Below are 45,329 nucleotides of genomic sequence, written 5' to 3'. Positions count from 1 at the left end.
GCTCACGGGGACGTCTTCTTCTGCGGGCACAGCGGCCCGGGCCGTGGCGGTAGATCAAATCTCGAGTGCGAGCGCGGGCGGCACAGCCAGTGGCGGAGCCGCCGCAGGGGCGGGTCGAGCAACCGCCTCGTCGGGACGGGGACACGCGAGGGAAGCAGCGCAAGTCGCGGCTCACACCCTGAAGGAGGGCGACAAAGGCGGGCATTCTTCGGGTCCGAAGCTGGGGGAGGAGTAAGACATGGCTCACCCCTTTCAGCGTGTGTCCGTCCGCTATGGCGAGACGCCAGAGCCGGTCACGCCCTATCAGAAGGCAGCCCAGGTCTGGGACGAGCGGTTAGGCTCTGCCCGTGTGCAGGCCAGCAACTGGCGGCTGGCAGCGCTGGCAGCAATCGGTCTGTCCAGTGTCCTTGGATTGACGATCTTTACCCAGATCGCCCGCTCGGGTGTCGTTCCCTTTGTGGTCGAGGTCGATCGGCTCGGCGAAGTCCGAGCAGTCGGGCCGGCGCTCGAGGCCTACCAACCGTCAGACGCACAGATCGCGCATTTCCTTGCGCGGTTCATTGAGAACGTCCGCTCGCTGTCGATCGATCCGGTCATCGTCCGGGCGAACTGGTTGCGGGCCTATGATTTCGTCACCGACCGCGGTGCGCAAGCCTTGAACGAATACGCGCGCGAAGCCGATCCGTTCACCAAGATCGGCTCAAAGACCGTGACCGCGGAGGTCACGTCCGTGGTCCGCGCGTCCGGCGACAGCTTCGAGATCCGCTGGAAAGAGAACACCTACGAGAACGGCGCGATCGCAAAGACCGAACGCTTCACCGGTCTCGTCACCACCGTTCTCAAGCCGCCCGCGGATGCCGAAACACTGCGGAAGAACCCGCTCGGCCTCTACGTCCATTCCCTCAACTGGTCGCGCGACCTCATCGGAGACGCCAAATGAATTCTACCGCCCTCACCAAGCTCGCGTCGGCCAGTGTCCTTGCCTTGTCGCTTGGACTTGCCGGATGCGCCACCAAGCTCAATCTCGAAGCGCCCTATGATGAGATGACGTTCGAGAAGGCGCTTCCAGAGACCGATCCGCCGGCGCCGGTGCAGGTCGTTGAAACGCCAAAGGTCCTGCCCTTGCCGGGTCAGTTGAAGCCCTTTCCAACAAAGGCCGGCAAGGAGGAAAAACTGCCGCCGGAGCAGGCGATCGCCAAGGCAAACAAGGCGGCACGGATGGAGCCGACGCGCGCCGGATACATCAACGCCATCCAGGTCTACCCCTGGACGGAGGGCGCGCTCTACCGGCTGTATGCCAGTCCAGAGAAGGTCTCGACCATCGCGCTTCAACCCGGTGAGGAACTGATCGACGTCTCTACAGGCGATACGGTTCGCTGGGTAGTCGGCGATACCTCGAGCGGGCAGGGCAACTCCCGGCGTGTGCACATTCTGGTCAAGCCAACGCTTCCGGATATTCAGACCAACCTCGTAGTCCTGACCGATCGGCGAGCCTATCACCTCGAGCTCGTCTCGACCAAGCAGACCTACATGGCGTCGATCTCGTGGACGTATCCGACGGACACGCTCGTTGCCCTTCACAAGCAGAATGTCGCAGCACAAGAAAGGGAGGAGCGGGTCGCCGATCGCGGCGTGCGGCTCGACAGCCTGAACTTCCGCTATCGGATTGAAGGAGACGATCCGCCGTGGCGTCCGCTGCGCGCCTTCGATGACGGCCGCAAGGTCTACATCCAGATGCCGTCCGGCCTGTCACAAGGGGAGGCACCGCCCTTGTTCGTCGCTGGAGCCGATGGCCGGCCGAACCTCGTCAACTACCGGGTCCGCGGCACCTACTACATCGTCGATCGGATGTTCGGCGCCGCCGAGCTTCGCCTTGGCGAAGATCCGCAGCGCATCGTCCGGATCATCCGCATCGACGCGCGACCGGTGTCGCAGGTCTTCAACACCAGGAGCGCTTCATGACCACCGGGTTGGATCAGGATCCGGAGCCGCTGGAACTGCGAGCGCGTCCGCGGCCCGTTCGACGCCTCAACAGGCGCGCCCTCATGATCGGCTGCGCGGTCGCGGCGCTGTTTGTCGGTGGGGCGATCCTCATTGCGCTCCGACCGCTCTCCTTCAAGCCGTCGGAGCGGACAGAGCTTTACAATACTGACCGCAAGCAGACCGCCGAGGGCTTGAGCAAGCTGCCCAAGTCCTATGAGGAACTGCCGCCATCGACGCCGCGGCTTGGACCGCCGTCGCCCGGGGACATTGGCCGGGCCTTTGCCGAAAACGAAAAGAAGGCCGGCGTGGCATCGGACGCGGGCTTCCGGACCAACCCGGAGGAGGATGCCGAGAGAGCCGAGCGGATCCGTCAGACGCGGATTGCACAACAAGCAAAGGAGTCGGGACTGTTCGTCCGCCTGTCAGAAAAGCAGGAGAAGCGCAAGCAGGCAAGCACGACGGAAGCGCCGGCTGCTGCCCCATCCGCATTCCGGCCTTCAACGCCAGATACAGGACCGTCCGCCGCGGAACTTGCAAAGGCGGCACAGGCGATGGTCGACCGCTCCAGCGAAATCATTCCCTCGTCGCAGGCGCGAAAGCTCGCCTTCGTGGGAGCGAAAGCCGACACGGAGACCACCAATCCCCACGCGCTCAAACCAGCGCCATCCACCTATGCCGTAATGGCAGGGTCGATCATCCCAGCAAGCCTCGTCACGGGCCTGAATTCGGACTTGCCCGGCACGACCATCGGCCAAGTCACCGAGAACGTTTACGACACGGTAACCGGCGAGCATCTCTTGATCCCGCAAGGGACAAGGATCGTCGGCAAGTATGATAGTGTCGTCGCGTTTGGCCAGAAGCGGGCGCTGGTCGTCTGGAGCCGGCTCATCCTGCCGAACGGCAATTCGATCGTGATCGAGAACCTTCCGGCTACAGACGTTGCAGGCTATGCCGGGCTCGAGGACCAGGTGGACTTCCATACCTGGCAGTTGCTCAAAGGCGTGGCCTTGGCGACCCTGATCGGGGTGGGGACCCAACTATCGATTGGCAACGACGAGAGCGATCTCGTGAAGGCGCTGCGTGAAAGCACGCAGCAAACGACCAATCGTGCTGGCCAGCGTCTCATCGAACGCGAGCTCGACGTGCAGCCGACGATCACGGTGCGGCCGGGTTGGCCGTTACGGGTGATTGTTTCGAAGGATCTGGTGCTGAAGCCGTATCAGGACGTTCAGACAGCGGCGAAAGGCAGGTGAGCGATGAAGCTTGCAAAGCTGCCTGATCGGACGCCAGTGAAGATGGGCGTCGTGCTTACGCCAAGTCTGGCGCAGCGGCTGCGCGAGTATGCGGTGTTCTATGAAGAAACTTACGGTAACAAGGAAGAAGTAGCGGAGCTGATACCGTTCATGCTCGAGGCATTTCTCGATGGTGATGTAGCCTTCAAGAAGGGGAAGAAGAAGGTCGATGGCACCATATCGTCTTCTAGTGATTGAAAGGGCTTCCACTGATGGAGAGCTCTGCCCTTTGAGCGAGTGCGGCCCTTACATGTTCGATGGATGCTTCCAGCGATCTCAAGAGCCCGCTAAGTTCGCTTGCAGGTAATTCTTCTAGACGAAGACTATCCCTATCGACAGTCTGTGAAACCAGGCGATCGATTGAGACGATCGAGCGGGCCCCCTCCAAAACCGATCCGGAAGACCCGTAGATCTGAGACACTATTTCGCCGGACGCACTAATCGTTGTGACCAGCTCTAGGCCGCCCGCGATTCCCTGTTCGAGCGCTTCAACGGGAAGTTCAACGCTTGCCAAAATGGAATCAACCCCGTCAGCCCGATAACCGATACGAAGGAGCCGCCCGTCGGTGAAGGAGACCTGCTCCACGAACGGTTTAGCCAACGGGGCTCGCGCATAGGTCATCTAAAACTTCCCAACGAGGTACGAATAATACCTAGTATACTAGGTGGAGATCAAGTGACGTTTAAGGCCGTCTTGCCGCATGAAGTTGCGGCGGGTGGTAGCCCAAAATCTTCGACGCCAACGACGGAAGAGCGGCCTTTCCCAAGAGGAACTGGCCGATCGCGCCGGCCTGAATCGCAACTACATTGGAATGATAGAGCGAGAGGAAAATTCGCCGACTGTTGATGCTCTCGAGCAAATTTCAGAAGCGCTTGGGGTTGACCCTGTTATCCTATTTCAGGCGCGATAGCTGCTGTACCGCATAGCTCAGCGAAAGCTGCGGACCGATCAGAAATGGACCGCTCCTACTTGACCCACGCCCGGGCCCAACGCGCCGTGCGGGCACGGCGATCATTGTTCGAAGAGCCGAGACGCCGAAGGCGGCTTGGTGAGCGAGGCGAATAGAACCTGTTTCTTACGAAACTGGATGCCGCCGAATAGGCGACCGGTTTTGTCGATTTGTGGGTGTGATACTCTTCCAAAACTACCGGAAGGATGGCAGGTTTTCCAGATTCGATTTATCGTATTTCGGGTGACCCATGTCTCTGCCGCCGCTCTATAAGTATCTCAACGTTCAAGGCGCCAAGCTGACGCTCGCCAATAAGTGCTTCAAGTTCGCAAAACCGTCTGAGTACGACGATCTTGAAGATATGACGACACAGAGCTTGTTTCCGGACAAACTGGAGAAGGCGCTGGCAACCATGCCGGACGGCTTTGTCGATGCCATTATGGCTAACCTCTACGCCCCACCGACGTGCGCGCCGAAGCTGCGGCCGGCAGTGGTGACGATGCAAATGACGTTTCGTGCTAACCCGCAGCTCGCTCCGATCGTAGCGGCGGGACTGAAGGAAGATCCGGAGAAGGCCGGGCTTGGCATCGAGGTATGGAAGACGCGGTCTGAAGCGTTTGTGAACGAGACGAATGCGTTCATGCAGAACTATCGCGTGTTCTGCGTGACGACTGACAAGGCCTCCGAACGCATGTGGAAAGAGTATGCCAAAGAACACCAAGGCATCGCCTTGCGGATCACGCCGAGCTTCGAGAAAGATTCGAAGTACCTGAAGTTTGCGCCTGTGACCTATCAGGAGAAGCGACCTCCGATCTTCGCCAAGGTGGCCGACTTCGCTGCGGAGTCGCTGTTCGGCAATCAGACCGAACGGGCGCGCACGGTGCTGGAAGGGATCATCTACGCCAAGACCAATGCCTATAAATTCGAAAACGAATACCGACTGGCGATTCCACTTGGCGAAGGGGAGGAGGATTACCGGACGCAGCCCTTCCACCCCGAGGAGATTACCGAGCTCTACCTTGGTGCGGCTATGAAGGATACCGACAAGCAGGAGATCGTCGCCACGGCTAAGGCGCTCAACCCGGAGATAGCAGTCTTTCAGGCCAAACAGGACGCAAAAGGGCGGATCAGCTTCGACGCGGTCTGACGGGGGCTATCGAGAGGAAATACTGGGCGGCGCAGGACGAGGTCTCGAAAGTGCCACGAAAGGCCAGCTCGGGCGAATTCACAGGGCCGGGCGGCAGGTCCACGAAAATGGATTGAACTGAGATTGCAAGCTAAAATATTGATATAAGTGATTTATTTTCTTTTGGTTGTGTAATTGGGATCAAGCGCGCCATTTTTTCTAGAACGACTTCCGTTTTTTTCTGCGTTGGAACGCTCTCCCTAAGAGGCAGTGTTCAACAGCGAGGTATATCGCGCGATGGCGAAACAGGGCGAGGATACGCCGCCTCCAGATCCGGGTGATCTGGATGGTTGGAGGAAGGTGGTTGCGTCCGGCTGGGTCGCGCGGTTTTCCCCCGAATCTCTGGTAGCGGCGCTGCAGGACCTTGGGCCGGGCCTCGACCCCGCGGTCCGGAATCCGATTGCGCAGCATTTGAACCTCATGCTGATGCGGTGGCTGCGGCGTTACATCGGCCTTAATCATCCGGCCGGCGGTGAGGATGTGATCCTCCGTACCCACTACGACATCTTCGTCGCAATGTTGGACAAGAAGTCCGCCGATGGAAAGGCCCTGCGCGTCGAGTTCTGGGCGCGCGCGTCGTTCCGAGCGAAGGACGCGATTGCCAAGGAGTATCGCGACAGTCGGATTCCGCTGACGCACGAGCCGAAGAAGAAAGGAGCAGCCAGCGAAGACGAGGTGCCGCTTGATGAAGAGAAAGCGGCTGAGGTCGGGCAGCTCGTCAGACCAAGCGAGCAGGACGAAGAAACGGAGGATGCAAGCGGGTTTGTAGGCGACGACGCCATATCGAATACGGGCCATCCTGGCGCTGCATTGCTCGAAGGGCTGATTCATTTCGAGGAGACGATGGATGTCGAGAGGGTCTTCGCCCACATCAAGGATTTGGATTGGCGCAAGCGCCTCGCATTTCGGTTGCATATGGAGAAAGTCCCGGCCGGGTCGACGAAGGGATACTCGATCGCCAGGGCCGTCGGGCGCAGCTCAAAGACCGTCGAAAAATGGATCAAGGAGATTCAGGACATTCTCAGGAAAACGAGGGAAGTCCAGGAACTGACAGGCAAGAAGGTGGGAGAGAGATCATGAACGAAAGCGCGAAAAGGGAAGAACGGGACGCCATCCTGATCGCCTTTCATCAGGAGTGCGAGAAGCCGACCACGGAACAGATCATCGCATGGGTTGAGCGATACCCAGAGTACGCCGAGGATATCCGGGCTCATGCGGCGGTAAGCCTCGATTGGGCGGCGCGCCAGACGGACGCGGACGTTGAGGTCAGCCAGTCCTTGCTTGACCGTGGGTTCAGCAATGCGTTGAACGCTTTTTACGGGGCTGAGCAGAGGGCAAAGGCCGAGGCCAATGTTAAGTCGTTTCAGGAGTTGGCGACGGCGCGCAATATCGATGTCGTTCAGATGGCGCGCGAGATGGACATCGCGCGCGGTGTTTTGGCGGCGTTGTTTAACGGGCTAATGTTGCCGCCCATCCGACAGCGGCTCGTTGAGCATGTCTGCCGTCTGCTTGCGATAACGCGCGATGCCTTTGACGCGGCGCTGGCGCTTGTCCTGAGTCAGCCAAGGTTTGGTCACGCCAAGGCGAGCACGGCGCCAACCGTTCGTGCGCGGCACTGCGATGAAATAATCCGGGACAGTCCAATGACCCCGGAACGGCAGCGATATTGGCTGGAAGAGGATTGATTTGTGGACGCCTGGATCGACATACGGCGCAAGGCCCGCGAGTGCCACGCGAAGGCATTGAAAGAGACGAACGGCGACCGCCGGGCGGACAAAATCATTGCCGCTGCACTGAAGCTCGACGATCTTGAGGTCGAGGGACATGACTTCGAGCCCGGCCTGTTGGGCGCGCTGGATCGCGCGTTCCGTCTGGTCAAGGTCAAGAAGGGCCTTGATGAGGCGGAAAAGCTTGTGGTGATCGCACACGAGATCGGTCATTTCCATCTGCACCGCGATCCCCACAACGAAGTGACTGCGAGGCGACACGGTTTGGGTGGCGATCCCGTGGATAGCGGCGCGGGCAAAGTCGAAGGTTATTCCCCGCACGAGCGGAAGGAAGTGCAGGCTGATATCTTCGCAGGTGAGTTCGTTTGCCCTGGCGACTGGTTGCGCGAGGAATTTGTTAAGGAGAACCGACGGCCCAAGGCGATCGCAAGAAAGCTTGGCGTGCCGGTATCGCTGGTGATGAACCAGATGGTGCGCGCCGTTTTGCTTCCGCCCGTTGGACCCGCACCGGAAGTCGCCCCGGCCGTGGTACATGATCTCGATGCTAGCCAGCAGGCAGCCGTCGTATGGAACGGTGGGCCGCTGCTGGTGGAAGCGGGCCCCGGTACCGGCAAGACGCGTACCCTGGTCCGCCGAGTTCAGCACAAGCTGGAGAAAGAGGCGAGCCCGGCCTCGTTTCTGGCGCTGACCTTCTCCCGCAAAGCATCAGAAGAGATGCGCGAGCGTATTGCTGGGATGAACCCCGATGCTGCCATCGAAATGTGGGTCGGGACGTTTCACCAGTTCGGGCTGGAACTGGTAACTAAGTGGCCATTGCGGTTTGGGCGCACGAGCAATGTGCGGACGCTCGATCAGACGGGCCAGCTTGAATTGCTGGAAGCCAATCTAGAAAAGTTGCCACTCAAGCATTTTCAGAACCTCTATGAACCGGCCTACGAGCTCGTGCCGGTGCTACGTGTGATTTCGCGCTGCAAGGATGAATTGATCTCACCCGATCAATACGAAGCGGCCGCGGAGGCGTTCAAGCGTACGGCGCGCACCGAAGAAGAGCATGAAGATGCCGACCGCGCACTGGAGGTCGCGGCGATTTATCGCATTTATCAAGATGAGCTGAAGAAAGCCGATGCCGTTGATTTCGGCGATCTGGTCGCGATGGCGGCCGAACTCGTAAAGGAGCATCCCGAAGTCCAAGCCTACGTTGCTGGCTTCAGACACATTCTTGTCGATGAGTTTCAGGACGTCAATTTCGCGAGCGCCGAGCTACTCCGCGCGTTGACCAAATCAGGCGTCGATGTCTGGGTGGTCGCCGATCCGCGCCAGTCGATTTACCGCTTCCGCGGCGCCGAGCCGTCGAACGTGTCGACGTTCGAGGGGGCCTTCGGCGGCAAGCGTCAAGCGCTAGCCAACAACTATCGCTCGCTGGCGCCGATCGTGAACGCTTTCGCCCGTTTTTCGGGCTCGATGGGCGGTGGTGGTATGAGAGGTGCATGGACCGCCACGCGCGGCGGCAGTGGTGCGGTCACCGTGACATCGGCTCCAACGCTTTCTGCTGAAGGCGAGGCAATCCGTAGTCGGATCGAGGAGTTACGGAACGCAGGTATCCCCTATGCCGATCAGGCGATCCTTGCGCGCTCGCACCTCAGTCTCGGACGCGTTACAGGCATTTTGGAGCAGCTCGGCGTCCCTCTTCTCTATCTTGGTGACTTGTTTGAGCGCGCAGAAGTGCGCGATTTGCTGTCGCTGGTCAGCATCGATGCTGAGCGCGGGGGGATCGGCCTCGTCCGTGTCGCAAGCCTTCCTGACTACGGTGTTGCTAGGACAGACGCGCTGGCGGTCATAGCCTGGTCGCGGGAGAATAAGGAATCGATATTCGAGTCACTAAAGCGTGCGGACGAGATTGAAGGACTCTCGGAAGAGAGCCGAAACGGTTTGAAGCTGCTGGGGAGCGAGCTTGATGGGCTTCAGAACGCTTCCCCGTGGGTGCTTCTAACGGCATGGCTGTTTGAGCGGAGCAACTACCTCCACCGGCTGCTTGGAGGCCAACCAGCGATAGCCCAGCAACAACTGATCGCGATCTATCAGTTATTGAAAGTGTGCGGGGAATATGCCGCAACGAACGAGACCAATCGCAAGCGATTTCTCGATCGCATACGGCGGATCGAGGCGCTGAATGAGGACACGGCGTATCGAGCGATATCATCGGAAGCATCGGAGATTGATGCGGTACGGGTGATGACCATCCATGGTAGCAAGGGACTGGAATTCCGCGCGGTGCATCTTCCAGTCGTCGCTACGGGTTACATGCCAAGCCCCCGGCGCGGTGCGCGTATCGAACCTCCGCCGACGCTTCAGCGACTGGCGGTTCAGCCGAGCGGACACGAGGCCGAGGAGGAATGCCTGTTTTTTGTCGCGCTGTCCCGCGCGCGAGACGCGTTGTCGTTGACTCGGGCCGAGCGTTACACGGCAAGCCGGGGGGCAAAGCCTTCAAAGTTTCTCGACTCGTTGAACGGCTTCGTATCGACCCGGACCTTTGCGGGCTCTGGCAGATCCTATGCCGCCGAACGCGAGCGAACGCCAGTTGAGGCGAAGGACGCCTACGCAGAGCGTGAACTTGAAATCTATACGCAGTGCCCGGCGCGGTATCGGAACGAATTCGTTGACGGATTACGTGGCGGCCGCGATGAATCGGCGTACATCCGGTTTCATCGTTGTGTCTACATGACGGTCGGTTGGCTGGAAACGCAACGGGAAAGCGGAAACGCCGTAACGGTGGCCGGCGCGCTGCAACATCTAGCCGAGGTCTGGGCCGAGGAGGGGCCCGTCGGTCACGCCTTCGAGAAATTCCATCGTAGCAACGGCGAAGGGATGGTCCGCAAGATGGCAGAGACGATCGCCATGGAGAAGGTGACCTACGCGCGCGGCGAATGGTCAATTCTGGTCGGCAAACGGCACGTGCTCATCACGCCGGACCGCGTCCTTATAAATGCGGATGGATCGGTTCGAATCCAGCGTATTCGCACCGGCAAGAAAACCAAATCGGAAGCAGACAAGCGGATCTATGCCTTGCTGCGGAAGGGAGCCGCGCAAGAATTCCGCGGACGGCGCGTGTCTGTCGAAGCCTTTTATCTCGCCACTGGCGAAGTGATGCCGGTGCCGGCCAAGAACGATGACAAGCTTCTCGCCGAATATGCCGATGCCATTGCTGGTATCGAGCGTGGCGAGTTTCACGCTGTCCCTGAGGCGCGGCGCTGCCCGAACTGTTCCAGCTACTTCATCTGCACGGGCGCCTAAGGCGACTTCCGTTTTTTTGAGCGTCGCGACGCTTTCCTTAAGAGGGGCAATGAGCCCCGGAAAGGAAAGTAATGACGAAGCACATCATTTTCATTCAAGTCCAGGCGCGGCCCGGCATTATCGAGGCGGAGGTCATTGAAGCCGCGACGATCGGCGAGCTGCGCGCTGCAATCGAAGCGGTGGGCGTGACGCTCGACGCCGAGACCCACATCTTCATCGACGAGGCGGAAGAGCCGCTCCACGGCGAGCACCACCATGCGGTGCCGGGGCTCAAGCGTGGCATGCGCGTGCATGTCAGCCGCTGCAAGCGCATCAAGACGACCGTCCATTATCTCGAACGGTCGGCTGAGCATGAGTTTGCACCCGGAGCGCGCGTGCGCGCGGTGAAGGCTTGGGCGGTGCACACCTTCAGGCTGACCCCGAAAGACGCGGCCGAGCACGTGCTCCAGATCTGCCAGTCGACGAAGCGCCCTGCGGCGGACACGCCGTTGCACGAGCTGGTTGAGGGGCACGCCTGCTCCCTCTGCTTCGATCTCGTGCCGGAGAAGCGGGTCGAGGGCTGACATGAACGCACCGCTGCCTCCCGATCGCGTTCTTCTCGAGCTTGATCTGGTCGCACCGGCGTTCCGGTGCGGCGAGATCGAAGGCCGCTTTCGCCACGAATCGACCGAGTGGCCACACGTGGTGATCGCCGTCGCGGCTCCGCCGCGACCCGGTGCGCCGGGGGAGTTCGGCTTTCGCTTCAACTGTTCGGGGTATCGCCGGACGCCGGTGACGGCGCAGCCCTGGGATATCACGGCCTCCCGGCCGCTGCTGCCGGCGCGTTGGCCGACGGGGCCGCAATTTGTCTCGGCCGTGTTCCGGCCGGACTGGAAGCACGGGCAGTGTCTCTATCTGCCGTGCGACCGCATGTCGATCGAGGGACATGACAACTGGCGCAACGAACATCCGAGTCGGCTCTGGCAGCCGGATCGCGGGATCATCTGTTACCTGGAGCAACTCAATGGGCTTTTCTTTGAAAGCGATTATTCGGGCATTCGCGGCGCCTAGTCACCTGTTGCGGTGTCCACCGCAGCTCTGGCGCGGGATCATTTCCGAACTCGAACGCCGCGGCGAAGGCCGCCATGAGGCCGGCGCGTTCCTTCTCGGTGTCGATGACCGCGGTCGGAAGGAAGTGCGGGAGGTGGTTTACTACGATGATCTTGACCCCCACGCCTACGACACCGGCGTCTGCGTGCTTCACGGCGACGCATTCGCACGGCTCTGGTCTCTTTGCCGCGAGAAGAAACTGACGGTGGTCGGGGATGCACACACCCATCCGGGCACGGCGCTCCAGAGCCACTCCGACTGTACCAACCCGATGGTCGCGCGCGCAGGCCATATCGCGATCATCGTGCCGGAGTTCGCGCGCTGGCCGATCGGGCCGGGCAAGCTCGGCGTCTATGAATACGTTGGCGATCACACCTGGCACGACCGGGGTGGCCTCGCGGCATCCCGGTATTTCTACCGCGGCTTCTGGGCATAATGGAGGAATACAATGCTTGACGCGTCAACCCTTCATCGCGGCGCGAAATATTTCATGGACAGTGGGCGCGCTGCCACGCACGACGAAGCCATGGCGCTGCTGCGAAGCTTTGGCCTCACCATCTACGTCGGCGCCTCGATCGCATCGTCGCGCGAGGAGCAGATTGCCTTGCTGACGCTCGTTAATGTCGCACGACGAAGTTTCCTTGGCGGCGTCGAGGTCGTCGGCTTGCCGGACGCCAAGCCGCTGACGCGTTTGACGAGGGCGCGTTCGCTCAGCCGCGCCGTCGCTGATTACAAAGGGCGAGTCGTGGCACAGGCCAACCCTGCATGGCCGGCAGCCATCATTGGCGGCAGATCTAAGCCGAAGACAAAGCTTCCCGTCTGGCGTCTCAGGTGGTCGGGGTGGCGCGGCGGCGTCGTGCCAGCGGATGCAGGTGACAATAGGCCGAACGATGCGGCGATCGCGTTGGCACCCGTGCTGGCAGCGGCATGTTGTGCGGCTGAGGCCTTCGCTTGGCACGCCACGGACCATGTGATGGCTGGCCACCGGCCCCTGGGCCTTTCACTGTGGAATCCCGGTGCCGATTGGCTGGTACCGGATGGTTCAGAGCCGGCGCTTGCCTGGCTCCCGTCGTCACTTTGGCTGATCGGCCTTGGCAATCTTGGACAGGCCTTTGCCTGGTTGTTGGCGGCGCTTCCCTACGCCGACCCTAAGATGGTGAAGCTACTCTTGCAGGACGACGACCGGCTCGCAAAGTCGAACGACAGCACGTCGCTCTTGTCCTTCGTCGGTGACGTCGGCCATCGCAAAGCGCGCAAGATCGGTGCTTGGCTCGATGCCCGGGGGTTCGACACCTATCTGTTGGAGAGCCGGTTTGGAAAGTGGACGACGCGTACGGCGGACGATCCGGCCGTAGCCCTGTGCGGCGTCGACAACCCGATCGCGCGTGCTGCATTGGATTATCCGGGCTTCGGACTAGTGGTTGAGGCGGGTCTCGGCGCAGGACCGGAAGCCTTCCGCAGCCTGTCCATGCATACATTCCCGTCGTCGCGCCGAGCTGCGGATATCTGGTCCAAGGATGTCAGCGCGGCGACGGCCAATGTCGAAGATATGCCAGCCTACAGGGCCATGAAGACGGCAGGTGCGGATGCGTGCGGCCTCACTCAGCTTGCGTCGCGAACTGTCGGCGTCCCGTTCGTAGGATTGATCGCTGGCGTGTTGGTGATCGCCGAACTCCTGCGGCGGCTTCACGGCGGCATCGCGCTCGAACTGGCGGCTGGATCGGCCTCGGCGCTGGAAGGCTTCGAGATGGTGGCGGTGCCGGGCGATCCTTACGCATTCGGGCATGCGCCTGTCGCAATGTAAGGAGCCGGACGGCGCGTAGCACGCTCTCTAGGGAGCTGAACCGCGGGCGCTCGCTTGTGTTTGACATGGGCATAGTTTTAAGCTGTGCCCGCGTTCTATCTCCGGTTGACGATATGGAGCGGCTTTCCTAGCTTCGGACATGTTTGAGATCACGGGCGACGATATTGCGGCTTTGAACGACACGGACCTGCGCATCCTCGTGGGCCGCCTGTGTGAAGCCGAGCTACGCCGAGGAGGCCTCTCGGTCTCCGCAGTGACCTATGGCGGAAATCAAACCGCCAAGGATGGCGGCCTGGATGTCCGGGTGGCGGCACCGGCCGGATCGGCGGTCAGTGGCTTCATTCCCAAGCCCGAGACCGGGTTTCAGGTAAAAGCACAGGATATGTCCCGAGGCGATATTCTCACTGAGATGAAGCCTAAGCCGGCACAGGTGCTGCGCGCCTCGATTATCGAGTTGGCCGATCTGGGCGGAGCCTACGTCATCGTCAGTTCCAAGGGCTCGGTGGCGGAGACCGCGCTGAAAGAGCGTCGGGCAGCAATGGCAGATGCACTTGCCGGCACATCGGCCGCTGGCAAGCTTGTTCTGGACTTCTACGACCGAAACCGCATGGCGACGTGGGTCCGCGACCACGCGGGCGTTATCCCCTGGGTACGCGAAAAAGTCGGCAAGGCCGTGCCGGGATGGAAGTCATTTGGGTCATGGTCACTTGCCCCCGAGGGCGCTGACAGCAGCTACCTCTTTGACGAGCACGCGCGTATTCACACGGGCGACAAAGATGAGGGCGACGGCATCTCCGCGATTGAGGGTATCAACAAGATTCGCGAGGTGTTGTCGAAGCCAGGGCGCGTGGCCCGGCTGGCCGGCTTGTCGGGCGTAGGTAAGACCCGCTTGGCAGAAGCGTTGTTCGATCCATCGGTGGGGCAAGCGGCTCTCGATCCCTCCCTTGCGATCTACACCAACGTTGCAGACGAACCCAATCCACCGCCGGTCGGATTGGCATCGGACCTGAATGCCAACAAGACCCGCGCGATCCTCGTGGTCGACAACTGCCCTCCGGAGCTGCACCGAACGCTCTCGGAGGTCGCACGCGCGCAGGGATCTTCCATCAGCGTCATTACCATCGAATACGACATTCGTGACGACCAGCCGGAAGGCACCGACGTCTTTCGCCTTGATACCTCATCGGTCGAGTTGATCGAGAAGCTGGTGGCGCGGCGCTATCCCGATTTGTCCCAGGTCGATGCCCGCACCATCGCCGTATTCTCCGATGGCAATGCGCGAGTCGCGCTAGCGCTCGCCGCGCGCATCGAAAAGACCGAGCGTGTCTCGGAGTTAAGCGATGAAGAGCTGTTCAAGCGCCTGTTCCAGCAGCGCCATGACCCCGATCCATCGCTGCTGCTGGTCGCGCAAGCGTGTTCGCTGGTCTATTCCTTCGAGGGTGAAACCCTTGACGGCGACACGGCCGAGCTTCCAATTCTCGGGCAACTGATCGGAAAGACGGCGGACGAGGTTTATCACGGTGTTTCCCAGTTGCTTGACCGCGACCTCGTTCAGGCACGTGCGCAATGGCGCGCTGTCCTGCCGCACGCCATTGCGAACCGCCTTGCCAAAATGGCGCTTCAAAACATACCGCCGGCCCGGATCGCATCCTTGCTGGTCGACAATTCGTCCGAGCGCTTGCTGCGTTCGTTCTCGAGGCGGCTTGGCTATCTCGACGACAGCAAGCAGGCGCAGGCTATTGTCGGAGGCTGGCTGGCACCGGGCGGACTTCTCGGCGACGTGAGCGACCTCAACGAATTCGGTCGCGCGATTTTCGCAAACATCGCGCCGGTAGCGCCCGAGGCCGTTCTAACGGCAATCGAGCGTACGGTCGCATCAGGCGACGAGGAGACACTGAAGCGCTGCAAACATTTTGTGCGTCTGTTGCGGTCGCTTGCGTATGAGCCAAGGTTCTTCGAACGCGCGGTCGCTGCTTTGAAAAGGTTTGCGGCGCTTAATCCGGAGAGCGATAACGAGAGCGACGCCAATCGGGTCATTGAGTCATTGTTCTATATCGTTCTGTCCGGGACCCACGCCCCCATAGATATGCGGATCAAGGTGGCTGAGGAGCTTTTGTCATCCAGCGATGAGAAGGAGCGTGCGATCGGCGTCGCAGCGGTGGAGTCGTTGCTAAAGACCGATCATTTCATGTCGAGCTATGATTTTGATTTCGGCGCCCGTTCGCGCGATCATGGTTATCACCCGGCCCATGGCGAGGTCCGCGCATGGTTTGATGCGACGCTGAAGTTGGTGCGTAGCGTGGCTCTCTCAAATGGCCCGGCCGCACCAGCAATCAAAAAGGCGGTTACGCAAGAGTTTCGGGACCTGTGGAGCCGTTCGGGTCGGGCTGAGCAGATTGACCAGCTTGCCCGTGACATTGCAGGCGCGTCGTTCTGGCGCGACGGGTGGGTCGCAGCGCGTGAGACGCGCCGGCTGGATGGCTTCGCCATGACGCCCGAGCTTCGGAAGCGCCTCACGGAGCTGGAGGAGTTTCTTCGTCCAAAGGACCTTGTCAATCGCGTGCGAGGCCTCGTCTGCGGGCAGCGCGGAGGAGCGCTCGATCTCGAAGATTTTGAGGATAAGGACGAGGATGAGGGCGAGGGCCCCGGCGCCGTCGGCCCGGTCGTGAGGCCTCGCAAGCCGCGCGAAAGCTATGAAGTGCGGGCGGCACGTGCGGGCGCAGCCATTAGGGAGCTAGCTCATGATGTTGCCGCGGATGAAAACGCGTTCCATACGCTCCTGCCGGAGCTCATGAACGGCAACGATAAAGAGCGGATGTTTGGTGCAGCCCTTGCCGAGGCCGCGGAAAATCCGCGAGCGATGTGGGATCAGGTCGTAAAGCACTATAGAGGGATGAAGGATGCACGGCTGACGCTGGTCGGCGGGTTCTTGCAGGGCCTGTTGAAGCGCGACGAAGCACTTGGGAACGTCATTCTTGATGAGGTCCTCTCGGACCCAACGCTCGGCGCGTCCTTTCCCTTGCTCCAAACGTCGGCGCCGATCGATGAACGAGCCCTTGGTCGCCTGCATGAATCCCTCGACCGCGGCCAAGCTCCGATTGAAGCATTCACAAATCTAGCCTACGGCCGCGCTTGCGAAAACGTGGCTGGACCCGCGTTGCGGGATTTCGTGCTTGCCATATCCCGCAAACCGGGCGGTGTGATGGTCGCGTTGGAAATCATTTCCATGCGCCTCCATTCTGACGCCGAAGCCAAGCGACTACCGGTAAGCGAGGTACGCGAGGCAGGACGGCGCATCCTTCAAAGCTTCGAATTCCACCCGGTAAAGGGCCGCGCGCACAGCGAAGATCACGAACTGGGGGTTGTCGTACGAGCAACGCTCGGCGGACCGGACGGAGCCGCCGTCGCGCGGGATCTTATCCGCAAATTCATCGCCGCCGCATCGAGACATGACGTCCGGGCCTACGATCATGACGACTTGATGAACAGTTTGCTGCGCGTTCATTCGGCCGAGGTGTTCGATGAACTGTTTTCGGGCACCGCTGCGGAGATCAAGCGAAATGTAAGCTTCTTCCAGAATCTCTCCCGGCATCGGCAGAACATCTTCGATGGCGTAACGAACGACGCCGTTTTGAAGTGGTGTGACCGCGAACCCGCCTCGCGCTATCCGCTCATGGCTTCTGTGGTAATCCTTTTCAGTGGCAAGGATGAGGACGCCGCGAGCGAATGGCGGCCCATTGTTGGCGAATTGCTCAAGAAAGCGCCGGACCCGTCGTTGGTTATGAACGAAATCGTGCGGCGCCTTTACCCGTCAATGTGGAGCGGGTCGCTTGCGACCGTGCTGGAGCAGCGGCAGAAGCTGCTCAATACCTTGCCGGGCGTAACGACGCCGGCGCTAGCCGCTATTGTCCGAGCCGCGAACGCGCGGCTCCAGAAAGACATCGACGCCGAGCGATTGAGTGAGCGGGACGAGGACAGGGATCGCAACAACCGATTCGAGTAGGTAGCGAAGTAAAACGGCGCATCAGCAGCACAGCTCATCGGGGCTTGCAATGTGCACAGTGCGTGCTCGGCGAGCGGTAAGTGTAGTGAGAATCGAGGCTGTCTTTGAGCGTCGTCGGATGAGAGTGGCCGACAATCCATTCTGGGGGGATATTCGATCGAAGCATAAACGTGAAATCGATCGGCGCTGACCAGTCGGGCGGATTGCACGCAACGCGTGCCCATTCGCGTACGATGGACAATCTGACTTTGGCGAAGCTCGGTATTGTCTACTAACCTTTTTCAATTCTAGTCCACATCATTCCTGATGTGGGGCTTAGCTCAAGTCGACTTCGGCCAGTCGAATTCCAGTTTTTCTGCCCAGGAGCCACGGATCAGATCGTAGGTGCTCGCGCTCTTCTTAAACCTCAAGGTCGGCTGACCGCGGACAGTTGTGTACTCGACCTTGTAGTAGATGCTGTTGAGGTCGTGCGTGAAGAAGCGGTTGAGCTTATCGGCGTTCGCGCGGGTGAAGAACAGAGCCAAGTCTTGAAGCCGTTCCTTGAATCTGACGATTTTTGCTTCGGCGTCCCGTAAAATGACGACGGCGGCGTGGCGCTGCTGCACGGACATCCCGACGATAAAATCTAGGGCGTCCTGGCCGTAGGAATCTGAGGCCACCGAGATCAGGGACCGATGGATATCGGGGCGTTTCTCGCAGCGTACTTCCACGGTGGGCACTAGGCCACTAGCGGGAGGCGGGCGCGGTTTCGAACGAAGTGCGTCAGAAAATCTCGGCCACAACCTTGAAGCCCTTTATGTCGGTCGGGACCTCACTGAATTTGATGACCTTCCCACCGGTGTAGGTATCGACGACGTGACCATTGAATGCCGCGAAGACATGGCCTTCTCCTAGCTCTTTGTGAGAGGTCAGGACAAGTATTGGGGAGAGCGAAATGGAGCTGTCGAACAGCTCTTCAATCGTCAGGCCCTTATGAGCTTCGTCGAAGTTGTCAGAGATGCCTAATGAAGGCAGCGCCTTGAGCCAGCACTTGGGAGGAATTCCCTCAAACTGCGTGAAGGGTCCGATCCCGAGGATTTCTGCCTGCTTGTTGATAGCTTCCATCACTTCTGAGATTTTCTTTCCTGTGATGGCTACGAGCGCTGTTGGCACGCAGAAAGTACCCTGAACCCAATCAGTCACATGATAAAGCCGCATTCAAAACCTCATCACTTTAGATCATGGGGAGCGGTCAGATCGACGTCCAGTCGAACTCCAGCTTGTCCGCTCAAGAGCCGCGGATCAAGTCGTAGTTGCTCGCGCCCCTTCTTAGACCTCAACGTCGGCTGGCTGCGCACGGTCGTGTAAACTTGTAAAAGCGACTGCGTTCTCACTGGCTGCAGTCGCAGCGTTGCCGCTCATCATGCTTGGCACCGCACTCTGTGGGTACTTCGGAGGCTGGCTGTTTAGTGTGGTCTTCCTGGCAATGTGGGGAGCGTTTCACCTTTGGCTGCAGCTGCCGCCGGATATGACCGGCGGGATGTTCGGAGGAGCGCTACGCTATCATCGTTTGGCAGGTGCATAGGCGGCCAGACTGGGCCGGGGGAGATCTGCCGCGAGACGAACTGCAAGCTTCGCCGGGTGCCTGAGGGTGCGGGAAGCGATCAATGGAGTTCGCAACGCAGTTTGGCTGGAGTTAGAGCGCTTCGTTTCGGACGATCTTGATACCGAAGCCTGACAGTCCCTTGAAGTGATGCGTCGACGACGTGAGGTGACGGATGGAGCTGATCTTGAGATCCCGCAGGATCTGGGCGCCGACGCCGATCTCGCGCCATTGCCGATTGCGGTCGTCTTCGCGCGAGCCGATCGGGCCTAGCGGAGCAGGCGGAACGCCCGCCGCGCCGTCGCGCAGATAGACGAGCACGCCGCTGCCATTCTCCTTGAAGCGTTGCAGAATGACGTTCATCTTAGCCTGTTCCTGACCTGAGAACAAATCGCGCAGGATGTTTGGTTTGTAGAAGCGCGTGAGGACGTTGGTGCCGTCGCCCAGTTCTCCGTAGATATAGGCGACGTGATGAATGGGGTCGAACGGCGAGCGATACGAATAGCCCCTGGAGCGGGCCGATCGGGCTCTCCGCCGTGACGCTCGAGACACGCTCGATCAGCACCTCGCGGGCCTGCCGGAAGCTGATGAGGTCAGCGATGGTGACCTGTTTCAGCTTGTGCTTGTCGGCGAACGCAGCGACTTGCGGACCCTTCATCACCGAGCCATCGTCGTTCATCAGTTCGCTGATGACACCGACCGGCTTGAGACCTGCCAGTCTGCACAGGTCGACAGCGGCCTCGGTGTGACCCGAGCGCATGAGTACGCCCCCCTCCTTTGCGATCAGAGGGAAGACGTGTCCCGGCCGGCAAAAATCGCCGGCGCCGGCGTTGGGGTTGGCGAGTGCACGGCAGCACGAGGCCCGTTCTTCGGCCGAGATGCCCGTTCCGTTATCCGGCCGGTAGTCCACCGACACGGTGAACGCCGTGGTGTGAGCCGAGTCGTTGTTGAGACCATCGGGTCAAGCCGCAGGCGTCTCGCGTTTTCGAGGGTAATCGGAGCGCAAACGATTCCCGATGTATGGCGGATGATGAAGGCCATCTTCTCAGCCGTGCACTGCGAGGCGGCGACGACGACGTCGCCTTCACCCTCGCGATCGTCGTCGTCGGTGACCACGACGATTTCGCCGTCGGCGAACGCCTGCAGGGCCGCGTCGATCGATGCCGTCATCTCGGTCGCTCTGCTCGCTGGAGCCGACGTGTGCTCGCGTTGGGTCGTGTGCGGACTGTCAGGCTCGCAGTGCCGCTCGAGCACTCTGCCGATCTTGACTTCACCATTATTGCTAACTGGCCGGAGCCCATGGCGGGGCGACTCATAGTCTTTCCACGCTGTAGCTGGGACAATTGGTGTCGAGCCCGATCGGCGCGTCGGACAGCAAAGGACCAGCTGCGTCGTATCGGGGTCTCGGGGAGCGCTCCAGAGGGCGCGAGGGGTTGGCGCAAGCCTTCACGGTGACCGGCCGATTGGTGTCGATCGGCAGCACCGTCTTGTACGAAATGCGCTTGAGGGCCAGATTTGATCGAATGCTGCTGACACCGGGGATGCGGGATAGTTTGTTGACGATGAGGTCTTCGAGATCTTCGATGTCGGCCGCCATGACGCGGAGCATGTAGTCGCTCTCACCGGTCATCAGATAGCATTCCATCACCTGGGCCAGCCGGTCGATGGATCGGGTGAAGCTCTCGAGTGACGTCTGGACCTGCTTTTCCAGCTTGATCTGGATGAAAGCCGTTACACCAATGCCGAGCACGGCGGGATCGAGAAGGGCGATCCGTCGATCGATCACGCCGAGTTTTTCGAGTGTTCTGACGCGAGCCAGACACGGCGACGGCGAGAGATTGACGCGTGATGCGAGTTCGACATTGGTCAAGCTCGCATTCTGCTGGAGCTCGTTGAGGATCTTGATATCTATTCTGTCGAGAGAGGTTGTCGACATCGCGTGTCTCCCAAATCTGGCAGTCTTCTTGCGGCGCTTATCACCATCGTTTGCGGGGCGATGACAATCGCGTGGTAAACGCTAATCGCAATTGCGCTTGTGGGATTTCGACAAATCGCCGACTTGTATCGAAAAACCGTCAACCTTGGGATTGTGCATTGCGATCAGAGTGTTAGTTGCCTTATTTCGATACATTTGTCGCACATGCGATATGCAGGCCGTTGATCCAACGGATCGATCACGATGTAACGGCCGGCGCTTCATCGAGTGGCTCCCCCTGGCACTTGACGGGATGTGCAGCAGAGCTTCGGTGTCGAGCATCGCAACTCTGCGGCCCTGTTTCGTACGACCGCCTTTCGCCGCGTGTGGCCGTGGTCCCAGGTCGCTGACCACACCGCCGGCGTTGCGCGAGACAAATGATTCGGCAGGAACGACAGGTCACCCTCGACGACCAGATAATGGCAAAGATCGGCCGGACGGAGAGCTGGATGAAGCGATCCGACAGGTCGCTGCAGCATAAAATGCTGATGAAGCTTCTGCGACACGCGTTGTTCAAGCAGTAATGCTGAGAGGCTCGAGCGACTATTCATCCACGATCGCATTAGGGCGGCGGACGGTTGGATTGTCGAGCGTGAAACTGAAGCAAGTCTATCTAACAGCGAACGATCCTGGACGCCTGGCCGAGTTCTACGAAGGCTTGGGTTTGAAGGTGCGCTTCGCTGATCCCGGTAAGTGGATCCAGTTCGTGAGCGATGCGGCTGCGTTCTGCGTCGCCGACCCGATGGAGTCCGCGTCGGAACAACTCAAGGATGCCGTTCTCGTCTTCGATGTCGACAACCTCGAGGCCGCCATGGAGCGTGCCGCAGCCATGGGTGCGCAAGTCGGCGCGGTTCGGGACATGGCCAGTCACGGCCGGGCGGTGAAGGTGCGGGATCCGGGCGGCAACGTCATCCAGTTCTATCAATCAGCCGGATAGCTCAGACGTTCACTGGGGCAGCGCTGCATGCCCGGACTCACAACAGACAAATAGGGCGCATCCATCCCATGAATCCAAGAGTCGTAGCCATGTCGTCCGCCACACCGCCGCTGTCCGAACCGAGCCCACTCGATGCCGCAGCATTCCGCGCTGCGATGCGCAACGTGCCGGGCACCGTGTCGATCGTCACGACAGGCCGGGCTCCGAACCGCCATGGTCTGACGCTGACGGCGGGCTGCTCGCTGTCGGCGGCTCCGCCCAGCGTGCTGGTTTGCGTCAATCGATCTGCCGGTGCGCACGACACCATTCTCGGCAGTGGGTCGTTCTGCTGGAATATTCTGGGGGTCGAGCATCGCGATCTGGCGCTCAAGTTTTCCGGGCAGGACGGCAGCAAGGGAGATATCCGCTTCGGCGACGGTTTGTGGTGCGATCTCAAAACCGGAGCGCCAAGTCTGATCGGCGCGGTCTGCAGCTTCGATTGCCGCGTGGTGAACGCTTACAGCGACAGCAGTCACACCATCTTCACCGGAGAGGTGGTGGCTCAGACGGCGAGAGCCGGATGTGATTCGCTCGTCTACATCGACGGATGTTTCGCCGCGCCAAAGGCGGTCTGAAACACAGGACGACGTCCGACGCCGCTACGTTTCCGCTACGGCCAAGATGGAACCGATCAGCATGCAAGGAAGACGAAGACTTTCCATCGCGCATCCATCAGCGGTCGGTCGCTGATGCTGTCGCTCTGGCTCAATGTAATCGCCGGCGGGGTGCTCATCGGGCTGGTTTACGGGCTCGTCGCGCTCGGCCTCACGATCATCTTCGGCGTCATGCGCGTGGTCAATTTCGCTCATGGCGAGATGGTCGTGTTCGGGATCTACATCGGATACTGGACCGTTCGAATCTGGGACGTCCCAATCGTTTTAACAGCCGCGATCGCCGCGGTCGTCATGTTCGTGTTCGGCTATCTGCTGGAGACGCTCGTCGTGAAGCGGTTCGTCAATCGGCCGCATCACTATCAGTTTATCGTCTTCATCGGCCTCTCACTGCTTTTCAGCGGCGTATTGCTGATGTCGTTCGGTCCGGATCCGCGGCCGACGGCGTCTCAGCTGTCCTTCCAGACCGTGAGCGTGGGATCGCTCACCTTGGATTGGGCCCGCATCCAGGCGGCCGCTACGGCCGGACTGCTGATCGCCGCACTGGGAGCTTATCTGAAGTACTCCGCATTCGGCCGATCGCTGCGGGGCGCCGCCAATAATCGACTGGGCGGACTGGTGGTCGGGCTGAACATCCCCCGGGTCTATGCGGTGACCTTCGGCATCGGATCAGCCTGCGCTGGCGTCGCCGGCGCATTGATCTCGCCGTTGTTCGATGCGCAGCCCTATCTCGCCGTCGACTTCACGCTGCTGGCCTTCGTGACGGTGATCGTCGGTGGTCTCGGCAGCTTCGGCGGCGCTCTTCTGGGCGGCCTGACGATCGGGGTCGCCGAAGCGATCGCGGCCTTGATGTTCACGCCGTCGATGAAAACAGCACTCCCTTACGCGCTCCTGATCATCATCCTGATTTTCCGTCCGAGGGGGTTTTTCGGTGCAAAGGACATCTGATCAAGCCAGCGACGCCAAGCGTTGGGGCGCCGGCGTTCTGGTCTTCGCCGCCCTGGCCGTGGTGGGTGGCATGTCCAACGCCTACGTCATCTCGCTTCTGACGATCGTCCTGTTGTTCACCTTCATGGGACAATCATGGAACCTGATGCTCGGGATCGGCGGGCAGCTATCCATCGGTCATGCGCTGTTCGTTGGAATCGGCGCGTATGCGGTGGCGATCCTGAACATCAAATACGGCGTCACCCCGTGGATCGGTCTGCTGCTTGGCGCGGTGATTGCGGGCTCCGTCGGCGCGGTGCTGGCGTGGCTGAGCTTCCGCTTCGAGGTCCGTGGCATCTATTTCGCGCTGCTCACGATCGCAGCCGCCGAATTCGCCCGGATCATGTTCGGCGGGTGGGATTATGTCGGCGGCATGCAGGGCCTGTTCTATCAGGCGCCGAGCGGCGCGATGGACCTCGGGATGCTGCGCGGTGACGCGCGGTTCTACTACTTCGTCGCGCTCGCGCTTGCGGCCATCGGCGTCGCGGGAACGGAGCTGATCTCGCGGTCCTATTGGGGCTATGTCTGGCGGGCGATGCGGGATGACGACGAGGCCGCCCGCGCGCTGGGCGTACGGACGTTTCGCCACAAGGTGCTGGTGGTCTCGATATCGGCCGCGACGGCCGCGATCGGCGGCGGCGTGCTGGGCCTAGTGCAGGGCGCGATCTTTCCGGATTCGATCATGGGCATGGCGATCTCGGTCGACGTACTGATCGGCCCCGTGGTCGGCGGATTGGGCACTGCATTCGGCCCGCTGGTCGGCTCGATGGCCGCAATCCCGCTGCATCACGCCATGGGGGCTCTCGGCGACGCCCTGGGGCTCCCCGGACTGAACAGCGTCGCTTACGGGGCGGTGCTGATCCTGGTCGTGTGGTTTCTGCCCGACGGCATCTGGCCGTCGATCGTCCGGCTCTACGGGGCGATCCAGCTGCCGGCGCGCGGCCGGATCCCACAACTGCGGAAGGTCGAGGAATGACCGCGCTGCTCGAAGTGAAGAACCTGACCAAAGCGTTCGTTGGATTGGTCGCGGTCAATGACGTCAGCTTCTCACTGCAGGCAGGCCGCATCACCGCCCTGATCGGACCGAACGGCGCCGGCAAAACCACCTGCTTCAATCTCGTCGCCGGGGCGCTGAGACCGACCGCCGGGCAGGTGCTGTTCGAGGGGCGTTCGCTCGAGCGCGAGCCGCCCGAAGCGGTGTGCCGCATGGGCATTGCGCGCACCTTCCAGATCGTCCGGCCGATGAAAGATATGTCGGTGCTCGAGAATGCCATGGTGGGTGCTTTCAGTTGGACGACGAGCGTCAAGGAGGCGCGGGACAAGGCGTATGAGTCGCTCGAAAATGTCGGGCTCGCCGGCAAGGCGAATGCCCGGACGGATCAGTTGACCTTGCCCGATCGCAAGATGCTGGAGATGGCGAAGGCGCTCTCGACGCGCCCCAAGCTGCTGCTGCTCGACGAAGTGATGGCGGGGCTGCGTCCGACCGAAGCGGCCGGCGTCGTCGGCGTACTGCACAGGCTCGCCGAGGGCGGATTGACGATCCTGCTGGTCGAGCACGTGATGCGGATCGTGATGGAGGTGGCGTCGACCGTGGTGGTGCTTCACCACGGCGCCAAGATCGCCGAGGGCAAGCCGTCAGAGGTGGTGGCGGATCCTGCGGTGCTGGAAAGTTATCTGGGGGCCGGCTTCCATGCCTGACGACACGCTTCTCGCCATCGACGACCTGAGCGTGGCCTATGACGGCTCCAATGCGCTGAACGGCGTGTCGCTCCGCATCGGCAAGGGTGAACTGATCTGCGTGGTCGGCGCCAACGGCGCCGGCAAGACCTCTCTGATCCGATCAATCGCGGGGATCGTGCCGTCGTCGCGCGGTTCCGTCAGGTTCAACGGAGTCGATATCTCGCGGCGACCGCCGTGGGACATTTGCGAGATGGGCATCGCTCAGGTCGCCGAGGGCCGCCAGATCTTCAGTGCGCTCTCTGTCGAGGACAATCTGCTGATCGGAGGCTCGCTGAAGCGGGCTAGGCACGACCGGGCAAACACACTCGAGTCCGTCTATCAGCTGTTCCGGCGACTTCGCGAGCGCCGCGACCAGCTCGCCGGCACGCTCTCCGGCGGCGAACAACAGATGCTGGCGATCGGTCGCGCGATCATGTCGAAGCCAGAAATCGTGATGTTCGACGAGCCGTCGATCGGGCTGTCGCCGGCGCTGACCGACGTAATGTTCGGCGTCGTCAAATCCCTCAACGAGCAGGGTATCACGGTCCTTCTCGTCGAGCAGAATGTCGCCAAGTCGCTCGCGCTGAGCAGCCGCGGCTATGTGCTTGAGAACGGCTCCGTGGTGTTGCACGGAGCGAGCCGCGATCTGCTCGAGAACCCCGATGTCCAGCGCGCCTATTTGGGGTTGTGAGGTGCGCCGTCTCGGCGAGGCGTCGGGCATTGTCACTCTCGTCGCGCCGCCGTGTGGTCCACCGCTCCCCGTCTGTTTTAGCCGCTCTCGCTTGGGTCACACTTATGAACACAGCCACTTCTCTCCTGATCGAGCGTGATCAAGACCTGGTCACGATCACGATGAACCGGCCGCCGGCCAATGCGCTAAATGCTCAACTCATCGTCGAGTTGCTGGAGGCGATTCGGCGCTTTGCCGACGACGAGAATCCGCCCGGCATCGTGCTCACCGGAGGCGGCGACCGCTTCTTCAGCGCAGGCGGCGACATCAAGGAAGTCGTCGGGATCGATGTCGCGAGGCCGCGCATCCGGTTCTTCCACGAACTCCTTGTGGCGATGGAGAACTATCCGGGTCCGATCGTCTGCGCCGTCCGCGGCTATGCGGTCGGAGGCGCCCTGGAGTTTCTGCTGCATGCGGACTATGTCGTGGCCGATGCGGCGTGCAAGATCGGGTTCCCGGAAATCAACCACGGCCTGCTGCCGGTGACCAAAGGCATGCGCCGGGCCGTCGAGAAGCTCGGCGTGCGGGCGGCGCAAGAGCTGCTGTATTGGGGCGAGCTCGTCGGCGCGGAACGCGCCGTGACGATCGGCGCCGTGAACGAGATCGTCGCAACCGAGGAGGTCGCGTCACGAGCGCGAGACGTGTGCAGCGCGTTGCGGCAGAAAGACCGCAAGCTGTTCCACGCCATCAAAAGATCGCTCAACCTCACCGCGCAAATGAGCGATCAGGCGCTCGAAGAAATGACCGTGGCCGACCTCGACGCCTATGTCACAGACGAGAGCTCGATTAATGTGCGGGCGAGGTTTTTGTCAAAGAACAGTAAGGGCTGAATGATGGCGCGTGGATATCCCGATCAGATCTATCTGGAGCAGATGAGCCACGAGGAAGTCGCCGCGGCGCTGGCCGATGGGTGCACGACGGTGTTGATTCCGTTGGGGGCCGTCGAGCAGCATGGACCGCATTTGTCTTTGGGCATGGATGCGGATCATGCCGATGCTCTGGCCGAGCGGATCGCGCGCAGCCGCGGAAACACGCTGGTGGCGCCGACCATCAGGGTTGGCTGCTCGTCTCATCATCTGCCATTCCCGGGCACGATCTCGCTACGGCCGGAGACGCTGGAAGCGATTTGTGTCGATTATTGCACAAGCCTGGCGCGGCACGGCTTCAAGCGCATCCTGATTCACTCGGGCCACATCGGCAATTTTCCGGTCCTGAAGGACATGCTCGGTCGCCTGCGCGGGGCCGTCCCCTCGGATGTTGCGATCCAGGCGTTCGTCGACTCGACGAAATGGATCGACACGTGGCGCGATGCGGTGCGTAAAGCCGGAGGAGACGTATTGGCCGTCGGCGGCCATGCCGATATCGCCGAGACGTCGATAATGATGGTCATTCGGCCCGACAGCGTCAGACAAGACCGCTTCGAGGTGGGCCATCTTGGCGGCTTGTCGGAGGCTGATCTCGAGCTGATGTGGAAGAACGGCATCCGATCGGTTTCGCATAACGGCGTGATCGGAAGTCCGTTCGGTTCGAGCCACAACATCGGCGAAGCGTGCCTCGCGGCGGTCGCCGAGTTGCTGATCAAGACCTTCGATAGCGAGGCCGGAGACGACGGCGCCAGCCGTTGACGGCAGCCCGTCCGCTGCGCGGCGAAGCTTCCCAACGTCGTCTGCCACGTTGCGAGTACTGACAGCATAAAATTCGGAAAGCGTTACTACGCAACGCGGCTTTCGGGCGAAAATATCGCCCCGCCTATGAAACCCTCTGGCATCTCGAAAGCTAAGAGGATTGAGACATGGCACTTACGTTTGGGTTCTGGTCTGAACAGGAAACCCAGGTCGGCCACAGTTACTCGCGCAGGCTCCACGAACTGGTCGACGAAGTTCGTCTGGCCGAGAAGGTCGGCTTCGACTGCGTCGCGCTCTCCGAGCAGCACGTGGCACTGGGCGGGATCTCGAGCTCGGCGCCCGAAGTGGTGTTCGGCTATCTGGCCGCGGTGACGTCGCGCGTCAAGCTGCGCGCGGCCGTGACGCTGATGCCGCAGCGCATCAACCACGCCTTGCGTTCGGCCGAGCGGCTTGCGGTGACCGACATCCTGTCCAACGGCCGCATGGAATTCTACGGCGGCCGCGCCAACACCACCATCGCGATGCGGGCGTTCAACGTCGATCCGAACGAAACGCTGGCGCAGATGGAGGAAGGACTGGCGCTGCTGAAAACGGCGATGCGCCAGGACATTTTCACGTTTGACGGCAAGTACTACCAAATCCCTCCGCGCCAGCTGGTTCCGAAGCCGCTACAGAAGCCGCATCCGGTGATCGGGATCGCGGCGACCAGCGAGCGCAGTCACGTCTGGGCCGCCTCGCAGGGCTTCGCCGTGATGAGCAGCAACATCTATCAGGGCTGGGAAGCGCAGCAGAAGCTGATCGGCGCCTATCAAAAAAACTGGAAGCGCGACGAGGGGGGACCGCTGCAGCGCCCGCGTATCGGCATTCCGCTGTTCATCGGCATCGGGAAATCGGACGAGCAGGCCAAAGCGGATTATGCCGGCCCGCTGATGCACTATGCCAAGATCTCGACTGATGCCTATCCGCGTCTCGCGGCGATTGCCGACGACTACAAGTACATGGGAGAGAGCGTGCCGTCGATGGAGCGTGCCGCCAACGACTGGGACTATCTGGTCAACGAATCGGCCACGACGGTGTGCGGTAGCCCCGATACGGTCATTCGTCAGATCGAGAAGTTCGAGGCCATGGGGATCGACGAAGTGCTGCTGCACATGGATTCCGTGCCGCACGCGAAGATCATGGAGGCGATCGACATGGTCGGTCGCTACGTCATCCCGCATTTCAACGACAGGAACAACGTCGTGCGGCCGACCGAGGAGATCCTCGGGCAGATCCGGCTGATGCGGACCCAGAACAAGTAATCCAGCGGTGAAATCAATGTCGCAATACGGCTACAAGTACCTGATCGTCGAACAGCGCGCCACAGGCGTCGCGATCGTCACGATGAACCGACCGGAGATCCTCAACGCGATCAACTGGGAGATGCACGAGGAGCTCGAAGACGTCTTCGTCAAGCTGGATCACGACAGTTCTGTCAACGCGATCGTTCTCACCGGTGCGGGCCGCGGATTTTGCTCCGGTGGCGATCAGAAGTCGCTGGATAAGGGGACGCTGCCGTCTCCGACGCGCAGCGGTCGCCACCTCATCCGCAACATGCTGGAAGTCGAAGTGCCGATCGTTGCGGCCGTCAACGGTGTCGCGGTCGGCCTGGGTGCCACGCTCGCGCTGTTCTGCGACGTGATCTATGCGAGCTCGACAGCTCGTTTCGCCGACACGCACGTCAATGCCGGCGTCGTCGCGGGCGATGGCGGCGCGGTGATCTGGCCGCTGCTGATGGGGCCGGTGCGCGCGAAGCACTATCTGATGACCGGTGAATTCATCTCCGCGGAGAAAGCGGCTGCTATCGGCATGATCAACGAGGTGGTCGCGGACGGCAACGTTCTCGATGCCGCGATCGAATACGCCGAACTGCTGGCAAGCGGGCCGAAGGAATCGATCGTGTGGACCAAGTACAGCGTCAACAAGATCATCAAGCAGTACGCCCACCTGCTGCTCGACACCTCTGCGGCGCTGGAGATGTTGACCTTCAAGTCGCCCGAGCGGGCCGAGGCGGTAGCCGCCTTCGCGGCCAAGCGCAAGCGCTTCGCGGAGCGATGAGATGAACGTCGCTGCGTTTACATCCGGCGCCCAGTTGGCCGATACGACCGTCGCGCAACTTTTGGCTGCGCGACTTGCGGAGCGGCCCGACAAGATCGCCGTGCAACAAAAGCGTCATGGCGCCTGGACCGCCATGACGTGGGGCGCCTACGCGCAGCGTGTCGTGAACCTGGCCAGCGCGCTGCGGCGTGCTGGTCTCGAGCGCGGCGATCGGGTCGCGATCATGGGCGATTCGTCCGAGGAATGGTTGATCGCCGACATGGCCACGATGTGCGCCGGCGGCGTCATGGTGGGCGTGTACTTCACCTCGTCACCGGAAGAAGTGGCTTACTGTCTCACGGATTCAGGCGCGAAGTTCGCGTTCGTCGGCGGGGAGCAGCAGCTTCGTATCGTGATCGCCTCCAATCAGTCCGAGCAGCTCCGCGGCATCATCGTGCTCGACCCGGATTGGACCGGCGAGGCCACGGCGTCGATCAAGTCGCTGGCCGACTTTGTCGGAGCGCACGATGTCGATGCGGATGATTATCTGCAGAAGGAGAGCGCGACAGCAAAGGCGTCCGATGTCGTCAGCATCGGTTATACGTCCGGGACGACCGGGAACCCCAAAGGCGCCATGCTGACGCACCTTTCCATTCTCGCCGGCGTTCATTGCATCACCCTGTTCGGCCCTAGCATGCGTGAGGAGGAACATCGGGTGGTGGTGCATTTGCCGATGTCGCATACCGTCGCGCGCGGGCAGGCGACGACGTTGCCGCTGATCGCCGACGCAGTTCCTTATTTCGGCGAGACGACCGCGGACTTCGCCCAGACGATCAAGGAGGTGAAGCCCACCTACTACATGGCGCCGCCGCGGTTCTACCAGCGTTTTGCGACGCAAATTCTCAGCAAGGTGCATCCCGCCGGCAGTGCGGGAGATCAGAACTACACGCTCGCCATGACGGTCGCGCGCAGGGCGCTCGAAGACCGCCAGGGCGGCCACGAGGATGCCTTCGTTTCGAAACTATTTGCGGCCTGCCGCGAGCAAGTATTCCTGCCGCTGCTCGCCGAGGTCGGTTTCGACGAGCTCAAGGTTGCGTTCACCTCGTCGGCGGCGATGCCGTCCGAGCTGATGTCGCTGTGGCAGCTGTGGGGCTTGCAGCTCAAGGAGTGCTACGGCCAGACCGAATTGGTCGGTGCCAATCTGGTGCAGATGGCGGAGTGGCCGAAGGCCGGCAACGTCGGGGTCCCGTTGCCGGATCCGGCTTGGGAAACCGCCGTACTCCAGGACGGTGAGATGATCGTCCGTGGACCGGGATTGTTCGCGGGCTATTGGAACAAGCCGGACGAAACGAAAGCGGCGCTTCGCGACGGCTGGCTCTACACGGGCGACATCGTCGAAGTGTCGCCGGAAGGAATCTTCAAGCTGGTCGACCGGAAGAAGGAGATCATCAACACGTCGAACGGCAAATCGATCAGCCCGACTCAGATCGAAAACGAGCTGAGGCACAGCCCCTTCATTTCCGAGGCGGCTGTGATCGGCGAGGGACGAAAATATCTCACCGCCCTGATCGAAGTGGATGCCACCGCCACAATGGACTGGGCGAAGTCGCGCGACGACAAGATCGCGAGCTACGCCGACCTGGCAGGCTCCGAGATCGTCAACCGGCTGATCGAGGCGGAGATCGGCAAGGCCAACGGAAGGCTGGCGCGAGCCGAGCAGATCAAGGCGTTCCGCATTCTGCCGGAGGAGCTGTCGCTCGAGAACGGCGTCATGACGCCGACGCGGAAGAAGCGTCGCAAGCAGATCAACGAGCGCTATCGGTCGCTGATCGCGTCGCTCTACGACGAAACCGAGGAAAAACTGATCAAGGCCGAGATGGGCCTTTGACGTCGGCGGTCGCTTCTCAACGTACGGAACTACCTGTCGAGTTAAATTTCACTCCTTCAGCAAAAGGACATCGAGATGACCAAGCGAAGCGGAATCACGCGGCGGACGATTGTCGGAAGCGGATTGGGAATTGCGGCAGGCCTGGTATCAAGGCCATCGTTTGCGGCGAACACGAAGGTGAGGATCGGGGCGATCATGCCCAGCAGCGGCGTGCTGGCGTTTCCCGGTCAGGCCTGCGTGCGCGGCATCGATCTGGGCGCCAAATTCGCGCGTGAGAAGTTCGGCCTCGAGATTGAGATCGTTCACGCCGATACGCAAAGCCGTCCGGAGAACGGCCGGATTGCCGCCGAGAGCCTGATCCGGCAGGGCTGCACCGTGCTGATCGGCGCGTGGGATTCCGGCGCCACCATTTCGGCGCTGCAGGCCTGCGAGGCCGCCAAGGTGCCGATGGTGGTCCACATCGCGAGCGCCACCCAGGTGACTTCGCAAGGCTTCACCCAGGTGTTCCGCTATTACCCCACGTCGCTGACCATCGTGCGGCAATCGCTGACCGAGCTGAAGTCCGTGCTCGGCACGCTGAAGGATCCGCCGAGCAGCGCCGTCGTTCTCCATCTCAACAACACGATGGGGCAGTCGACGGCGGCTAGCATCGATCAGGCGTGGAAGGAAGTGGATCTTCCTCTTAAGATCGCGCAGTACGTTGCCTATGACGAGAAGGCCAAGGATCTGTCGGTAGAGGTTGCCAAGGCGAAAGCGTCGGGTGCCGATGCGTTGATCTCGGTCACGCGCGTCAACGACGCGATCATGATCGCGCGCGAATGCATCAAGCAGGGCTGGGACCCGAAGATGGTGTTTTCGCCCAACTCCAACGGCGTGTCGGACAAGGCGTATCACGACGCGCTCGGAAAGTATGGTGACGGTCCGGTTCTGTCGGCGTTGTGGCTCAATCCCAAGGGCGCCGAGACCGACAAGATCATGAAGATGTTCGCGGCCGACTACCCGAACGACTGGTTCGATGCCAATGCGGGCTGCGCGTTCGAGGCAGTGCAGATCGTCGCAGACGCCGTGACGCGGGCGGCTTCGCCGGAGTCGGCGGCGATTCACGGCGCGCTCAAGAAGACCGACATGAAGCCGATCCTGATGTACGGCGACAACACTAAGTTCGACGAGACCGGCCAGAACATCCACTGTTCGATGGTGATGCTGCAGGGTTTGAACGGCAGGCCGCGTGTGGTGGCTCCAAAGGCCATCGCAGAAGCGTCGCTCGAGTATCCGCTTGCGCCTTACAGCAAGCGCTGACGTCGTTACGTGCGGCCCCGCGAAAGCGTCGTGGGGTCGCGGTCGGCAAATGCCGAGGCGAGGACGTGCGAGCTAGGGCAAACTGTCCGAATTGATCAGGCGCGACCGCTCGGCAAGGAAGCGGCGGGGGCTCTGTCCCATCGTCTTCTTGAACATCGTGATGAACGCGCTGGGTGTTTCGTAGCCCAGTTCCAGCGACACGGCCTGGACCGAGCTCCCCGCCGTGAGGCGTTGCATGGCGATCAGAATGTGGAGACGCTGGCGCCAGCGCCCGAAGGTCATCCCTGTTTCCTTGGAGATGAAGCGTGCGAACGTACTCTCGCTCATCGCGTAGCGCGAGGCGACTTCGTCCATCGTGCTGCGGTCGCCCGGATTATTCAACAAGGAGGTCGCGAGGTGTTGAAGACGGGCGTCGGGGGAGATCGGCAGATACATTTCATCCGTCGTCGGCATTTGCACGAGTTCGTCGAGCAAAACCCGGCCGAGACGGCTGGTCGGTCCTTCCAGCGGATAGAGCGGTGGGAACACCGAGAGGCGGTGGATCAATTCGCGCACCAACGACGTGATCATCAACGTGCAGCAGGTCCGCGGCAGCATGCTGACCTGTGGATCGATGAACACGGTGTAGAGTTTGCCGAAATCGGCCACGCAATTGCTGTGCTGCACGCCGGCCGGGATCCATACCGCGCCTTGCGGAGGCACGATCCACAAGCCGCCAGGCGCCCGGCACATCACCGAGCCATGCGATGCGACGACCAATTGGCCTTTGCGGTGTGAGTGCAGCGGCAGGTCGTCGTTGTCTTTGCTGGTTTCGAGACAGAATGAAGTGACGGGACGATCGAACTGATCCGGATCGACCGGATCATAGTTGATCCGAAGATCGGGCAGATCCATTCGCGCAAAATCGCGATCGAACTCGGTCTCGGGCGGCATTTCAATCCTGCCAATTCGTCAAGTCAGTCAGGCCTTGATGCAGATCCTGCTAACCGAGGTTAGCCGTTTTAAAAGGTCAGGTCACTAGTCGCGGCGTGCCGTCGAGTTCGCTGATCCGCGACAAGATGCCCGCTACTGCGGCATGAGCGCTTAGGATGCGACATGTTGCGCCGTGACCAAGCGGAAGCACCTGTCAGGCGGCCCGCGGCTCGATCACTCGCTGATTAAACCAACAGCAGAGAATGCTGCGATGCGAGCATAGGCGTCCCGCCGGAGCCGGGCAATCCGTCGGAACGCGGCCGTATTCAGCACCACGTGCCATAGCACCCGATGCTACCAAGTGCGGGCTTTCTCGGAGCCCGACGCATGACTGCACACATCGATCCGCCACGCAAGGCCGTCAACGCCGATCAGGACGCGGTCGAAACCGCCGATTGGCTCGCCTCGCTTGGTTCGCTCCACCACAACGCCGGTGCCGAGCGCGTGCGATACATCCTGGCTGCGCTCGATCGGCGTGCGAAGGAGCTCGGCGTTCTGCCGGACTCTCCGCCGTTTTCGCCCTATCGCAATTCCATTCCGCTCGAGCAGCAGAAGACTTACCCCGGCGACATCGCGATCGAGACCCGCCTGACGGCGATCATTCGCTGGAACGCGCTCGCGATGGTGGTCCGTGCCAACAAGGCCTATGGGGAACTCGGCGGGCACGTCGCCAGCTACGCCTCGGCCGCGGAGATTTTCGAAGTCGGTTTCAATCATTTCTTTCGTGCGTCAAGCTCCGAGTCGGAGGGGGACTTGGTGTATTTCCAGCCGCATTCGTCCCCCGGAGTCTATGCACGAGCGTATCTCGAAGGCCGGCTGTCGGACGTAAATCTGAAGCTGTATCGCCAGGAACTGAGCGGTCCCGGTCTGTCGTCCTATCCGCATCCCTGGCTGATGCCGGAGTTCTGGCAGGTGCCGTCGGCGTCGATGGGCCTCGGCCCGATCAGCGCGATCTACCAGGCGCGGTTCATGAAGTATCTGCAGCATCGCGGCCTGGTGCAGACGGCTGGTCGCCACGTCTGGGGTGTGTTCGGCGACGGTGAGATGGACGAGCCGGAATCGATCGCCGGGCTCGCCCTGGCGGCGCGGGAAAATCTCGACAACCTCACCTTCGTCGTCAATTGCAACCTGCAGCGCCTGGACGGGCCCGTCCGCGGCAACGGGCAGGTGATTCAGGAACTCGAATCTCTCTTCCAGGGCGCCGGCTGGAACGTCATCAAGGTGCTGTGGGGATCGGACTGGGACGATATCTTCGCGCGCGACAGCAAGCATGCGCTGCTGCGCAAATTCGCCGACACCGTCGATGGCAAATATCAGACGCTCGGCGCCAAGGATGGGGCCTACAACCTTGCCAACTTCTTCAGCGAGGACTCCGAGGTCCGGGCGCTGGTTGCGCACATGTCGGACGCGGATATCGACGGCCTGAAGCGCGGTGGCCACGACTTCAAGAAGCTGTTCGCGGCCTTTGCCGCCGCTAAGGACATCAAGGGTCGGCCGACCGTCATTCTGGCGAAGACCAAGAAGGGCTACGGCATGGGCGGCGCCGGCGAGTCGCGCATGACGTCGCACCAGGCCAAGAAGCTCGACGTCGAGGCGCTGTATGCGTTCCGCGACCGGTTCGCCCTGCCGCTCAGCAACGAGCAAGTCGAGAATTTGGAATTCTTCCGGCCTGCAGAAGACAGCGCGGAAATTCAGTATCTGCGCGCCCGTCGCGCGGCCCTCGGCGGCTACATGCCGGCGCGGCGACGCGCTTCGGCGACGCTGCCGGTGCCGCCGCTGCAATCCTACGCGGAGTTCGCGCTGCGCGGCGACGGCAAGGAGACGTCGACCACGATGGCGATCGTGCGGCTGTTCACCAATTTGCTCAAGGACAAGACGCTCGGCCCGCGCATCGTTCCGATCGTCGCCGACGAAGCCCGTACCTTCGGAATGGCGAACCTGTTCAGGCAGGTCGGCATCTACTCGCCGGCGGGGCAGCTCTACGAGCCGGAAGATGCCGGCTCGATGCTGTACTACAAGGAAGCGATCGACGGTCAGTTGCTGGAGGAAGGGATCACCGAGGCGGGGGCGATTTCGTCCTGGACCGCGGCGGCGACCTCCTACAGCATCCATAACTTCCCGTTGCTGCCGTTCTATATCTACTATTCGATGTTCGGCTTTCAGCGGGTCGGCGATCTGATCTGGGCGGCGGCGGACCAGCGCGCGCGTGGCTTTCTGATCGGGGCGACGGCCGGCCGGACGACGCTCGGCGGCGAAGGCTTGCAGCATCAGGACGGGTCCAGCCATCTGATGGCGGCGACCGTTCCGAACTGCCGGGCCTACGATCCGGCATTCTCCTACGAGGTGGCCGTCATCGTCGATCACGGCATGCGGTCGATGCTCGAGCAGGGCAACGACGAGTTCTATTACCTCACGGCGATGAACGAGAACTATGCGCAGCCCTCGATGCCTGACGATGCGCGCGACGGCATCATCAAGGGTCTCTATCGGGTTCTGCCGAGCGCTGACGGGCCGGCGAAGATCAGGCTGGTCGGCTCGGGCGCCATTCTCCCGGAGGCGCTCGCCGCCGCGGCGATGCTGCAAAGCGAATGGAAAGTGGCCTGTGAAGTCTGGTCGGCAACGAGCTTTTCCGAGCTGGCGCGGGAGGCGCGCGAGGTGGAGCGAGCTAATCGGCTCTCGCCGCTGTCGACCCCGGTCGAGAGCCACGTCGTACAATGCCTCGGCGGCAAGGTGCCGATCGTCGCGGCATCGGATTATGTCCGGGCGTATCCGCAACTGATCGGTTCTTACATCGAGGCGCCCTATACGGTGCTGGGCACCGACGGCTTCGGGCGCAGCGATACACGCGCCGCGCTAAGATCTTTCTTCGAGGTCGATCGCAAGCAGATCGTGGTTGCGGCGCTGTCGGCGCTGGCAAAATCGGGTGAAGTGGCGCGTGAGCAGGTCGCCGAAGCCATCGCCAGCTACGAATTGCCGACCGGCGTTGCATCGCCTTGGTCTCGCTGACAGAGGGCGGAGCGCGCATGTCTCGTTCAATTGAGGTCGTTCTGCCGGATATCGGGGACTACAAGGATGTTCCGGTAGTCGAAATCAATGTGTCGGTCGGCGACGAGGTCACGATCGACATGCCGTTGCTGTCGATCGAGTCCGACAAGGCGACGATGGAGGTGCCATCCCCGGCCGCAGGCACGGTGGCCAAACTGATGATCGACGTCGGGGCGCGGGTTTCTCAAGGTTCGGTTCTGATGATCCTCGAAGGTCGCGGTGAATCCACCGCGCCTCCGCCGGCGGCTGCGTCGGCGCCACAGGTGGAACAACGGATCTCTCAGCAGGAGGCGCTGTCACGGCCGGCGCCCGCGGCTCCAGTCGATGAATCGCGAGCACGTGCGCTGCAGCCGCAGCCCAGCGGGGCGGCGCATGCATCGCCGTCGGTCCGCGCTTTGGCGCGTGAGCTCGGCGTGACGCTGGAGTCTGTCATGCCCAGGGGCCCCAAGGGCCGGATTCTGCGCGAGGATGTGGTGGCCTTCGTCAACGGACTGGTGCGATCGGGACCGGCGATGGCGCCTGCGCCCGACGCCCCGGTCGATTGGCCCAAAGTGGATTTCGAGAGGTACGGCGCGGTCGAGCGCCTGCCGCTGACGCGGATCCAGAAGCTGACCGGCGCGAACCTCTCGCGCAACTGGAGCGTCATTCCCCATGTGACGAATTTCGACAAAGCGGATGTGACCGACGCCGAAGCCTTTCGTCAGCTCGCCAACGCCGAGGCCGCGAAGGACACGGCGAAGCTCACCATGGTGTCGCTGCTGATCAAGGCCGCGGCCTTGGCGCTGCAGAAATACCCGCGCTTCAATTCCTCGCTCGATGGCGATGAACTGATCCTCAAGCACTACGTCCATATCGGCTTCGCCGTCGACACGCCGAAAGGTCTGGTCGTGCCGGTGATCCGGGACTGCGATAAGAAGGGCCTTCGGCAGATCGCCGCGGAGATGCGCTCGCTCGCCGACAAGGCGCTCACGGGGCAGCTCGCGTCGGGCGACATGCAGGGCGGCTGTTTCTCGGTGTCGTCTCTGGGAGGCGTCGGCGGTCAGGGATTTACGCCCATCATCAACGCGCCCGAGGTGGCAATCCTCGGAGCTGGTCGTGCCGCCACCGAGGCAGTCTGGAACGGCCGCGAGTTTGAACCGCGACTCATCCTTCCGATGAGTCTGTCGTGGGATCACCGGGTCGTCGACGGCGTGGCCGGGGCCCGGTTCCTGGGATTCGTCGCTTCGGTGCTGACCGATCTGCGGCGCTTCGCATTGTGAGGACGCAGATGCGGACAGAGGAGATCAGGGTCCCCGACATCGGGGATTTCCGAGACGTCGAAGTCGTCGAGGTCCACGTGAGGGCGGGCGACGTCGTCGCGCGAGAGCAGACGTTGGTCACAGTGGAATCCGACAAGGCCACGCTGGAGATTCCGTCGCCGATCGCAGGGGTGATCACGAGCATTTCGCTGCGTGTCGGAGACAAGGTGTCTCAAGGCTCCATGATTGGCACGGCGTCGGCGTCGGACGAAGCGGGCGCGCAAGGCAAGACGATCTCGGCGGATCAGGCCGATGCTGGCCAGCGCGCAACAGATCATACGCGCTACGATCTTGTCGTGATCGGAGGCGGGCCGGGCGGCTATTCAGCAGCGTTTCGGGCCGCAGATCTTGGACTGAGGACTGCGATCATCGAACGCTACGGCACCTTGGGCGGAGTTTGCCTGAATGTCGGATGTATCCCGTCGAAGGCGTTGCTTCATGTTGCGGCCGTCAAGGAGGAAGCCGAGCGGATCGCCGACAAGGGCATTCGCTTCGCCGCGCCGCAGATCGATCTGCAGGCGCTGCGCGCTTTCAAGCACGGCACCGTCAAGAGGCTGACGGATGGGCTGAGCCAGATGGCGGCGGCGCGCCGCGTCACAGTGATCCGCGGCACAGCGAAATTCGTCTCCGCCACGCAGCTCGAGATTGCCGGCGAGGAGGCAAGCTCGCAGCAAATTGAATTTGGTCAATGCATCATCGCGACGGGCTCGCGCGCGGTGCAGTTGACGGTGCTTCCCAAGGACGAGCGGGTCGTGACCTCGACCGGCGCGCTCGCGCTGCGAAGCATTCCGGGCCGCATGCTCGTGATCGGAGCGGGGATCATCGGGCTGGAGATGGCGACCGTCTACAGCGCGCTCGGCGCCAAGATCGATCTTGTCGAAAGGCTTCCCGATATCCTGGCGGGCGTGGATGCCGATGCGGTGAAGATCTGGCGTTCGCGCAACGCGCATCGCTTCGAGCATATCGACCTTGAAAGCAGCGTATCAACTGCCGCGGTGACGCCCGACGGCGTGACGGTTGGTATCACGATCGCGTCAGTTGAGGCACGATCCTACGATTTCGTGCTGCAATCTGCAGGCCGCGTTCCTAACAGCGGGGAACTCGGCCTCGAACGGATCGACGTTGCCATCGATCCGAACGGCTTCATTCAGGTCGACGAGCAGATGAGAACGACGGCGCGCAACGTCTTCGCCATCGGTGACGTCGTCGGTGGTTCGATGTTGGCCCACAAGGCCGTTCACGAGGGGCACGTCGCCGCGGAAGTAGCTGCCGGGAAGCCGGCGGCCTTTACGGCGAAGATCGTCCCCAATGTCGCCTACACCGATCCTGAGATCGCCTGGGTCGGCAAGTCCGAGCGTGATGTCGCCGAATCCGGAGGGAAGATCCGTTCGGCAAAATTCCCATGGGCCGCGTCCGGCCGGGCTATCGCGTCGGGCGCGTCCTATGGCATGACGAAGCTGTTGTTCGACGTCGAAACCGGTCGCATCGTCGGGGGCGTGATCGTCGGACCGCATGCCGGCGATATGATCGGGGAAATCTGTCTCGCGATCGAAATGGGGGCTGACGCGATCGATATCGGCAAGACCATTCACCCGCATCCGACCCTCGGCGAGACGATCGGCATGGCTGCCGAAGTCTATGAGGGCATTTGCACCGACCTGCCTCCAATCGCCAGAAACCGGTAGATCAGTTGGCCCAATCGATGTCCGTTATCGAAGCCCTTGAACAACGTCGCGCCGGTGCCAAACTCGGCGGCGGCGAGAAGCGCATCGACGCGCAGCATGCGCGCGGCCTATACGGCTTCTGATTTAGATGGGATCGAGCATCTCGACACGTTACGAGTGGCGAGCACACTTTCCGCGTCGCCATCTCGGACAACGCTGATCAGAGATTTCGCCAAACAAGCGTGCGACCTTCGGCCGTTTAGGCCCGGAAAACGGGTCTAATTCGTCAGATTTGCGACCCCTAAACCATTGTGTTCATTAGGAAAGGGGACGCCTGTAGATTAGCCGCCTCATGCCTCCTTCCCCAGCCTGGTTTGGCCAGCGGGTGCCAGCAGGTTTAGCTTCGTCGATTCTCTGAGGTCCTGTCTGATGAAGCTCACGCCGACCCGCCCGCCAGGGTCAAGCCGGATCCGGACCCTGAAGGTTTCGCTGACAGGCGCAGGGAACACGCCTGCCGCATGGAGGCCATCGCCTCTCATCTCGGCACGCCTCCAGATCCTCTGCTTCCCTAGGTTCGATCGCATTTTCCGCAGAGCTTAACATGCCTGAATCACCAAACCGGCAAATCCCGGCTAAGATGGGTTTTCCCTTTTGGGGGGCAACCTCATGTTCGACACGGAAACCACCGCGCTGTTGCGCGCGGTCCTCGATGAAGTCTGCGAAAGCGTTTCGCACCGCGAGATCGGAGCACGGACTCGCGTAGCTTCGAAAATCCTGGAAGCCGCCACCAGAGGGGAGGTTTCGCCCCATGGCCTTAGGCAGGTCGGCCGCGACGCCCTGTCGCGTGCGCCCACGATATGGCGCTAATTGATCCGGAGGGGGCGTGAACTTTCAGGTGACGGTCCTCAAGATCCTGGTGAGCTATCCGGATGGCTTCGCCGTCATGGAGGACCTCAAACGCGACATGGCCATCTTGGCGACAAGTGGCCGCGAATGGGCGGACCGGACCAAGCGTCTTGCCGCGCGGGTGCCCGATCTCGATATCTTTTCCCACGGGTTGGTCGAACGCATCAGCGGTGGATGGCAGATCACGGCGAATGGAAGGGCGGTGCTCGAGTTTATGGAAGCCCGCCCAGCTGCGCCCGAACCGATCCAGGCGCCTTTGGTCGAGGAGATTACGGCTGCGGTAGTAGCTTTGACGCAGGTTCCTCAGCTGCGGCAGCCCGCTGATCGAGCCAAGCGGCGGCGTGAACGCCGCGAGCGTCGGCGCGAGGCGCGCGAACGAGCGAGGGCGAACACCTCCTGAAGTGTCCTACAGGGTGGGCAAGGCAGGAAAAGACGACAGGAGCGAACCCGCGCTATCGCGCGCAGCGACCGCTCCGCCGGCTCTGACCACGCGAGGCCAGTCAGGTCTATGACCGCCGAGAGGCCGAGTTCGAGAAGGATCCGAGCGGCATCCGCTCGAGGTTCAGGCCCGCATTGGTGATGTTCTCGCCGAGCTCTCCTGCTCCGACATTGAAGCCCGCATCCGAAAGGACGCGACGAGCTCGGATGGATCAGGTGAACCTATCGCAGATTCGATAGGCTAAGCTTCCGGCGGCGAGATAGCGGTTAGGCTGGCGTGGGCGTCGCCTTTGACGCCATGGCCCTCCACCAGCACGATCCGATCCTGCTTCGGTTTGCAGAAGTGTTGAGCGCGATCGGCAGGGACCGGACTGCGTTATGCGCCGAGGAATCAAGGCCCGGTTCATCGGTGTTTCTGAATTCGCTTCCGACCTGTCCAAGAAGCATCGACACGGCCTCAGTTAATCCTCCGGTGCGGCTGAGGCCGTTTCCTTGTCAGCAGCATTTGGACCAATTGGATAGCTAACTTATGAGGTCAGTGGCACCGCTAGGCCGACATTGCGGCGAGGGTTGCAACAAATCTCTCCGCAACATCACCGCGTGAACACTGGATGCGCTCATTCACGCCACCTGCAGAGCGCATATCGATCTCACCGTAGAGACAGATTGGTAGTTGTTGGTTGTTGTTGAAGCGTCGGTCTCGACCGCCCTTGCGGTTCACATAGCGCCAGGTCTGATCCACCACAATGGCGTCGGCAGGTGGGACCTCCTCGATGAACCGAGCATTTCGAAACGTGAATTCGACATCTTGGTAGGCGAAGGCGGCGACCGTCCTGCCGGAGGTGACGAGGATGGCGTCAGGCGTCAGGTAGAAGGTCTCCTTTCCCAGTGGCAGTTTCAGGAAATCGACGTTGCTTTTGACCAGGTGCGGCTTGTCTCTACCCAAGGAGACCGGGTGCCGTTGGATCAGCTTCGAGGCGCCTGCATTGCGCTTCCAATCCGTTTCCTGCATCTCGAGAGGGACGTTCCAGATGCCGCCGCAGCTGGCCAGGTCGTGAAAGGCCGAAGCGAGTGTTTCAAACCTCGACGAATACTCCGCTGAGAGCTCGTACTCGAGCGACACGGTGCTGGATTCGCGGCCGTGGATAGTCAGCGATCCGAGAATTAGGACCACGCCGGTCGCCAGGACAAAGGCCGCGACCGGGGGCAGGGTCGAAGTTGAGCCGACGACCACAAGGGCCCCGAGAGCAAAGAGCGCGGACAGCATCCCGATCAGTATCTTGTATCGGCGCCAACGGGATCGGGCGGCTGCTATATTTTGTGCAATGTCGATGGTTGAGTTGGCGGCCAGCTCATCGATCGGAGCACTGTCGATCGCCGTCAGACTGACCTCAATAGGGCCAGGAATGGGCGGATGGGGCGCGTCCGGTAAGGGAGGAGGCGAGGCGCTAGCCGCCGCGTATGGTTGGTAGGCGCTCCACGAGACTCCGGATCCCGGAAGACTGATCGTCGTTCTCGTGCCACGCGGGCCGACGGTGTAGTGCAGGCCGCGCGAGCCCAGCGTGACACTGGCACCGCTCCCGCTCAAATTCAGGCGGAGGTCGGGACAATCTTGAAACTGCGGCGAAATCTAAAGCCCATCGGCAATAACGAACGGCAAACGGTGAGGTAGTACTTGGACATCTTATCGCGCATAGATCGAAAATTACAACTGTGAGGGGGGCCGTCGGCCCGCGCGTATATAGCCGAGCAGGCCCCTTCTGCCAGTTTGGTTTGATGGTCGGCCCGAACGGATCCGAGCATCGGCCAGGTCGAGCGTTCACTTCTGAAATCGAAAAGGGCAAAGAGGCAGTCCGAGTACCTTGCCGCCAGTAGACAGCCAACTCGAACATCATTCCGACAAAAGCAAATTCTGTCGTAATCTCAATGAGCAAAAAGGCTGCAAATTGTCGGAATGGGGTTTGAAAACACTACGGAAATTCGAAGACTTCCAAGCTGAATACGATCACCGCCGCGGCGCGGAGCCTTGCTGATTTGCCAGGTAGGCGCGTCACCGGCACGTTGTCACTCATCAGCCACGAAACAGCACGCGTCACGAGGCAGCCAACGTTTCGATGAGTTCTTCCATTGAAGGCTGCGAAGCCTTCTGCAGCTTGTGAAGGTCTTCCGGCTTGAGATTGGTGTAGCGTCGCAACTGTCGCCAATCTTTGTGGCCAGTCACCATGGCGACTTTCTCGATTGGAAAGCCCGCCTCAAAAAGTCGACTTGTGCCTTCGTGGCGAAGGTCGTGAAATCGCAGGTCATCGATATCGAGAGCCTTACATGACCGGCGGAAGGCTGCGCCCACCGATTTGGAGTGGTGAGGAAACACTCGTCCTCTGCCACGAGTTACAATCCGCTGTTCAAGCACCAACTGCCAGGCGTCATAGCCGGTCACGTTGAGGAGGGGGATCGTCTGGTGATTCCCATCCTTGCGTCGAGGATCTTTCCGGTCTCGTATCTTGACCGTTCGCTTCTGCATGTCGACGTCCGACCATTCTATTCGACAGATCTCTGCCTGACGCATTGCAGTCGCTACGGCGAAGCGGACGATTCTGCCTAGCGGGATAAATTGACGAGGATTGTTCTCGGTGTACTCCGTCAATTGGCTTAGTTCATCCTGCGACGGGCGGCGGTCGCGTTCGTTACCCTTGCCGATTAGGTCGAGGCGTTTGAGCGCCACCCTCGCCAAGCGAACGTTTTCGGCAGACACGTCAATTCCATGAATGGCGGCAGCGTGTGTAAGAATGGTTCGGATGAAAGAGAAATCGATCGATAACGTCGGTGGGCCTGCGCCTTGCTTCGCTCGCCTTTTGCCAAATTCGATCAATCGCTCGCGCGTTAGATCCTGAATCTTTACTCTTCCGAGGGAGACCTTCAATGCCTCCATTACGGCGGCCTTGGACCGTCCGATAGACTTTCCGACTTCGGTCAGATCGTCGATGTGAAGCGTGATCAAGTCGGCAAAGATCCGCGGTGGTTCGTGGGGACGAGCCCGTCTAACCGGGATCCCGCGATCGATCGACCGCTCCACGTCACGGGCCCATTCTTCAGCGTCATGCCGCCGTAGAAATGTGTTGGCCACATACTGCCGCTTGCGCCGCACCTGGACCCGCCAGCTCCCCGAATCGAGCTTTGTGAAGGTAGCCATTGCGTGTGCACTCCAGTCCGATTTCGTGTGCGCTACGTGTGCACCGCGAGATCAAATGCGGTACAAACGGGTGCAATTTTGGCTAGTTTGGAGTGCACACACAGGGTGTATGTTCCTCTTCTAGTCCTTTGATAGTGTAGGGTAACTTGTTGAAAGATCAAGATTATCTATTTTCCGTCGCGCCCATGATGGATTGGACTGACCGGCACTGCCGGGTGTTCCATCGTCACCTGACGCGGCGGGCGCTGCTCTACACCGAGATGCTGACCACTGGCGCCATCATTCATGGCGACCGGGAGCGGTTGCTTGGGTTCGACGCGATCGAGCATCCGGTTGCACTTCAGCTTGGTGGCTCGGATCCGCGCGAGCTCGCGCAGGCGGCGGCGATCGGCGAGGCGTTCGGCTATGACGAGATCAATCTCAACGTCGGTTGCCCGTCCGATCGCGTGAAGGATGGCCGCTTCGGCGCCTGCCTGATGGCGGAGCCGGAGCTGGTGGCAAGGTGTGTCGAAGCAATGAAGCGCGCAGTCGCCGTTCCCGTCACGGTGAAGTGCCGTATCGGCATTGACGACCAGGATCCGGAGGTTGCGCTCGATGCGCTCGCGCGCGGGGTGGTCGCCGCCGGCTGCGACGCGCTGATCGTGCATGCCCGCAAGGCTTGGCTCAACGGTTTGTCTCCGAAGGAGAACCGCGACATCCCGCCGCTCGACTATGAGCGCGTCTATCGCCTCAAGCGCGCAATGCCCGGAGTGCCCGTGATCATCAATGGCGGCATTCCTGGGCTCGACGAGGCGAAGGCGCATCTGGAACATGTCGACGGCGTGATGCTCGGCCGTGCCGCCTATCAGGAGCCGTGGCGGCTGCTCGCTGTCGATTCCGATATCTTCGGCGAGGCAGCCCCGCATGGATCCATGCAGGACGCGCTCGAGGCGATGATGCCCTATATCGCGCAGCAGCTCGCGCGCGGCACGCGGCTGCATGCGATCACGCGGCATTTCGTCGGCGCGTTCCACGCGGTGCCCG

At 61.3% G+C, this 45,329-nt stretch carries 39 protein-coding genes and 2 pseudogenes; 32 read left to right on the top strand and 9 right to left on the bottom strand.

Going from position 1 to position 45,329, the window contains the following annotated elements; translation table 11 throughout:
• Positions 1-238: 238 nt before the first annotated feature.
• From trbF to MOV74_RS04420, 4 genes are read left to right on the top strand one after another with little or no spacing between them, the layout of a single operon-like run.
• Positions 239-940, top strand: a complete 702-nt coding sequence (gene trbF, locus MOV74_RS04435) for a conjugal transfer protein TrbF (RefSeq protein ID WP_246918283.1) — start codon at positions 239-241, stop codon at positions 938-940.
• Positions 937-1,962 (top strand): P-type conjugative transfer protein TrbG, encoded by a 1,026-nt coding sequence (gene trbG, locus MOV74_RS04430; protein WP_246918281.1) that lies wholly within the window; start codon positions 937-939, stop codon positions 1,960-1,962. The genes trbF and trbG overlap by 4 nt, the downstream gene beginning before the upstream one ends.
• Positions 1,959-3,236, top strand: a complete 1,278-nt coding sequence (locus MOV74_RS04425) for a TrbI/VirB10 family protein (protein WP_246918279.1) — start codon at positions 1,959-1,961, stop codon at positions 3,234-3,236. Before trbG ends, MOV74_RS04425 begins: the two co-directional genes overlap by 4 nt.
• A gap of 3 nt (positions 3,237-3,239) precedes the next feature.
• Positions 3,240-3,473 (top strand): DUF2274 domain-containing protein, encoded by a 234-nt coding sequence (locus tag MOV74_RS04420; protein WP_246918278.1) that lies wholly within the window; start codon positions 3,240-3,242, stop codon positions 3,471-3,473.
• Here the strand turns inward: MOV74_RS04420 and MOV74_RS04415 are convergent.
• Positions 3,463-3,897 carry a hypothetical protein gene (locus MOV74_RS04415; protein WP_246918276.1) on the bottom strand — a complete coding sequence of 145 codons (435 nt, stop codon included), beginning with the start codon at positions 3,895-3,897 and terminating at the stop codon, positions 3,463-3,465. The two genes, MOV74_RS04420 and MOV74_RS04415, sit on opposite strands and share 11 nt — an antisense overlap.
• 79 nt (positions 3,898-3,976) lie before the next feature.
• On the opposite strand from MOV74_RS04415, the gene MOV74_RS04410 reads away from it, so the two are divergent.
• The 10 genes from MOV74_RS04410 to MOV74_RS04365 all read left to right on the top strand — a co-directional run bounded on the left by MOV74_RS04410 (position 3,977) and on the right by MOV74_RS04365 (position 17,325).
• Positions 3,977-4,186: a helix-turn-helix domain-containing protein gene (locus MOV74_RS04410; protein WP_246918274.1), complete on the top strand. Its 210-nt coding sequence runs from the start codon at positions 3,977-3,979 to the stop codon at positions 4,184-4,186.
• Between the two features lie 289 nt (positions 4,187-4,475).
• A complete protein-coding gene (locus MOV74_RS04405) occupies positions 4,476-5,372 on the top strand; it encodes a DUF2971 domain-containing protein (RefSeq protein WP_246918273.1) in 897 nt (298 codons plus the stop codon).
• 249 nt (positions 5,373-5,621) lie between these two features.
• The gene (locus MOV74_RS04400) at positions 5,622-6,491 is read left to right on the top strand and encodes a hypothetical protein (protein ID WP_246918271.1); all 870 of its coding nucleotides are present in this window, start codon (positions 5,622-5,624) and stop codon (positions 6,489-6,491) included.
• Complete coding sequence (locus tag MOV74_RS04395; protein WP_246918269.1) at positions 6,488-7,096, top strand: hypothetical protein; 609 nt, start codon at positions 6,488-6,490, stop codon at positions 7,094-7,096. Before MOV74_RS04400 ends, MOV74_RS04395 begins: the two co-directional genes overlap by 4 nt.
• Before the next feature lie 3 nt (positions 7,097-7,099).
• The gene (locus tag MOV74_RS04390) at positions 7,100-10,429 is read left to right on the top strand and encodes an ATP-dependent helicase (protein ID WP_246918267.1); all 3,330 of its coding nucleotides are present in this window, start codon (positions 7,100-7,102) and stop codon (positions 10,427-10,429) included.
• Between the two features lie 71 nt (positions 10,430-10,500).
• Positions 10,501-10,992 carry a hypothetical protein gene (locus MOV74_RS04385; RefSeq protein ID WP_246918265.1) on the top strand — a complete coding sequence of 164 codons (492 nt, stop codon included), beginning with the start codon at positions 10,501-10,503 and terminating at the stop codon, positions 10,990-10,992.
• 1 nt (position 10,993) lies between these two features.
• Positions 10,994-11,479: a hypothetical protein gene (locus tag MOV74_RS04380; RefSeq protein WP_246918261.1), complete on the top strand. Its 486-nt coding sequence runs from the start codon at positions 10,994-10,996 to the stop codon at positions 11,477-11,479.
• On the top strand, positions 11,433-11,954 hold the full coding sequence (locus MOV74_RS04375; RefSeq protein ID WP_246918259.1) for a hypothetical protein: 522 nt from the start codon (positions 11,433-11,435) through the stop codon (positions 11,952-11,954). Before MOV74_RS04380 ends, MOV74_RS04375 begins: the two co-directional genes overlap by 47 nt.
• A gap of 12 nt (positions 11,955-11,966) precedes the next feature.
• Complete coding sequence (locus MOV74_RS04370; RefSeq protein WP_246918257.1) at positions 11,967-13,322, top strand: hypothetical protein; 1,356 nt, start codon at positions 11,967-11,969, stop codon at positions 13,320-13,322.
• 139 nt (positions 13,323-13,461) lie between these two features.
• The gene (locus tag MOV74_RS04365; protein ID WP_246918255.1) at positions 13,462-17,325 is read left to right on the top strand and encodes a hypothetical protein; all 3,864 of its coding nucleotides are present in this window, start codon (positions 13,462-13,464) and stop codon (positions 17,323-17,325) included.
• Between the two features lie 320 nt (positions 17,326-17,645).
• Here the strand turns inward: MOV74_RS04365 and MOV74_RS04360 are convergent, their stop codons facing one another.
• The 4 genes and pseudogenes from MOV74_RS04360 to MOV74_RS04345 form a co-directional block, all read right to left on the bottom strand.
• Positions 17,646-18,044: a hypothetical protein gene (locus tag MOV74_RS04360; protein ID WP_246918254.1), complete on the bottom strand. Its 399-nt coding sequence runs from the start codon at positions 18,042-18,044 to the stop codon at positions 17,646-17,648.
• A gap of 43 nt (positions 18,045-18,087) precedes the next feature.
• The gene (locus MOV74_RS04355) at positions 18,088-18,522 is read right to left on the bottom strand and encodes a hypothetical protein (RefSeq protein WP_246918252.1); all 435 of its coding nucleotides are present in this window, start codon (positions 18,520-18,522) and stop codon (positions 18,088-18,090) included.
• A gap of 478 nt (positions 18,523-19,000) precedes the next feature.
• Positions 19,001-20,077, bottom strand: a pseudogene (gene ribB / locus MOV74_RS04350) (3,4-dihydroxy-2-butanone-4-phosphate synthase).
• 142 nt (positions 20,078-20,219) lie between these two features.
• Positions 20,220-20,843 (bottom strand): Lrp/AsnC family transcriptional regulator, encoded by a 624-nt coding sequence (locus tag MOV74_RS04345; protein ID WP_246918249.1) that lies wholly within the window; start codon positions 20,841-20,843, stop codon positions 20,220-20,222.
• Positions 20,844-21,474: 631 nt separating this feature from the next.
• Here MOV74_RS04345 and MOV74_RS04340 point away from each other — a divergent pair.
• The 12 genes from MOV74_RS04340 (at position 21,475) to MOV74_RS04285 (ending at position 32,793) form a co-directional block, all read left to right on the top strand.
• Positions 21,475-21,819, top strand: a complete 345-nt coding sequence (locus MOV74_RS04340; protein WP_246918246.1) for a VOC family protein — start codon at positions 21,475-21,477, stop codon at positions 21,817-21,819.
• A gap of 89 nt (positions 21,820-21,908) precedes the next feature.
• Complete coding sequence (locus tag MOV74_RS04335; protein WP_246918245.1) at positions 21,909-22,433, top strand: flavin reductase family protein; 525 nt, start codon at positions 21,909-21,911, stop codon at positions 22,431-22,433.
• 114 nt (positions 22,434-22,547) lie between these two features.
• Positions 22,548-23,417, top strand: a complete 870-nt coding sequence (locus MOV74_RS04330; protein ID WP_246918244.1) for a branched-chain amino acid ABC transporter permease — start codon at positions 22,548-22,550, stop codon at positions 23,415-23,417.
• Complete coding sequence (locus MOV74_RS04325; RefSeq protein WP_246918242.1) at positions 23,401-24,432, top strand: branched-chain amino acid ABC transporter permease; 1,032 nt, start codon at positions 23,401-23,403, stop codon at positions 24,430-24,432. The genes MOV74_RS04330 and MOV74_RS04325 overlap by 17 nt, the downstream gene beginning before the upstream one ends.
• Positions 24,429-25,154 carry an ABC transporter ATP-binding protein gene (locus tag MOV74_RS04320; RefSeq protein WP_246918239.1) on the top strand — a complete coding sequence of 242 codons (726 nt, stop codon included), beginning with the start codon at positions 24,429-24,431 and terminating at the stop codon, positions 25,152-25,154. Before MOV74_RS04325 ends, MOV74_RS04320 begins: the two co-directional genes overlap by 4 nt.
• On the top strand, positions 25,147-25,866 hold the full coding sequence (locus tag MOV74_RS04315) for an ABC transporter ATP-binding protein (protein ID WP_246918237.1): 720 nt from the start codon (positions 25,147-25,149) through the stop codon (positions 25,864-25,866). The genes MOV74_RS04320 and MOV74_RS04315 overlap by 8 nt, the downstream gene beginning before the upstream one ends.
• A 104-nt stretch (positions 25,867-25,970) precedes the next feature.
• Positions 25,971-26,735, top strand: a complete 765-nt coding sequence (locus MOV74_RS04310; RefSeq protein ID WP_258719503.1) for an enoyl-CoA hydratase/isomerase family protein — start codon at positions 25,971-25,973, stop codon at positions 26,733-26,735.
• Positions 26,736-27,530 carry a creatininase family protein gene (locus MOV74_RS04305; protein ID WP_246918232.1) on the top strand — a complete coding sequence of 265 codons (795 nt, stop codon included), beginning with the start codon at positions 26,736-26,738 and terminating at the stop codon, positions 27,528-27,530. It begins immediately after the preceding gene.
• Positions 27,531-27,697: 167 nt separating this feature from the next.
• Positions 27,698-28,831 carry an LLM class flavin-dependent oxidoreductase gene (locus tag MOV74_RS04300; RefSeq protein WP_246918231.1) on the top strand — a complete coding sequence of 378 codons (1,134 nt, stop codon included), beginning with the start codon at positions 27,698-27,700 and terminating at the stop codon, positions 28,829-28,831.
• Between the two features lie 16 nt (positions 28,832-28,847).
• Complete coding sequence (locus MOV74_RS04295; RefSeq protein WP_007594449.1) at positions 28,848-29,627, top strand: enoyl-CoA hydratase/isomerase family protein; 780 nt, start codon at positions 28,848-28,850, stop codon at positions 29,625-29,627.
• A 1-nt stretch (position 29,628) separates the two neighbouring features.
• The gene (locus MOV74_RS04290; protein ID WP_246918229.1) at positions 29,629-31,494 is read left to right on the top strand and encodes a long-chain fatty acid--CoA ligase; all 1,866 of its coding nucleotides are present in this window, start codon (positions 29,629-29,631) and stop codon (positions 31,492-31,494) included.
• A gap of 75 nt (positions 31,495-31,569) precedes the next feature.
• Entirely contained in the window at positions 31,570-32,793 is a 1,224-nt protein-coding gene (locus MOV74_RS04285; protein ID WP_258719502.1) for an ABC transporter substrate-binding protein, read from the top strand.
• Between the two features lie 72 nt (positions 32,794-32,865).
• Here MOV74_RS04285 and MOV74_RS04280 read toward each other — a convergent pair whose 3' ends face one another.
• The gene (locus MOV74_RS04280; protein ID WP_246918227.1) at positions 32,866-33,726 is read right to left on the bottom strand and encodes a helix-turn-helix domain-containing protein; all 861 of its coding nucleotides are present in this window, start codon (positions 33,724-33,726) and stop codon (positions 32,866-32,868) included.
• 366 nt (positions 33,727-34,092) lie between these two features.
• On the opposite strand from MOV74_RS04280, the gene mdeB reads away from it, so the two are divergent.
• From mdeB to MOV74_RS04255, 5 genes are all read left to right on the top strand, one after another.
• Complete coding sequence (gene mdeB / locus MOV74_RS04275; RefSeq protein WP_246918224.1) at positions 34,093-36,771, top strand: alpha-ketoglutarate dehydrogenase; 2,679 nt, start codon at positions 34,093-34,095, stop codon at positions 36,769-36,771.
• A gap of 17 nt (positions 36,772-36,788) precedes the next feature.
• On the top strand, positions 36,789-38,069 hold the full coding sequence (locus MOV74_RS04270; protein ID WP_246918222.1) for a 2-oxo acid dehydrogenase subunit E2: 1,281 nt from the start codon (positions 36,789-36,791) through the stop codon (positions 38,067-38,069).
• Positions 38,070-38,077: 8 nt separating this feature from the next.
• Positions 38,078-39,793: a dihydrolipoyl dehydrogenase gene (gene lpdA, locus MOV74_RS04265; RefSeq protein ID WP_246918219.1), complete on the top strand. Its 1,716-nt coding sequence runs from the start codon at positions 38,078-38,080 to the stop codon at positions 39,791-39,793.
• A gap of 645 nt (positions 39,794-40,438) precedes the next feature.
• Positions 40,439-40,639 carry a hypothetical protein gene (locus tag MOV74_RS04260; RefSeq protein ID WP_246918218.1) on the top strand — a complete coding sequence of 67 codons (201 nt, stop codon included), beginning with the start codon at positions 40,439-40,441 and terminating at the stop codon, positions 40,637-40,639.
• Positions 40,640-40,655: 16 nt separating this feature from the next.
• Entirely contained in the window at positions 40,656-41,078 is a 423-nt protein-coding gene (locus tag MOV74_RS04255; RefSeq protein WP_246918217.1) for a hypothetical protein, read from the top strand.
• Between the two features lie 585 nt (positions 41,079-41,663).
• Here MOV74_RS04255 and MOV74_RS04250 read toward each other — a convergent pair.
• From MOV74_RS04250 to MOV74_RS04245, 3 genes and pseudogenes are all read right to left on the bottom strand, one after another.
• Positions 41,664-42,383, bottom strand: coding sequence for a hypothetical protein (locus MOV74_RS04250; protein ID WP_246918214.1), 720 nt, complete (start codon positions 42,381-42,383; stop codon positions 41,664-41,666).
• 222 nt (positions 42,384-42,605) lie between these two features.
• Positions 42,606-42,746: pseudogene (locus MOV74_RS41240) on the bottom strand (DUF4236 domain-containing protein); the annotation flags it as partial.
• A 462-nt stretch (positions 42,747-43,208) separates the two neighbouring features.
• The gene (locus MOV74_RS04245) at positions 43,209-44,306 is read right to left on the bottom strand and encodes a site-specific integrase (RefSeq protein WP_246918211.1); all 1,098 of its coding nucleotides are present in this window, start codon (positions 44,304-44,306) and stop codon (positions 43,209-43,211) included.
• A gap of 185 nt (positions 44,307-44,491) precedes the next feature.
• Here MOV74_RS04245 and dusA point away from each other — a divergent pair.
• A partial coding sequence (gene dusA / locus MOV74_RS04240) for a tRNA dihydrouridine(20/20a) synthase DusA (protein ID WP_246918284.1) occupies positions 44,492-45,329 on the top strand: 838 nt, incomplete at its 3' end.

The sequence above is a fragment of the Bradyrhizobium sp. SHOUNA76 genome, assembly GCF_023006445.1.
In the GTDB taxonomy this organism is placed as follows: Bacteria; Pseudomonadota; Alphaproteobacteria; order Rhizobiales; family Xanthobacteraceae; genus Bradyrhizobium.
Note: the sequence above shows the minus strand (reverse complement) of the source record. Positions and strands in the feature narration are given on the sequence as shown.

Bases quoted from the DNA above. Each gene is read 5' to 3' on its own strand.
- trbF (WP_246918283.1), top strand. From the start codon at position 239: ATGGCTCACCCCTTTCAGCGTGTGTCCGTCCGCTATGGCGAGACGCCA.
- trbG (WP_246918281.1), top strand. From the start codon at position 937: ATGAATTCTACCGCCCTCACCAAGCTCGCGTCGGCCAGTGTCCTTGCC.
- MOV74_RS04425 (WP_246918279.1), top strand. From the start codon at position 1,959: ATGACCACCGGGTTGGATCAGGATCCGGAGCCGCTGGAACTGCGAGCG.
- MOV74_RS04420 (WP_246918278.1), top strand. From the start codon at position 3,240: ATGAAGCTTGCAAAGCTGCCTGATCGGACGCCAGTGAAGATGGGCGTC.
- MOV74_RS04415 (WP_246918276.1), bottom strand. From the start codon at position 3,897: ATGACCTATGCGCGAGCCCCGTTGGCTAAACCGTTCGTGGAGCAGGTC.
- MOV74_RS04410 (WP_246918274.1), top strand. From the start codon at position 3,977: ATGAAGTTGCGGCGGGTGGTAGCCCAAAATCTTCGACGCCAACGACGG.
- MOV74_RS04405 (WP_246918273.1), top strand. From the start codon at position 4,476: ATGTCTCTGCCGCCGCTCTATAAGTATCTCAACGTTCAAGGCGCCAAG.
- MOV74_RS04395 (WP_246918269.1), top strand. From the start codon at position 6,488: ATGAACGAAAGCGCGAAAAGGGAAGAACGGGACGCCATCCTGATCGCC.
- MOV74_RS04385 (WP_246918265.1), top strand. From the start codon at position 10,501: ATGACGAAGCACATCATTTTCATTCAAGTCCAGGCGCGGCCCGGCATT.
- MOV74_RS04380 (WP_246918261.1), top strand. From the start codon at position 10,994: ATGAACGCACCGCTGCCTCCCGATCGCGTTCTTCTCGAGCTTGATCTG.
- MOV74_RS04375 (WP_246918259.1), top strand. From the start codon at position 11,433: ATGGGCTTTTCTTTGAAAGCGATTATTCGGGCATTCGCGGCGCCTAGT.
- MOV74_RS04370 (WP_246918257.1), top strand. From the start codon at position 11,967: ATGCTTGACGCGTCAACCCTTCATCGCGGCGCGAAATATTTCATGGAC.
- MOV74_RS04365 (WP_246918255.1), top strand. From the start codon at position 13,462: ATGTTTGAGATCACGGGCGACGATATTGCGGCTTTGAACGACACGGAC.
- MOV74_RS04355 (WP_246918252.1), bottom strand. From the start codon at position 18,522: ATGCGGCTTTATCATGTGACTGATTGGGTTCAGGGTACTTTCTGCGTG.
- MOV74_RS04345 (WP_246918249.1), bottom strand. From the start codon at position 20,843: ATGTCGACAACCTCTCTCGACAGAATAGATATCAAGATCCTCAACGAG.
- MOV74_RS04335 (WP_246918245.1), top strand. From the start codon at position 21,909: ATGTCGTCCGCCACACCGCCGCTGTCCGAACCGAGCCCACTCGATGCC.
- MOV74_RS04330 (WP_246918244.1), top strand. From the start codon at position 22,548: ATGCTGTCGCTCTGGCTCAATGTAATCGCCGGCGGGGTGCTCATCGGG.
- MOV74_RS04320 (WP_246918239.1), top strand. From the start codon at position 24,429: ATGACCGCGCTGCTCGAAGTGAAGAACCTGACCAAAGCGTTCGTTGGA.
- MOV74_RS04315 (WP_246918237.1), top strand. From the start codon at position 25,147: ATGCCTGACGACACGCTTCTCGCCATCGACGACCTGAGCGTGGCCTAT.
- MOV74_RS04310 (WP_258719503.1), top strand. From the start codon at position 25,971: ATGAACACAGCCACTTCTCTCCTGATCGAGCGTGATCAAGACCTGGTC.
- MOV74_RS04305 (WP_246918232.1), top strand. From the start codon at position 26,736: ATGATGGCGCGTGGATATCCCGATCAGATCTATCTGGAGCAGATGAGC.
- MOV74_RS04300 (WP_246918231.1), top strand. From the start codon at position 27,698: ATGGCACTTACGTTTGGGTTCTGGTCTGAACAGGAAACCCAGGTCGGC.
- MOV74_RS04295 (WP_007594449.1), top strand. From the start codon at position 28,848: ATGTCGCAATACGGCTACAAGTACCTGATCGTCGAACAGCGCGCCACA.
- MOV74_RS04290 (WP_246918229.1), top strand. From the start codon at position 29,629: ATGAACGTCGCTGCGTTTACATCCGGCGCCCAGTTGGCCGATACGACC.
- MOV74_RS04285 (WP_258719502.1), top strand. From the start codon at position 31,570: ATGACCAAGCGAAGCGGAATCACGCGGCGGACGATTGTCGGAAGCGGA.
- MOV74_RS04280 (WP_246918227.1), bottom strand. From the start codon at position 33,726: ATGCCGCCCGAGACCGAGTTCGATCGCGATTTTGCGCGAATGGATCTG.
- mdeB (WP_246918224.1), top strand. From the start codon at position 34,093: ATGACTGCACACATCGATCCGCCACGCAAGGCCGTCAACGCCGATCAG.
- MOV74_RS04270 (WP_246918222.1), top strand. From the start codon at position 36,789: ATGTCTCGTTCAATTGAGGTCGTTCTGCCGGATATCGGGGACTACAAG.
- lpdA (WP_246918219.1), top strand. From the start codon at position 38,078: ATGCGGACAGAGGAGATCAGGGTCCCCGACATCGGGGATTTCCGAGAC.
- MOV74_RS04260 (WP_246918218.1), top strand. From the start codon at position 40,439: ATGTTCGACACGGAAACCACCGCGCTGTTGCGCGCGGTCCTCGATGAA.
- MOV74_RS04250 (WP_246918214.1), bottom strand. From the start codon at position 42,383: ATGCTGTCCGCGCTCTTTGCTCTCGGGGCCCTTGTGGTCGTCGGCTCA.
- MOV74_RS04245 (WP_246918211.1), bottom strand. From the start codon at position 44,306: ATGGCTACCTTCACAAAGCTCGATTCGGGGAGCTGGCGGGTCCAGGTG.